The 56,561-nt window shown below is 47.1% G+C and carries 58 protein-coding genes, 2 tRNA genes and 1 riboswitch (1 of these 61 running past the window's edge); of the genes, 41 read left to right on the top strand and 19 right to left on the bottom strand.

Going from position 1 to position 56,561, the window contains the following annotated elements:
* The 13 genes from BpJC4_RS09800 to BpJC4_RS09740 form a co-directional block, all read left to right on the top strand.
* Positions 1 to 583 carry the 3' portion of a lipopolysaccharide biosynthesis protein gene (locus BpJC4_RS09800; protein WP_151681194.1) on the top strand. The gene continues 833 nt to the left of window position 1, outside the view, so only the last 583 of its 1,416 coding nucleotides appear in the window; its start codon lies off the left edge, out of view; its stop codon occupies positions 581 to 583.
* Between the two features lie 221 nt (positions 584 to 804).
* Positions 805 to 1,464, top strand: coding sequence for a sugar transferase (locus BpJC4_RS09795; protein WP_151697830.1), 660 nt, complete (start codon positions 805 to 807; stop codon positions 1,462 to 1,464).
* Between the two features lie 29 nt (positions 1,465 to 1,493).
* Entirely contained in the window at positions 1,494 to 2,843 is a 1,350-nt protein-coding gene (gene tuaD / locus BpJC4_RS09790) for a UDP-glucose 6-dehydrogenase TuaD (RefSeq protein WP_151697829.1), read from the top strand.
* Positions 2,836 to 3,774: an NAD-dependent epimerase/dehydratase family protein gene (locus BpJC4_RS09785; protein WP_151681191.1), complete on the top strand. Its 939-nt coding sequence runs from the start codon at positions 2,836 to 2,838 to the stop codon at positions 3,772 to 3,774. Before tuaD ends, BpJC4_RS09785 begins: the two co-directional genes overlap by 8 nt.
* Positions 3,775 to 3,826: 52 nt before the next feature.
* Positions 3,827 to 5,338, top strand: coding sequence for a teichuronic acid biosynthesis protein TuaE (gene tuaE / locus BpJC4_RS09780; RefSeq protein ID WP_151697828.1), 1,512 nt, complete (start codon positions 3,827 to 3,829; stop codon positions 5,336 to 5,338).
* Complete coding sequence (locus BpJC4_RS09775; RefSeq protein WP_151697827.1) at positions 5,304 to 5,993, top strand: YveK family protein; 690 nt, start codon at positions 5,304 to 5,306, stop codon at positions 5,991 to 5,993. Before tuaE ends, BpJC4_RS09775 begins: the two co-directional genes overlap by 35 nt.
* A complete protein-coding gene (tuaG, locus tag BpJC4_RS09770; protein WP_151681188.1) occupies positions 5,994 to 6,758 on the top strand; it encodes a teichuronic acid biosynthesis protein TuaG in 765 nt (254 codons plus the stop codon).
* A 17-nt stretch (positions 6,759 to 6,775) separates the two neighbouring features.
* Entirely contained in the window at positions 6,776 to 7,933 is a 1,158-nt protein-coding gene (gene tuaH / locus BpJC4_RS09765; protein WP_308689802.1) for a teichuronic acid biosynthesis protein TuaH, read from the top strand.
* A 286-nt stretch (positions 7,934 to 8,219) separates the two neighbouring features.
* A complete protein-coding gene (locus BpJC4_RS09760) occupies positions 8,220 to 9,962 on the top strand; it encodes a phospho-sugar mutase (RefSeq protein WP_151681186.1) in 1,743 nt (580 codons plus the stop codon).
* 258 nt (positions 9,963 to 10,220) lie between these two features.
* Positions 10,221 to 11,549 carry an N-acetylmuramoyl-L-alanine amidase family protein gene (locus BpJC4_RS09755; protein WP_151697825.1) on the top strand — a complete coding sequence of 443 codons (1,329 nt, stop codon included), beginning with the start codon at positions 10,221 to 10,223 and terminating at the stop codon, positions 11,547 to 11,549.
* Between the two features lie 283 nt (positions 11,550 to 11,832).
* Positions 11,833 to 12,318, top strand: coding sequence for a VanZ family protein (locus tag BpJC4_RS09750; protein ID WP_151681201.1), 486 nt, complete (start codon positions 11,833 to 11,835; stop codon positions 12,316 to 12,318).
* A gap of 89 nt (positions 12,319 to 12,407) precedes the next feature.
* Complete coding sequence (gene tagH, locus BpJC4_RS09745; protein ID WP_151681184.1) at positions 12,408 to 13,220, top strand: teichoic acids export ABC transporter ATP-binding subunit TagH; 813 nt, start codon at positions 12,408 to 12,410, stop codon at positions 13,218 to 13,220.
* A gap of 382 nt (positions 13,221 to 13,602) precedes the next feature.
* On the top strand, positions 13,603 to 14,346 hold the full coding sequence (locus BpJC4_RS09740; protein WP_151681183.1) for an SDR family NAD(P)-dependent oxidoreductase: 744 nt from the start codon (positions 13,603 to 13,605) through the stop codon (positions 14,344 to 14,346).
* An 85-nt stretch (positions 14,347 to 14,431) separates the two neighbouring features.
* Here BpJC4_RS09740 and qoxD read toward each other — a convergent pair whose 3' ends face one another.
* Genes qoxD through qoxA form a run of 4 tightly spaced genes read right to left on the bottom strand, consistent with a single transcriptional unit; the run spans position 14,432 to position 18,220 of the window.
* Positions 14,432 to 14,716: a cytochrome aa3 quinol oxidase subunit IV gene (qoxD, locus tag BpJC4_RS09735; protein WP_151681182.1), complete on the bottom strand. Its 285-nt coding sequence runs from the start codon at positions 14,714 to 14,716 to the stop codon at positions 14,432 to 14,434.
* The gene (gene qoxC / locus BpJC4_RS09730) at positions 14,716 to 15,324 is read right to left on the bottom strand and encodes a cytochrome aa3 quinol oxidase subunit III (protein WP_151681181.1); all 609 of its coding nucleotides are present in this window, start codon (positions 15,322 to 15,324) and stop codon (positions 14,716 to 14,718) included. The genes qoxD and qoxC overlap by 1 nt, the downstream gene beginning before the upstream one ends.
* Positions 15,324 to 17,267, bottom strand: a complete 1,944-nt coding sequence (gene qoxB, locus BpJC4_RS09725; protein ID WP_151697824.1) for a cytochrome aa3 quinol oxidase subunit I — start codon at positions 17,265 to 17,267, stop codon at positions 15,324 to 15,326. The genes qoxC and qoxB overlap by 1 nt, the downstream gene beginning before the upstream one ends.
* A gap of 20 nt (positions 17,268 to 17,287) precedes the next feature.
* Positions 17,288 to 18,220, bottom strand: coding sequence for a cytochrome aa3 quinol oxidase subunit II (gene qoxA, locus BpJC4_RS09720; RefSeq protein WP_151697823.1), 933 nt, complete (start codon positions 18,218 to 18,220; stop codon positions 17,288 to 17,290).
* 356 nt (positions 18,221 to 18,576) lie between these two features.
* On the opposite strand from qoxA, the gene BpJC4_RS09715 reads away from it, so the two are divergent.
* Positions 18,577 to 19,236 (top strand): HAD family hydrolase, encoded by a 660-nt coding sequence (locus tag BpJC4_RS09715; RefSeq protein ID WP_151697822.1) that lies wholly within the window; start codon positions 18,577 to 18,579, stop codon positions 19,234 to 19,236.
* Between the two features lie 62 nt (positions 19,237 to 19,298).
* On the opposite strand, the gene BpJC4_RS09710 is transcribed toward BpJC4_RS09715, so the two are convergent.
* Positions 19,299 to 20,213 (bottom strand): LCP family glycopolymer transferase, encoded by a 915-nt coding sequence (locus BpJC4_RS09710; RefSeq protein ID WP_151697821.1) that lies wholly within the window; start codon positions 20,211 to 20,213, stop codon positions 19,299 to 19,301.
* Between the two features lie 361 nt (positions 20,214 to 20,574).
* Between BpJC4_RS09710 and BpJC4_RS09705 the strand changes: the two genes are divergently transcribed.
* The 5 genes from BpJC4_RS09705 to BpJC4_RS09685 all read left to right on the top strand — a co-directional run bounded on the left by BpJC4_RS09705 (position 20,575) and on the right by BpJC4_RS09685 (position 25,511).
* A complete protein-coding gene (locus BpJC4_RS09705; RefSeq protein ID WP_151681176.1) occupies positions 20,575 to 21,519 on the top strand; it encodes an efflux RND transporter periplasmic adaptor subunit in 945 nt (314 codons plus the stop codon).
* Complete coding sequence (locus BpJC4_RS09700) at positions 21,519 to 22,229, top strand: ABC transporter ATP-binding protein (protein WP_151681175.1); 711 nt, start codon at positions 21,519 to 21,521, stop codon at positions 22,227 to 22,229. The genes BpJC4_RS09705 and BpJC4_RS09700 overlap by 1 nt, the downstream gene beginning before the upstream one ends.
* Positions 22,207 to 23,373, top strand: a complete 1,167-nt coding sequence (locus BpJC4_RS09695) for an ABC transporter permease (protein ID WP_151697820.1) — start codon at positions 22,207 to 22,209, stop codon at positions 23,371 to 23,373. The genes BpJC4_RS09700 and BpJC4_RS09695 overlap by 23 nt, the downstream gene beginning before the upstream one ends.
* A 197-nt stretch (positions 23,374 to 23,570) precedes the next feature.
* Complete coding sequence (locus BpJC4_RS09690) at positions 23,571 to 24,248, top strand: response regulator transcription factor (protein WP_151681173.1); 678 nt, start codon at positions 23,571 to 23,573, stop codon at positions 24,246 to 24,248.
* A gap of 3 nt (positions 24,249 to 24,251) precedes the next feature.
* On the top strand, positions 24,252 to 25,511 hold the full coding sequence (locus BpJC4_RS09685) for a sensor histidine kinase (RefSeq protein ID WP_151681172.1): 1,260 nt from the start codon (positions 24,252 to 24,254) through the stop codon (positions 25,509 to 25,511).
* A 63-nt stretch (positions 25,512 to 25,574) separates the two neighbouring features.
* Here BpJC4_RS09685 and BpJC4_RS09680 read toward each other — a convergent pair whose 3' ends face one another.
* From BpJC4_RS09680 to BpJC4_RS09670, 3 genes are all read right to left on the bottom strand, one after another.
* The gene (locus BpJC4_RS09680) at positions 25,575 to 25,973 is read right to left on the bottom strand and encodes a hypothetical protein (protein ID WP_151681171.1); all 399 of its coding nucleotides are present in this window, start codon (positions 25,971 to 25,973) and stop codon (positions 25,575 to 25,577) included.
* Positions 25,974 to 26,064: 91 nt separating this feature from the next.
* Positions 26,065 to 26,490: a helix-turn-helix domain-containing protein gene (locus tag BpJC4_RS09675; protein ID WP_151681170.1), complete on the bottom strand. Its 426-nt coding sequence runs from the start codon at positions 26,488 to 26,490 to the stop codon at positions 26,065 to 26,067.
* A 428-nt stretch (positions 26,491 to 26,918) separates the two neighbouring features.
* Positions 26,919 to 27,539, bottom strand: a complete 621-nt coding sequence (locus BpJC4_RS09670) for a histidine phosphatase family protein (protein ID WP_151681169.1) — start codon at positions 27,537 to 27,539, stop codon at positions 26,919 to 26,921.
* Positions 27,540 to 27,738: 199 nt separating this feature from the next.
* Positions 27,739 to 27,887, top strand: a riboswitch (cyclic di-AMP (ydaO/yuaA leader).
* 283 nt (positions 27,888 to 28,170) lie between these two features.
* On the opposite strand from BpJC4_RS09670, the gene gltP reads away from it, so the two are divergent.
* Both gltP and BpJC4_RS09660 read left to right on the top strand, forming a co-directional pair.
* On the top strand, positions 28,171 to 29,460 hold the full coding sequence (gene gltP, locus BpJC4_RS09665) for a glutamate/aspartate:proton symporter GltP (protein ID WP_151681168.1): 1,290 nt from the start codon (positions 28,171 to 28,173) through the stop codon (positions 29,458 to 29,460).
* 225 nt (positions 29,461 to 29,685) lie between these two features.
* Positions 29,686 to 30,840, top strand: coding sequence for a metallophosphoesterase (locus tag BpJC4_RS09660; RefSeq protein ID WP_151697819.1), 1,155 nt, complete (start codon positions 29,686 to 29,688; stop codon positions 30,838 to 30,840).
* 48 nt (positions 30,841 to 30,888) lie between these two features.
* On the opposite strand, the gene BpJC4_RS09655 is transcribed toward BpJC4_RS09660, so the two are convergent.
* Positions 30,889 to 31,740 (bottom strand): MurR/RpiR family transcriptional regulator, encoded by an 852-nt coding sequence (locus BpJC4_RS09655; protein WP_151697818.1) that lies wholly within the window; start codon positions 31,738 to 31,740, stop codon positions 30,889 to 30,891.
* Positions 31,741 to 32,007: 267 nt separating this feature from the next.
* Between BpJC4_RS09655 and BpJC4_RS09650 the strand changes: the two genes are divergently transcribed.
* Positions 32,008 to 32,922, top strand: coding sequence for a DUF1002 domain-containing protein (locus BpJC4_RS09650; protein WP_151681165.1), 915 nt, complete (start codon positions 32,008 to 32,010; stop codon positions 32,920 to 32,922).
* Here the strand turns inward: BpJC4_RS09650 and BpJC4_RS16350 are convergent.
* From BpJC4_RS16350 to BpJC4_RS09635, 3 genes are all read right to left on the bottom strand, one after another.
* Entirely contained in the window at positions 32,882 to 33,694 is an 813-nt protein-coding gene (locus tag BpJC4_RS16350; RefSeq protein ID WP_216643724.1) for a hypothetical protein, read from the bottom strand. The two genes, BpJC4_RS09650 and BpJC4_RS16350, sit on opposite strands and share 41 nt — an antisense overlap.
* A gap of 135 nt (positions 33,695 to 33,829) precedes the next feature.
* On the bottom strand, positions 33,830 to 34,252 hold the full coding sequence (locus tag BpJC4_RS09640; protein ID WP_151681164.1) for a DUF6114 domain-containing protein: 423 nt from the start codon (positions 34,250 to 34,252) through the stop codon (positions 33,830 to 33,832).
* A gap of 24 nt (positions 34,253 to 34,276) precedes the next feature.
* Positions 34,277 to 34,879: a DUF6230 family protein gene (locus BpJC4_RS09635; RefSeq protein ID WP_151681163.1), complete on the bottom strand. Its 603-nt coding sequence runs from the start codon at positions 34,877 to 34,879 to the stop codon at positions 34,277 to 34,279.
* Positions 34,880 to 35,177: 298 nt separating this feature from the next.
* Here BpJC4_RS09635 and BpJC4_RS09630 point away from each other — a divergent pair, with 298 nt between their 5' ends.
* From BpJC4_RS09630 to BpJC4_RS09610, 5 genes are all read left to right on the top strand, one after another.
* Entirely contained in the window at positions 35,178 to 36,713 is a 1,536-nt protein-coding gene (locus BpJC4_RS09630; RefSeq protein WP_151697817.1) for a response regulator transcription factor, read from the top strand.
* Between the two features lie 380 nt (positions 36,714 to 37,093).
* Positions 37,094 to 37,312: a DUF1659 domain-containing protein gene (locus tag BpJC4_RS09625; protein WP_151681161.1), complete on the top strand. Its 219-nt coding sequence runs from the start codon at positions 37,094 to 37,096 to the stop codon at positions 37,310 to 37,312.
* A gap of 21 nt (positions 37,313 to 37,333) precedes the next feature.
* Complete coding sequence (locus BpJC4_RS09620; protein ID WP_151697816.1) at positions 37,334 to 37,552, top strand: DUF2922 domain-containing protein; 219 nt, start codon at positions 37,334 to 37,336, stop codon at positions 37,550 to 37,552.
* A 74-nt stretch (positions 37,553 to 37,626) separates the two neighbouring features.
* A complete protein-coding gene (locus BpJC4_RS09615) occupies positions 37,627 to 37,767 on the top strand; it encodes a YvrJ family protein (protein ID WP_151681159.1) in 141 nt (46 codons plus the stop codon).
* 111 nt (positions 37,768 to 37,878) lie between these two features.
* Positions 37,879 to 38,664, top strand: a complete 786-nt coding sequence (locus BpJC4_RS09610) for a 5'-nucleotidase, lipoprotein e(P4) family (protein ID WP_151697815.1) — start codon at positions 37,879 to 37,881, stop codon at positions 38,662 to 38,664.
* A gap of 50 nt (positions 38,665 to 38,714) precedes the next feature.
* Here the strand turns inward: BpJC4_RS09610 and BpJC4_RS09605 are convergent.
* Together BpJC4_RS09605 and BpJC4_RS09600 are read right to left on the bottom strand one after the other, a co-directional pair.
* Positions 38,715 to 38,802, bottom strand: a tRNA-Ser gene (locus BpJC4_RS09605).
* Between the two features lie 61 nt (positions 38,803 to 38,863).
* Positions 38,864 to 38,936 (bottom strand) — tRNA-Thr (locus BpJC4_RS09600).
* 167 nt (positions 38,937 to 39,103) lie between these two features.
* On the opposite strand from BpJC4_RS09600, the gene BpJC4_RS09595 reads away from it, so the two are divergent.
* The 7 genes from BpJC4_RS09595 (at position 39,104) to BpJC4_RS09565 (ending at position 46,631) form a co-directional block, all read left to right on the top strand.
* Positions 39,104 to 40,237 (top strand): acyl-CoA dehydrogenase family protein, encoded by a 1,134-nt coding sequence (locus BpJC4_RS09595; RefSeq protein WP_151697814.1) that lies wholly within the window; start codon positions 39,104 to 39,106, stop codon positions 40,235 to 40,237.
* Positions 40,238 to 40,409: 172 nt separating this feature from the next.
* Positions 40,410 to 41,600 carry a galactokinase gene (locus BpJC4_RS09590; protein ID WP_151697813.1) on the top strand — a complete coding sequence of 397 codons (1,191 nt, stop codon included), beginning with the start codon at positions 40,410 to 40,412 and terminating at the stop codon, positions 41,598 to 41,600.
* Positions 41,588 to 42,583: a UDP-glucose 4-epimerase GalE gene (galE, locus tag BpJC4_RS09585; protein WP_151680038.1), complete on the top strand. Its 996-nt coding sequence runs from the start codon at positions 41,588 to 41,590 to the stop codon at positions 42,581 to 42,583. Before BpJC4_RS09590 ends, galE begins: the two co-directional genes overlap by 13 nt.
* A gap of 5 nt (positions 42,584 to 42,588) precedes the next feature.
* Positions 42,589 to 44,073: a UDP-glucose--hexose-1-phosphate uridylyltransferase gene (galT, locus tag BpJC4_RS09580; RefSeq protein ID WP_151680037.1), complete on the top strand. Its 1,485-nt coding sequence runs from the start codon at positions 42,589 to 42,591 to the stop codon at positions 44,071 to 44,073.
* A gap of 192 nt (positions 44,074 to 44,265) precedes the next feature.
* Positions 44,266 to 45,306: an aldose epimerase family protein gene (locus BpJC4_RS09575; RefSeq protein WP_151680036.1), complete on the top strand. Its 1,041-nt coding sequence runs from the start codon at positions 44,266 to 44,268 to the stop codon at positions 45,304 to 45,306.
* A gap of 19 nt (positions 45,307 to 45,325) precedes the next feature.
* Entirely contained in the window at positions 45,326 to 46,312 is a 987-nt protein-coding gene (locus BpJC4_RS09570) for a LacI family DNA-binding transcriptional regulator (RefSeq protein ID WP_151680035.1), read from the top strand.
* 133 nt (positions 46,313 to 46,445) lie between these two features.
* A complete protein-coding gene (locus BpJC4_RS09565) occupies positions 46,446 to 46,631 on the top strand; it encodes a cold-shock protein (protein ID WP_371862153.1) in 186 nt (61 codons plus the stop codon).
* 143 nt (positions 46,632 to 46,774) lie between these two features.
* On the opposite strand, the gene BpJC4_RS09560 is transcribed toward BpJC4_RS09565, so the two are convergent.
* The 3 genes from BpJC4_RS09560 to BpJC4_RS09555 are packed head-to-tail and all read right to left on the bottom strand — an operon-like array spanning position 46,775 to position 47,336.
* A complete protein-coding gene (locus BpJC4_RS09560) occupies positions 46,775 to 47,014 on the bottom strand; it encodes a hypothetical protein (protein ID WP_151697812.1) in 240 nt (79 codons plus the stop codon).
* On the bottom strand, positions 46,996 to 47,127 hold the full coding sequence (locus BpJC4_RS16565; RefSeq protein WP_253693516.1) for a DUF6254 family protein: 132 nt from the start codon (positions 47,125 to 47,127) through the stop codon (positions 46,996 to 46,998). Before BpJC4_RS16565 ends, BpJC4_RS09560 begins: the two co-directional genes overlap by 19 nt.
* 11 nt (positions 47,128 to 47,138) lie before the next feature.
* Positions 47,139 to 47,336, bottom strand: a complete 198-nt coding sequence (locus BpJC4_RS09555) for a hypothetical protein (RefSeq protein ID WP_151680033.1) — start codon at positions 47,334 to 47,336, stop codon at positions 47,139 to 47,141.
* A gap of 107 nt (positions 47,337 to 47,443) precedes the next feature.
* Between BpJC4_RS09555 and BpJC4_RS09550 the strand changes: the two genes are divergently transcribed.
* The 4 genes from BpJC4_RS09550 to metA all read left to right on the top strand — a co-directional run bounded on the left by BpJC4_RS09550 (position 47,444) and on the right by metA (position 50,916).
* Positions 47,444 to 48,304, top strand: coding sequence for a CvfB family protein (locus tag BpJC4_RS09550; RefSeq protein ID WP_151680032.1), 861 nt, complete (start codon positions 47,444 to 47,446; stop codon positions 48,302 to 48,304).
* Positions 48,304 to 48,699 (top strand): SMU1112c/YaeR family gloxylase I-like metalloprotein, encoded by a 396-nt coding sequence (gene gloA2, locus BpJC4_RS09545; RefSeq protein ID WP_151680031.1) that lies wholly within the window; start codon positions 48,304 to 48,306, stop codon positions 48,697 to 48,699. The genes BpJC4_RS09550 and gloA2 overlap by 1 nt, the downstream gene beginning before the upstream one ends.
* Before the next feature lie 216 nt (positions 48,700 to 48,915).
* Positions 48,916 to 49,863, top strand: coding sequence for a mannose-6-phosphate isomerase, class I (gene manA, locus BpJC4_RS09540; protein ID WP_151680030.1), 948 nt, complete (start codon positions 48,916 to 48,918; stop codon positions 49,861 to 49,863).
* A gap of 147 nt (positions 49,864 to 50,010) precedes the next feature.
* Positions 50,011 to 50,916, top strand: coding sequence for a homoserine O-acetyltransferase MetA (metA, locus tag BpJC4_RS09535; RefSeq protein WP_151680029.1), 906 nt, complete (start codon positions 50,011 to 50,013; stop codon positions 50,914 to 50,916).
* A gap of 337 nt (positions 50,917 to 51,253) precedes the next feature.
* Here the strand turns inward: metA and BpJC4_RS09530 are convergent, their stop codons facing one another.
* The gene (locus BpJC4_RS09530; RefSeq protein ID WP_151697811.1) at positions 51,254 to 52,738 is read right to left on the bottom strand and encodes an MDR family MFS transporter; all 1,485 of its coding nucleotides are present in this window, start codon (positions 52,736 to 52,738) and stop codon (positions 51,254 to 51,256) included.
* Positions 52,739 to 52,941: 203 nt separating this feature from the next.
* On the opposite strand from BpJC4_RS09530, the gene nagA reads away from it, so the two are divergent.
* The 3 genes from nagA to BpJC4_RS09515 are packed head-to-tail and all read left to right on the top strand — an operon-like array spanning position 52,942 to position 55,511.
* A complete protein-coding gene (nagA, locus tag BpJC4_RS09525; protein WP_151680027.1) occupies positions 52,942 to 54,075 on the top strand; it encodes an N-acetylglucosamine-6-phosphate deacetylase in 1,134 nt (377 codons plus the stop codon).
* A 3-nt stretch (positions 54,076 to 54,078) separates the two neighbouring features.
* Entirely contained in the window at positions 54,079 to 54,804 is a 726-nt protein-coding gene (nagB, locus tag BpJC4_RS09520) for a glucosamine-6-phosphate deaminase (RefSeq protein ID WP_151680026.1), read from the top strand.
* Positions 54,801 to 55,511 carry a GntR family transcriptional regulator gene (locus BpJC4_RS09515; RefSeq protein ID WP_151680025.1) on the top strand — a complete coding sequence of 237 codons (711 nt, stop codon included), beginning with the start codon at positions 54,801 to 54,803 and terminating at the stop codon, positions 55,509 to 55,511. The genes nagB and BpJC4_RS09515 overlap by 4 nt, the downstream gene beginning before the upstream one ends.
* A 109-nt stretch (positions 55,512 to 55,620) precedes the next feature.
* On the opposite strand, the gene BpJC4_RS09510 is transcribed toward BpJC4_RS09515, so the two are convergent.
* Positions 55,621 to 56,561, bottom strand: a 941-nt coding sequence (locus tag BpJC4_RS09510) for a C40 family peptidase (protein ID WP_216643723.1), incomplete at its 5' end; no start/stop codon positions are given.

Raw genomic sequence — 56,561 nt, 5'->3', positions numbered from 1 at the left:
CAATGAAAAACGGCGGATGGTGTATTTTAAATTGGTGAGCGAAGGCGTTTTGCTTGTCATGTCGTGGCTTTTTTTCACCATTTTGACGTGCAAGCGGCTCGTTGTGCTGCTATTGTCCCCGGGGTATGCGGATGCCGCCTATTTAATCGGTTTTTTGTGTCTCCAGCCCGTTTTATATACGGTCAGCGAGACGACAACTTTGGGGATTGTGTTTTCGAAAAAAAGTTATTTGAACATCTGGGTAAGCTTCATTTCGATTGCCACCTGCTTGTTGTTGAGTGTGCTGCTGATTCCGCATTTCGGAGCGGTCGGGGCAGCTGTTTCAACCGGCGTTTCCTACGTGTTCTTTTTCTGGGGAAGGAGTTTTTTCTCAGAAAAAAATTGGGAAGGGTTCCCGTTAAGAAAACATTTTTGGGTTACCGCCGTCATGTTTCTTGCGGCATTGGCAAATGCATTTCCTTTAAAAGGCATCGAATTGCTGAACATTGCTTTGTTTTTGGCGGTGTCAGGGATCCAAATGCCGGCCATAAAAAATATTTGGAACATGTTCCGCGCAAAACAGTTGAATTTGGAAAAGAGTTAGGCTGCAGGCTTCTATGCTTGCGGCATTTTTATTGTTCTGCGAGCTTTATCAAAAATTAACATTCATTTACAATTTCTTAATTATTTCTCAATTCAAACGATACAGTGGCAGGCTATGATCAATTACAGGGCCAGCCACTATTTATATTTTCAAGCAATTGAAAAGGAGCTGATCAAACACCAGAAACCGAACAAGCAGATCCTACAGCGAGGTGAATTCAAATGGGTGCTGATAAAAGTATCCGGCTTTCTGTCCATGAATCCGCTATGCTCACAAACGGCGTTTATCTTTCAAAACAGACGAAGCAATATTTGCATGTCAAAAGAGGGATAGATATTGTGCTGTCTGCAATCGGCATTCTTTTCGCACTGCCCGTTGTGTTCATCTTTGCCGTCCTCATCGTTTTGGAAGATTTCGGCCCGCCTTTTTATATACAGGAACGCGTCGGGAAAAACGGAAAAGTTTTCCGCATCATCAAACTGCGGTCGATGCGGATGGACGCTGAAAAAGACGGAGCGAAATGGGCGGAAGCAAACGATCCGCGTGTGACAAAAATCGGGGCGTTGATCAGAAAAACGCGGATTGATGAGCTGCCGCAGCTTTTGCTTGTGTTAACGGGAGAGATGAGCATTGTCGGACCCCGTCCCGAAAGGCCAGTGTTCGTCGCCCAATTCGAGCGGGAAATTGAAGGATTCGAAAACCGCCTGCTTGTAAAGCCGGGGTTGACCGGGCTGGCACAGGTAAACGGCGGCTATGATATATCCCCTTATGAAAAGTTGCAGTACGATTTGGCCTACATCCGGCAAATGTCATTCAGCCTTGATATGAAAATCATAGGAAAAACATTCAAAGTGCTGTTGACCGGGGAAGGCGCAAGGTAAAAAACATCCGGAACAAGGAGTGTTGAATCATGAAGATTGCCGTCATTGGAACAGGATATGTCGGGCTCGTTACCGGAACTTGTTTTGCGGAAACCGGAAACCGGGTCATTTGCTGCGATATCGATGAAGAAAAAATTGAAGGGTTAAATCTCGGCCGGATGCCGATTTATGAACCGGGGCTTGAAACGCTTGTTGACAAAAATACTAAGCAAGGCCGCCTGCGTTTTACAACCAATATCAAGGAAGCGGTCCGGGCATCCGATGTCATTTTTATTGCGGTAGGAACGCCGATGTCCCGCACCGGAAATGCCGATCTTTCCTTTGTAAAGGAAGCGGCCGAAACGATCGGGAAACATCTCAACGGATATAAAATCATTGTCAATAAAAGTACGGTGCCTGTCGGGACGGGAAGGCTCGTCGCTTCCATCGTCCGGCACCATGCAAAAGGGAATGTGGCATTTGATGTTGTTTCTAACCCGGAGTTTTTAAGGGAAGGGGAAGCGGTCCGCGATACGATGCAGATGGAGAGGGCGGTGATCGGCACAGACAGCAGCCGGGCTTTTGAAATCATGGAAGAAATCCACCGGCCGTTCCGGACAAAAATCATCCATACGTCCATCGAAACGGCCGAAATGATCAAATACGCAGCCAATGCGTTTTTGGCAACGAAATTATCTTTTATCAATGATATCGCGTTGATCTGCGAACGGGTCGGCGCAGATGTCGATCAAGTATCGGAAGGTATCGGCGCCGACAGCCGCATTGGCAAATCTTTTTTACAGGCGGGCATTGGCTACGGGGGATCGTGTTTCCCGAAAGATACGGCGGCGCTCCATTATTTGGCAAAAATTAACGGGTTTGATTTCAAAATGCTGGAAGCGGCGATTGAAACGAATTTCCGGCAAAGGGAAGATTTCGTAGCCAAAATTGAAAAAACACTAGGTTCGCTCGAAGGGAAAGTAATCAGCGTATTAGGGCTTTCGTTTAAGCCGAATACAAATGATGTCCGCTATGCGCCGTCGCTTGATGTGATCCCGATGCTGCGGGAAAAAGGCGCGATGGTGAAAGCTTTTGATCCGGCTGCCATATCAAGGGCGAAAAGACAGCTTGGTTACCAGTGCTCCTATACGGACGATATTTATGAAGCGATCCAAAATACGGATGCATGCGCCATCTTAACCGATTGGGATGAAGTGAAATCACTTGATTTAAATAAAGTGAAAAACCTTTTAAAAGAGCCGGTCATCATTGACGGCCGCAACGTTTTTGATTTAGATGTGATGGCGCAGCTGGGGTTTACATATGTATCGATCGGGAGGCCGGCGGTTACCGGCAGGGTGGAAATGAAGAGCTCCCGGGGAGGAAACGCAAATGGGTAAAGTGCTTGTCACAGGGGGCGCGGGGTTCATCGGCTCCCATATTGCCGAAGTGCTTTTGGAACATGGGTATGAGGTTGCGGTGATCGATAACTTCTCGACAGGCAGCCGGCATCATATCGCCCATCTGCCAATTGAAGTCTATCCGTGCGATATTACCGATCCCCGGGTCATTGATTTAATCGTGTCGATCCATCCTGATTATATCGTCCATCAGGCTGCCCAAGTCAGTGTACCCGGGTCTATAAGGGATATTTTGTTTGATGAAGAGGTGAATGTGAAAGGGTCATTGCATGTCATCAAGGCGGCAGTAAGGGTATCGGCCAGGAAAGTGTTATTCGCCTCATCTGCAGCGGTATACGGTAATCCCGCCGAACTGCCGATTACCCCTTTTCACCCGGCAAGGCCCGAGTCCCCCTATGGACTTTCAAAATGGACGGTCGAGCAATACTTCAAAATGGCCGGTAAATTTTACGGCCTGCCGTACGGAATCTTACGTTACAGCAATGTGTACGGCCCACGCCAGGATGCAAACGGCGAAGGGGGCGTCGTCGCCATTTTTGCGGACCGGATTACAAGGAAGATTCCTCCGGTCATTTACGGGGACGGGGAACAAACGAGGGATTTTATTTACGTGCGCGATGTTGCCGAAGCAAACGCCAGGGCGCTCGCGGTCCGCGGAAATTTTTGCGTGAATATTTCTTCCGGAAAATCCGTTTCCATCCAGGAATTGCTTGGCATGATGCAAAAAGCGGCCGGAACCGGTTTGGAGGTCTCCTTTGCCGAAGCAAGGGAAGGGGATATCCGCCACAGCCTCCTTTCCAATGATGGTGCAAAAAACTTATTGGGGTGGGAACCGGCTGTCGGATTGCCGGAGGGCATCAGAAAGACGATGGATGATGCAAGGGGGAATCTTCTGTTGCAACCCTCTTAACGTGTTCCGGTCCGGAAGCAAGGCCCCGAAAAAATAAACAGGAGAAAAGGAAATGGAAAATCATCATACGTATCGGCTGGCTGCCGCGGCATTTGCTTTTGCCGCCATTGCAGCAGCGGCCTTGTATCTTTTCATTCCCGCGAAAATGCCGATTCTGTTGTTTGTATGCGGAATGGCCGGGATGGCCTGCTTTTATGGCATGGCAGCCGTTTCCCCGTTGGAACTGGAGAAAATTCTACAGTGGGCGATGTACGCGTTTATTGCGTCCACATTTTTAAACCAGTCTTTTTTCCGGATCCATATCGGGTTTTTTACCATTTTTTTATATCGGCTGCTGTTTATCGTCGTGATGGCGCTGTTCGCAGCATACGTATGGAAAAGCAGGCAATTGCCTCAAAAATGGGGGCCGTTTCCGTTAAAGGGCATCACCATCTTTTTACTTGCCTGGTTTTTGTACGGTCTCATATCGCTGCTTTGGGCGCCTTCGGTATTGGCCGGCGTAAAATACATGCTTCTGCTCGGCATGGGCATGATGTTTGTTCTCCTCGCAACAGTGGTGATGAAGGATATTGCCGGCACGTTACGCTTTTACCAAATTTGGCTCGGCATGGCAGCCGTCCTGGTTGGAATCGGGCTTGCCAACCATTTTGCGCATATCCAGCTGCCAAGCTCCACCCTTTACGGCGGCCCTGCTTATAAATTGTCCTACCCGACGGCGGTGTTTACGAATCAAAATGATTTTGCCGCATTTTTATCGATTTCTTTCTTTTTGTATCTGGCGGCTGCGAAAAGCGGCAAAATCATCTATTCCAAATTTGCCGCGCTGGTAATGTCCGCCCTGTGCATTTACCTCATTGATCTGACGGAATCGAGGGCGAGTTTATTGGGGGTGTTTGCGGGCCTCGCATTCTATGGATTTATTCTTCTTCCGGCGCGGTTCAAAAAATGGTGCGCCATGATTGCCTGCTTCATCGTGGTGTTCGCGGTCCCGTTGCTCACCGGCCGTGCCGCCAGCGTTTTTCAAAATCTGTATGCCGCAGCCGTCCAAGCGGGCGGTCCGGGGCCATTGCCGTCAAATCTTGAAAGGCTCCGCCTGCTGATCAATACGTTTCATAATCTCGCGGACACGTACGGCTTCGGGGTCGGGGCGGGGAATATGCCTTATTATTTAAAATATCATGCGACGCTGGATACGCACGGGGTGTACGAAGTGCATAACTGGTTTGCGGAAATTCTCGGCAATTTCGGGGTGTTTCCTGCTCTTGGCTATGCCGGCATGTATGCGTATTTGCTGTATAGTTTATACCGGCTTTATCCGTCCGCAAGAAGTCGGGAACAAAAAATGATGGTGGAAGGCTGCATGGCGGCGCTGGCTGCATTCCTATTTGCCAGTATCAGCCCGAGTTCTGTGAGCAATTTGTATTTCCATTGGGTGCTGCTTGGCCTGGCTGCAGCTGTTGTATCGGTTTCAAAAGTGGCAGCACGGGAAGCCAGGGCGTGCCAAAACGTTTCTTTACAAGGAGAAAGTGATGGACGACGTGTGGAAAAAGCGGTTTCTAACTAAAAAAGCAATGTTCTTCATCATCCTGCTTCCGGTTATTTTCGGGATCATCGGATGGGCGTCGCCAGCCGGGAACATGCCTGCGCATTACACGGCTGAAGCGGCCATTCTTCTTGGAAACTATCAGGATGACATCATGAATAACCCCGACCAGGTGGTGCTGGAACTTGAAAATAATGCTTTTTATCAAAAGAATTTGCCGGACTTAAGCGGGGAAGAGAGAGCGCAACTATTAAGCAACTTAAAAGTGTCAAAGGTAAACAGCAGCGAAATCCAGCTGTCATTAACCGGGACGTCCGGGGCTGCCGCGTCGCAGCTCGACAGCATTGTAAATGCGTTTTTACGGGAAGACCAGAAACGTTATCAGGAACGAATGGAGGTGGTGGAAGAGGCAATCGGGGATTTACAAAAAATCAAAGCGGACGGCAGGGAAACGGCGGAAGAGGTGAAATGGCTGTACAAACTCAAAATGGAGCAGCTTTCGATGGAGAAAGCGGTGCGGTTCGATCCGGGGACAGATGCTCCGCAATTGGAAGAAAAAATGTTCTCGCGGAAAGAACGCGCTGTTTTAGGTACGCTGTTGGGCATCGCCATTGCATGCATGCTGATTTTGCTATTGGAATTGGTGAAAAAACGGAAACATGGGGAGGACTTTTAAATGGGGGAAAAAGCACCATGCGTGTCCATTATTACACCAGCCTATAATGCCGGTTCAACGATCGAAGACACCATCGAATCAGTGATACGGCAAACATTTCCGGACTGGGAAATGATCGTGGTCGACGATGGTTCAACAGATGATACTGTAAAAAAACTGCTGCGGCTGGAAGCGGAGGATTCCCGCATCCGGGTCGAGGCCCTTCAGGAAAACGGCGGTGCCGCCAGAGCGCGGAATATTGCGCTGAACTATGCAAAAGGGCGGTATGTGGCCTTTTTGGATAGCGATGACCGCTGGAAGCCGGAAAAACTTGAACGGCAGCTCGGATTTATGGAAAAAAACGGGCATGCTTTTACTTTTACAGGGTACGAAATGATCGGGCGGGACGGCAATCCGCTGAACAAGGCCGTCCATGCACCGTCCTGCGTCTGTTATACAGATATGTTGAAAAACAGCATTATCGGCTGTTTAACGGTGATGATTGACCGCGGGCAGCTCGGCCATATTCAAATGCCGAATATCCGCACCAGGCAGGATTATGCGACGTGGCTCTCCATTTTAAAACAAGGGACGGCTGCGTACGGTTTGGATGAAAATCTGGCGGAATACCGGGTCGGCAACAACGCATCCCTCTCGAGCAATAAATGGAAAATGGCAAAGCAGAACTGGTATGTATACCGCGAAATGGAAAATCTGGGGCTGCTTGCGGCTTCTTGGTGTTTTGTCCATTACGCTGCGAATGCCGTCCGGAAAAGGATTTATTAAGAATGGGGGCAAAAACATTGGGTACAGTACATGTAGTGGTTGCAGCCGGCAGGTGGAACCATGACCGCCTCCGCTACCGGCGCCACCGCCTCGCGGAATTTTTACAAAACGAAACACGGGAGGGGAAAGTCATTTGGCTTTGCCCGGTCCCTGACAAAAAAGAGCCGGAACGGAGAAGACTGCCGAACGGGATCATCGAATGGGCCATTCCGGATTTGTTTCCAAATAAAATATTCCGGTTTGGGAGATATATCGATTTTTTCTATGAAAAAAAACTGCGGGCCTTCTTGGATGAACTGGAGCGGGAAAAGGCGGGCAAATATTATTTATGGTACACTTTTCCCGGTTTCCCCGCACTATCGGAGCTCTTTCCATGGGATAAAACGGTGTATGACTGCAGCGATTTATGGTCGTATCCGATGGAAGGCAGGCAAACGGCTGTTTCGTTCCTACGCCGAAAAGTGGTCCAACAAGCGGAAGACCGCGTCATCCACAAAGCGGGTACCATCTTTTGCACATCAGACTATTTGTACAGCCAGGTGCTTAACAGGCTCGGCCCGGATCGTGTGCCGCATGTGCATACGCTGGAAAATGGTGTTGAGTTTGCTGCTTTTGCGGGAGTGGAAAAACGAAACGGCGCCCCCGTTTCCCACAGCGGAACGGTTTTTGGGTATATCGGCGGGATTAAGCCGAAATTGGATTTCAAACTCATTCAAAAAACGGCCGAACGGCATCCGGAATGGCTGTTTTTTCTCGTCGGGCCAGACGGGACGGGGCGCTCCGATGAATTCCGGCGCCTGCTGCAGACGAAAAACGTCGTATGGAAAGGGAGCATTCCTCCCGCGGAAGTGCCGGCATATATGCAGATGATTGACGTAGGGGTCATGCCGTATAAACCGACTTCCTATAACGCAGCCGTTTTCCCGCTGAAGCTGTTTGAATTTTTGGCAGCCGGCAAACCCGTAGTCGGCGCGCATCTGCCTTCTACGAAAAAATATGCTGCTGAAGGCATTTACGCCTATACGGAAAGCGATGATCCGGAAGATTTTATGCGTTTATGCCAGAAAATGGCGGAGGAAAGTGCGGATGAAGTTTACAGGCAGGCACGCATCCGGCTCGCCCGTTCCAAAAACTGGAATGGCATTTTTCGGGAAATGGTGGAAAAGGTAAATTGACTCTTTGGAAGGGATTCGCACTTTTGCGGATTTTTTTATGGGGTTGTTCCAAAAAGCCGATAAACTAGGAAAAAGTGCGATGATTACGAAATTTACTCGCTTTCCGCATGGGTCCGTAAATTTCGCGATCATCGTATGATTTCAGCTTTTAAAGGCTTATGGGACACCCCCTTTCTATGCAACGGGGAAAGCCCGGCCGGCAATTCGAAATTCACATAGAAAGGGTCTGGGAATTCTTTGAAATTATGCTAAGATGGAAATAGAAAAATTTATGTAGGAGGCCAACATGAGTACAGATTGGAAAACTTCTTATGAGAAATGGAACCGCTTTGCGGGGTTGGATGCTTCCTTAAAAGAAGAATTGTCCCAGGTAAGCGGCGATGAGAAAAGTTTGGAAGACCGTTTTTATAAAAATTTGGAATTCGGAACGGGCGGTATGCGCGGGGAACTGGGCGCAGGCACGAACCGCATGAATATCTACACGGTTCGCAAAGCATCTGAAGGGCTGGCGAATTTCATTTTGGACCAGGGGGAAGAAGCCAAAAAGCGCGGCGTTGCAATTGCGTACGATTCAAGGCGGCAGTCTCCGGAGTTTGCGCTTGAAACGGCGAAAACGCTCGGTAAGCACGACATTCAGACTTATTTATTTGACTCCCTCCATCCGACGCCGCTGTTATCGTTTGCGGTCCGTTATTTGCATGCTTATGCCGGCGTTGTGATCACGGCAAGCCACAACCCGAAAGAATACAATGGCTATAAAGTGTACGGTCCGGACGGCGGGCAGTTGCCGCCGAAAGAAGCGGACGAGCTGATCGGCTACGTGAACCGCGTCGAAAATGAGCTGCTTGTTGAAGTGGCAGAAGAAAAAGAACTTGTAGAAAAAGGCCTGCTCGTTTACATTGGCGAAAATGTGGACAAGGCGTACCAGGAACAGCTCATCAAACTCCGCCAAAACAAAGAAGTGATCGACTCGGTGGCGGATTCATTTAAGATCGTTTATACGCCGCTCCACGGGACGGGCAATCTTCCGGTTCGGCGCGGGCTTGAAAACTTCGGCTTTAAAAACGTGACAGTCGTCAAAGAACAGGAACTGCCGGATTCCGAATTCTCAACCGTTGTATCGCCAAACCCGGAAGAACATGCCGCATTTGAACTGGCGATCCGCTATGGGGAGGAAAGCGGCGCAGACCTTTTACTCGGCACTGACCCGGACACAGACCGGTTGGGCGTCGCAGTAAAAAATAAAGAAGGAAAGTACCAGGTTTTGACCGGGAACCAGACAGGTGCGCTCATGCTGCATTATCTACTGACGCAAAAACAAAGGCAGGGCACGCTTCCGGAAAACGGCGTTGTCGTAAAAACAATCGTGACTTCGGAAATCGGACGCGATATTGCAAAGTCTTTCGGCATTCCTACGATCGATACATTGACCGGTTTTAAATTCATCGGCGAAAAAATTAAAGAATTTGAACAAATCGGCGCGCACACTTTCTTATTCGGTTACGAAGAAAGCTACGGCTATTTAATCGGCGATTTTGTCCGCGATAAAGACGCCGTCCAATCGGCAGTATTTGCGGCGGAAGTGGCCGCCTACTATAAATCGCAGGGCAAAACTTTGTATGAAGGCCTGCTCGATATTTTCGAACGCTACGGCTATTATAAAGAATCTTTGACCTCCCTTACACTGAAAGGGAAAGAAGGATCGGAAAAAATCTCCGAAATCCTGGCCAATTTCCGTGCCAACCCGTTAAAAGAAGTGGCGGGCATCCAGGTGGCCGCGCTCGAAGACTACCAATCGCAAGTAAGGACGAACATTCAAACAGGGGAAACTTCAGCGATTGAACTGCCGAAATCGAATGTGCTGAAATTCTTCCTCGAAGACGGTTCGTGGTTCTGCATGCGCCCGTCCGGAACAGAACCAAAAGTGAAATTCTACTTCGGCGTCAAAGCCGATTCCCTCGATGCAAGCGAAAAACTGAATAAACGTTTAAGCGATGAAGTTATGAACCTTGTGAATGAAATGCTTTAAAAAAAACGAGGTGTCCCAAAATCCTTTTACTGGCCGGGACACCTTTTTTGTGCTCCGTTCCCGCAAAATCCACGGAGGTGCCAACAGCAAAATGTTACACGCTTTGGCAGAAAGAATAGGCCACTGTGCCTAATTTTGAAAAAATATGAAAAATGTTCTACAAATAGAATATTTTATGCCAAAAACTATCAAAACATGTGATAAACTGGTAGCGTGATAGAACAATAGAGAACAAAAGAAAGGGTGGTCGAAAAAAAGATGGCCAAAGCACGCAGAATACTGTTGCTCTCTGCCGTTGCATTCCTCATTTCGCTCTGTGCGCTGCCGCAGCCAAACGAGCGCGCTTATGCGGCAACTTCCCTCGGCCAATACCAGGTTACGGCAACAGCACTGTATATGAGGAAAGGCCCCAGCAAGAACTACAGTTCCATAGCTTTGCTCAAGAAGGGGACTAAAGTCACAGTATACTCTATCAAAAACGGCTGGGCTTACATATCATACGGAGGCAAAAAAGGCTATGCAAGCAGCCAGTATTTGAAAAAAGTGGCCGCTGCTTCTCTCGGGACATATACCGTAACCGCCACCAGCCTTTACATGCGCAAAGGCCCGGGAAAAAACTACGGCACCATAGCTTTGCTCAAAAAGGGGACAAAAGTTACAGTATACTCTATTAAAAACAGTTGGGCCTACATCCAATACGGCAGCAAAAAAGGCTACGCAAGTTCGAAATATTTGAAAAAGTATACCAAGACGGGCAGCACGGCGTCTTCTTCCGGCACAACGGGCTCCACAACGCCCAGTACAGGGTCATCGTCGTATCAATATGAAGTCGTAACGGCCAGCGCCTTAAATTTAAGAAAAAGCCCAGGCAGCGGCAGCACGATTTTAAAAGTATTGTATTACGGCGATAAAGTGAAAGTATACAGTGTTTCCAACGGTTGGGCCTATGTGGCATACGGAACCGCCAAGGGTTATGTCAGTGCCAGTTATCTGCTTAACCTGAACGGTAAGACAATTTGCATCGACGCCGGCCATGGGGGAAGCGACCCGGGGGCCAGCGGCAAATTAAACGGCAGTACAATCTATGAAAAAACCATTAATTTGGCTGTTGCGTTAAAAGTCCAATCGCTCCTGCAAAACAGCGGGCTGAAAACCGTCATGACGAGAACCGGTGATACGTATCCTACCCTCTCGCAGCGCGTTTCCATTGCGAAGAATGCAAAAGCAAATCTGTTTATCAGCATCCATTCCAATACTTCCAGCAGTTCCTCCGCTTACGGTGTGGAAACATTCTACCCGAATAACAACAACGGTACTGCTTCGCGCGTTACCAACAGCATCAAACTGGCTTCTTATGTGCAGGCAAGGGTTGCAGCTGCAATGGGCTACGCTTCCGGCTATGGAAATCGAGGATATTTTTACAAGGATCTTCACGTCCTCCGCGAAAACACGATGCCTGCTATTTTGGTAGAGTTGGGTTTCCTGTCCAACAGTACGGATCTCAAAAAACTGGCCTCCGCCACTTACCAGTCAAAAAATGCACAGGCGATTTATGATGGCATTATCGATTACTATAAAAAGAATTGATCAATTTTTAAGAGCCGACCGATAAGGTTTGGCTTTTTTTCATAAAAATGTCTGGGAAAAGTTCTGCAATTCTTTCATTTTTAAAAATCAAAGGACACAGCTTATCCAGGAAAGCAAGCAAAGCGCGGTAATCTAAGTGTACAAAAAGAGTGCCTTGAAATACCCGACATTATAAACCCTGCCGAGAAAAAATTGACACATACAAAAATCCCAAAAGGGGTGCAACATTCCTTTCGCTCATGTACAATGGAAGAAGCGAAGAGGGAGGGTTTTAGCATTGCTCATGAAGAAAAAACAAAACGCCGTGCTGTTTGCGGTTTTGAGCATCCTGTTTATGGCGGTTATGTTCGCTTTTTCAAACCAGCCTTATAAGGAGCAGGACATGCGCCCGGAATTGGAAAAGCTGATCCATTTGAATGCAGGTTCATTGCCGAAAGTGGAGTTTTACTACGGCGGCGCGCTTGTGACGTCTACGCTGCCGTATGATTTTATCGAATTCTGGATCCGGAAAGCATGCCATGTAATGGAATACATGGTTTTAACTTTGCTCGTCCTTTTCACGCTCCGCATGGCGTCCGTTCCCACCCGTTATGCGGTTCCGGCCGGATTTTTGGCAAGCTTCATATACGCCAATCTCGATGAATGGCACCAGACGTTTATCAGCGGCAGAACAGGGCATTTTATTGATGTGGTCACTTTTGACAGTTTCGGAATTTTAGCCGGCATTTGCCTGTTTGTGGGGATTGCCCGTGCAAGGGGAACCAAATGACGTTTCCGATGTTTTGCCCTTAACGAACGGCGGCCTATTCGGTATAATAATTAAATCATGACATAAATGAACACAGGGAGTTCTTATATATGAGTATATCTGTCAGATTCCATCAAGTTTCGAAAAGGTATAAGATGTACCGGAACAATTCGGAAAAAATACTGGATATTATTTTGCCCGGCGGATACGGCGATGACTTTTATGCGCTGCAAAATATTACGTTTGAAGCAAGCGCAGGCGATGTGATCGGCGTTGTCGGGGTAAACGGCGCCGGTAAGTCGACCTTGTCCAATTTGATTACCGGCATTATACCGCCTACGACGGGTACGATCGAATTAAACGGCGAAACATCGCTTATTGCCATCAATTCGGGCCTGAATAATGAATTGACCGGATTGGAAAACATTGAGTTGAAATGTTTAATGCTCGGTTTTACAAAAAAGCAAATTAAAGAGCTTACGCCTCAAATTATTGAATTTGCGGATATTGGGCAATTCATTGAACAGCCTGTAAAAAAATATTCGAGCGGGATGAAGTCAAGGCTCGGTTTTGCAATTTCCGTTAATGTGGATCCTGATATACTGGTGATTGATGAAGCGCTGTCTGTCGGGGACCAGACTTTTGCGGATAAATGTTTTGATAAGATGAATGAATTTAAAGAAGCGGGAAAAACCATTTTTTTCATCAGCCACTCCATGGGCCAGGTGAAAAAATTCTGTAAAAAGGCGATGTGGCTCGAGGCCGGGGAAATCAAGCAATACGGACCGATTGATGAGGTGCTGCCAAATTACGAGAAGTTCCTGAAAGAATTCAAATCCTGGCCGAAAGAAAAGCAGAAAAATTTCAAAAAGATGGTGCTCGAAAAACGAAGCAAAGAAAGAAAAGAAAAAGTTGCGGAATAAAAGACAAAAAGGGTCTGCGCCAAAAGCCGGCAAACTTGCTTTTGGCACAGACCTTTTTCAAAGAGAAAAATCGTTTGAAAGTCGTCTTTATAACTTCTAAGGCCCGTTTCGAAGGACGAATAGTTTCAAAGTGGTTCTTACAAAGCTTCTAAAGACCGTTTCGAGTGGAAAGTCAAAATGGCCATTAAAAATAATTGCGCAAAACGGGGTTTTTGGGACAGATCCGTGTTCGTGTTATTAATATATTCTCCAATCCTTTGCGGCAAAAAAGAGTTGAAAAAATTCTTACAATCTGGTAAATAAAATTGACAACGCTTACAAAACGGGAGTATAGTAAAAACAGTACAATAAATAGGCTTTATGAATCCGGGAGGGGATTTGGATGGCAAATTTAGAAAATAAAATTGCAATTGTTACAGGCGGCGCCTCCGGAATCGGGCTTGCAACTGTGAAAGCGCTTATCGGAAAAGGGGCTAAAGTGGTGATTTCCGACTATAATGAAGAAGGCGGAAAAGCCGTTGAAAAAGAACTGAAAGAAAACGGAGTTGACGTTGTATTCATACGCGCGGACGTCTCGGATGAAAAGTCGGTTCAAAATCTTGTTGCGGAAACCGTTAAAAAATACGGCAGGCTCGATATAATGGTCAATAATGCCGGCGTCGGCACATTGGCGGTAACACATGAACTCAGTTTTGAAGATTACAATAAAGTCATCTCCGTAAACCAAAACGGCGTATTTTTCGGATCGAAATATGCCATCCGCGAAATGCTGAAAACTGGCGAGGGCTGTATTGTCAATACAGCATCCATTTTGGGCCATGTCGGCGAACCCGGGGCTTTTGCCTATAACGCAAGCAAAGGCGCCGTAAAATTGATGACAAAATCGCTGGCGCTGGAATATGCCTCAAAAGGAATTCGTGTAAATGCGGTTTGCCCGGGGTATGTGGAAACCGGCATGGTGAATAAAGAAGCGCTCGGGGACTTTTATGACGGCTTAGTCACAAGGCATCCGATCGGCAGGCTCGGCAGGCCGGAAGAAGTCGCCCATGCGATCGTGTTCCTGTGCGAAAACGATTTTGTCACGGGTATCTCCTTGCTGGTTGATGGCGGCTATACGGCACAGTAAAAATACGCAGATTACAATTGATCAGAGAAGCAGATCCGTAGGCAAAAAAATCCTGCACCCTTTGAGGATGCAGGATTTTTTTGGATTAATAATGCATAACCCAGATTGTTCCATATACAACGACAATGGCAATGATGATGCTGTAGATCATGTTGCTGACATTGATTTTGCCGTTTTCCCCTTCTTTTACGTGCATGAACATGAACAGCTGCACACCGGCCTGGAGGAAGGCAAAAAAGCCGATTGTCCAGATGATCACCGTTTTGGACAGGTTGGTGTACAGGGCAACATATAAAGCCACAAGGGTTAAAACGATCGAAAGCAGAAAGCCGATAATGTGCCCGATTGGATACTTGGAATGGTGCTCCATTATTTCATCAACCCTCCTAAATAAACAAATGTGAAGATGAAGATCCAGACAACATCCAGGAAGTGCCAGTAAATACTGATGACAAAGAATTTACGTGCACCCACTGGGTTTAACCCGCGCCGAATCAACTGCGTGATAATTGAAATTCCCCACAAAATCCCGAAAGAAACGTGGCATCCGTGCGTCCCGAGCAATACATAGAAAGCAGAAAGGAATGCGCTCGTCGGCAACGTTGCACCATCATGGACATAAGTGATGAATTCATTGATTTCAAAACCAACAAATGCCGCGCCCAACAGCAGCGTCACAATAAACCAGCCAAGCATCGCATTTTTATTTTTGTTCCGCATATTAAAAACGGCAATCCCGCAAGTGAAGCTACTCGTTAACAAGATAAAGGTCTCAATCAGGACACCTTTGAGTTCAAAGATGTCCTGTTGTACCGGCCCGTTTGCCGTTTGGTGCTGAAGCGTAAAGTACGTTGCAAACAGAGTCGCAAACAGCGTGATTTCAGCTGCCAGGAAGACCCAGAAACCAAAGATCGTGAGGCGGTCCTGATTTCGCTGGTATTCAAGTGGCAATGACGTATCCAAATGTTCACCGCTCATCATTTTAACCCCCCTGCTGCATTTTCAGTGCGTCTAATTTCATCTACGCCGATATGATAGCCTTTATCCGGGTCAAACGATCTCCAGGCCAGGCAACCGAGGAAGATGAGACCGCCAATGATGGCAAGCCACCACCACGACCAAACCAACCCGAATCCTGCAAGCCCCATACCGACTGCAGAGAAGAACGGCATTGCCGAGTTGCTCGGCATATGGATCGGGCGGATGTCATCATCTTTAAAAATAGGTGTTCCGTTTTCTTTGTATTCAGCATAAGCGTCAATCGTCGAAACGATCGGTTGTTTTGCAAAGTTGTAAACCGGGACAGGCGTATGGGTTGCCCATTCGAGTGTTCGGCCGTCCCATGGGTCGCCGGTCGTATCGCGTTTGCCGTGCTTAATGCTGTAAACAATGTTCCAAGCGAGTACGAGAAAGGCAACGCCCATGATGTAAGCACCGACTGTAGAGGTGAAGTTCCAACCGGTCCATCCGAGCCCTGCTTCATAAGTGTACATCCGGCGTGCCATTCCGTCGAGCCCGACAAAGTACTGCGGAAGGAAGCAAACGTTAAAGCCGACCATCCACAACCAGAACGTAATTTTTCCGAGTTTTTCATTCAGCATGTAGCCGAACATTTTCGGATACCAGTAGTGGAGCCCTGCAAAACAAGCATAGGCGACTGCCGGAATCAACGTGTAATGGAAGTGGGCAATCAGGAAATACGAATTATGGTATTGGTAGTCTGCTGCTGCCATCGAAAGCATAACGCCCGTAACCCCGCCGATCAGGAACGTCGGGATGAAGGCAAGCGACCACAGCATTGGTGTCGTCAACCTGATTTTCCCTTTGTACATCGTAAAGATTTCGTTGAATAATTTGACACCTGTCGGAATCGCGATAATCATCGTTGAAATCGAGAAGAACGAGTTAACGGCCGATGTGTTCCCCATTGTAAAGAAGTGGTGGACCCATGTGAAATAGCTGAAGAACGCAATCCCGGCCATGGCGACAACCATTGAAGTATAACCGAAAAGCCGTTTTCCCGAGAATGTTGCGATGATTTCCGAATAAATGCCAAGAGACGGAAGCAATACAATATACACTTCCGGGTGGCCCCAGATCCAGAACAAGTTTGCCCAAAGCATCGGGCTACCGCCTGACCCCATTGTAAAGAAGTGGGCGCCGAATGTGCGGTCAAACGTGATTTCAGCCAATGCCACTGTCAATACAGGGAAAGCGAAAAGTACGATAATAAATGTAATTAAAGTAGACCAGGCAAACATCGGCATTTTCATCAGTGTCATGCCCGGTGCCCGCATCTTAAGGATCGTGACAATGAAGTTAACGGCTGTTGCCAGCGTCCCGATCCCGGAGAGCTGCAGGCCAAGCGCATAATAGTTATTTCCCACGCCTTTTGTAAATTCGGTACCGGCAAGCGGGAAATAACTCGTCCAGCCGGCAGTAGGCGAACCCCCGATGATAAATGAAATATTAAACAGCGCCGCCCCGGCAACCATTGCCCAGAAGCTGAATGCGTTCAAAAGCGGGAAGGCGACATCGCGCGCCCCGATTTGCAATGGAACGGCAATGTTGATTAACCCAAACAGGAACGGCATCGCCATAAATAAGATCATGACTACGCCGTGTGTTGTAAAAATCCCGTCGTAGTGGTTAGCGTCCAATAAATGCTGGTTCGGCAGCGCTAGCTGTGTTCTCATCATTAAAGCATCGACGCCGCCGCGGAATAACATCAAAATAGCAACGATAATGTACATAATTCCGATTTTTTTATGGTCAACGGTCGTCAGCCATTCTTTCCATAACCATTTCCATTTTTTGAAATAGGTCAATGAAAAGACGACAGCGATTATACCGAGTACGATACCGACTTCGGCAGCGTATATGGCCGGTTCACCGGTGACGAAAAAATCACTTAGTTTCACGCTTTTTTCCTCCTATTCCGTTAGTTGTTACCGCTCATATCCATATTGGACATATCCATATTGCTGTGGTCATGGCTTTCGTTTGACTTCGTTTTCGATTGTTCGCCGTAAGTATGCTGCTCATGGACATTTACCCATTTTAAGTGCGTGCCGGTATACGTTTGTGTTCCGACAAGCCCTTCCGTTTTGACAAGTTTTTCATAATCCGATTTTTTCATTTTTGGGGCGGTGCTTTTGACTTCTTTTACCCATTTATTAAAATCGGACTGTGTTTGGGCAACAACGTTAAAGTCCATTTTAGCGAAACCTTCGCCGTTAAAGTTTGAGTTTCTCCCCGTATAGTCGCCCGGATGATCCGCAGACAGGATCAGCTGCATTGTCATATTCGGCATCGTGTATTTCTGCCCGCCCAGTTCAGGCACCCAGAATGAAGCCATCGTGCCGGCTGATGTCAACTGGAATTTAATCGGGCGATCTGTCGGAATATTTGCGTAGTTAACGGTTTCAATCCCTTGCTCAGGATAACTGAAAATCCATTTCCAGTCCGCAGATGTGACGTAAATGGTTAAAGGTTTTTTGTCTTTTAACGATTTTGGCGTTTCTTCCACCGAATAGTTTGCTTTCACAGTAGGAATTGCAATGGCAATAATGATAAGCACCGGGATCAGCGTCCAAACGGTCTCAAGCACCTTATGCCCGTGGAGTTGCGGCGGTTTGTAGTCAGCCGGCAAACGCGACTCCCTGTATTTAATGACCATGTAAAGGTACAGCCCCAAGACAACGACAAACACAAAAGCCATTAATATTGCCGAGTAAACAATAAGATGATATTGTTCCCGTGCCATTGGGCCCTGTGGATCCAGTACTGCCATTTTTGTGTCACATCCGCCCAATAAAAACAGCGAAGTGAGAGACAACAGCAGTGTCAACTTCCAAGGTAGTTTCCTCAACACATTTTTTCTCTCCTTCCGGTTTGGTAAAATGATGTACAGATAAAAACAATAATGATAGAAGTTGATGAAAACTGCTACTTTAATATTTTTTCACCTTTATTATGGTGCTAATCTATTTTACAATAAAACTGTATATTTTGTGTTGTATTTTACCTTGGAATCCCCCATTATTCATAAAATGTTCATAAAAAATTCATATAATATTCATAGACTTGTCAAATTTTTGTTGTTATACGAGAATAATTTACAAATATGTGAATAATCGCGAAGGAAACATGGTGAAAAAGATTTCATAACCTTAATGGAAGAAAGTATTTTTACAGTATAATATGAATGAAAAAAAGGGGGTTTTGCGGATGATCAAAGCTGTCATTTTTGATTTTGACGGGCTGATTATGGATACGGAAACGGAACATTATGAAGTGCTATGTGAAATTTTCCGCGGCTATCACTGCGAATTGCCGTTGGAGCTGTGGGGAAAAGGAATCGGGACCCGTTCCAATTTTGAGCCTTTCAAATATCTTGAAGAACAAATCCGGCAGCCTGTTGAGATAGAAAAACTGAACAGGCAACTTGAGGAGCAGTTTTTAAAAAGACTGGAAAAGGGGACGGCCCGTGAAGGTGTGGAAGATTACTTGAAATCGGCCAAACAGCTGGGCTTAAAAGTCGGGCTTGCTTCCAGCTCCGATTATGAATGGATTTCCCGCTACTTAAATCATCTCAAGCTTTTTGAGTACTTCGATTGCATCAAATCATCGAATGATGTGGAAAAGGTGAAGCCTGATCCGGCTTTGTACTTGAAAGCTGCCGACTGCCTTGGCGTTAAACCGGAACACTGCCTCGTATTTGAAGATTCGCCAAACGGGGCTTTGGCGGCAAAACGCGCCGGCATGTTGTGTGTCGTGGTGCCGAACCGGGTAACGAAGGATCTGCAGTTTGGCGATTTCGACCACCGCATCCATTCGATGGCCGAGACGCCTCTTGAAGACCTGCTCCGCATGATTGGAAATAAATGACCGTAATTGTTCATGCAAAAAAAGGTCCGCCCCGCATTTTTGTGATGCGGGAGCGGGCCTTTTTAGTTGTTTGATAGATTTTGCCGGAGCATTTGCGCCACTTTTTCTTTTTCGGCGTCTGAAACGGATAAGTAATACACGCCATTGATCGTCGTATTTGTGCCTTTTACTTCATACTGCGTAATTTTATTGGCGGCATTCCGGTAATTTTTTTCAATCGTAAGCATGTCATTGAACGTCATGTTGGTTTTGACGTTATCGCCGAGCGTATTCAAAATGCTTGTGAATTTCGTAACCGAAGTAATGCTTGTTGCCTTTTGGATCAGGGCTTCAATGACTTTCCGCTGCCGTTTATTCCGTCCGAAATCCCCCTCCGGATCCAAATGGCGCATTCTGACGTAACCAAGCGCCTGGGCCCCGTTCAGATGGATTTCCCCTTTTTTGTAATGGTAACCCTTTTTATAATATCCTTCATCATACCAGTCGATCGTATTGTTGACGGTGATCCCGCCGATCGCGTCTACAAGTTCTTTGAGGGCCTTCATATTGACGCGGACATAGTAATCCATTTGCATGCCCGTAAAATTTTCAACTGTCTCAAGCGCCATTTCGGTTCCGCCGTATGCGTAAGCGGCATTGATTTTATCCATCGTGCCGCGCCCGGCAATCAGCGCCCTTGTATCGCGGGGGATGCTGATCATTTGCGTTGTGCCTTTTTTAGGGTTCAGCGTCATGACGATGATCGTGTCCGAACGGCCCGGATCGTTTTTGCGCTGGTCAACGCCGAGCAGCAAAATCGAAATTGGCTGCCCGTTTTGGCTGGAGGCTGTTGTGGTAATTGAAGTACTTTTTACGGTTTCGTGCATTTTATCTGCGGCGGCTTTTGCCGAGTTGTATATATAGTACGCGTACGCCCCGCCGGCGATGATAACGATCCCGATCAAACTTAAGAAAGACATCAGGATTTTTTTCTTCATCGGTTCGTCCTCTCTTTTTTCAGTCATATGATTCGACATTATAACACGGTTCTGCATCATTAGATATATTTTTTTTGAGGATTCACATAAAATGTCGGATTTTGGACATAGGTATAATGGCCTTCTTCCTATATATATGATATGGGAAGTGCCCGGACTGCAATTTTGATGATTACAATGTGCGGAACCCCTGCTGGATAAGCAGGCCGGCTTCGGGGGCCATCCTTTTTTATACCATTAAGAAAAATTTAAGATTGGCCATCCATAATAAAGTCAGCGAGGAAATGAATCATCTGTGGAAGTATTGCCTTGGGGCAGGTTGTTCCTTATATAAACGGGAAGCAGGAAAGGAGAAATAAGGATGAAAAAATGGATTATCACAATCGTCTTGATTGTCGTCATTATAGGGGGAGGGTCGTTTTTTTATGTGAAAAGTAAGCAGAGCAGTGCGGATGCCAGCACGACAACAATACAAACCTCCTCGGTACAGAAGGGGACATTAACGGTCAAGGTAACCGGTTCCGGGACGGTTGAATCGTCAAGCAGCAAAGATGTTGAAGCTGACGGCACAGCAACGGTGGATGAAGTGCTTGTTTCGAAAGGCGATAAAGTAGAAAAAGGCGATACATTGGTCACTTTTACCGATGGCAGCGACCCGATTACGGCACCGATTTCCGGTGAGATTACATCGTTAAGTGTCCAAAGCGGTGACCAGGTAAGGGAAAACCAGGTTGTGGCGCATATTAAAAATTACAACAAGTTGGAAACGACCATTAGTGTCGATGAAACGGATATTAACAAAGTGAAAGAAGGCCAAAGTGCGGAAATCACTTTGAGTGCCCTTGATGACAAAACTTTCAAAGGTAAAGTGACGGATGTTGCCGAAGAAGGAACCAATAATAACGGCGTATCAACTTTTGATGTAACGATATCCATCGAAAATCCGAAAAATATTAAAGTCGGGATGTCCACAGAAGCCACAATCACAACCAAAACGGTGAAAAATGCGGTTTATGTACCGGTTGATGCCGTCCATACCGATGGCAGCTCGAAATATGTTTACGTGAAAACTGATTCCGGCACAACAAAACAAACGATCAAAACCGGCATCAACAATGATGACGATATCCAAGTGACAAGCGGCTTGAGTGTCGGTCAAGAGGTTGTACTTCCTTCAGTCTCCAACAGTTCGTCATCTTCTTCTACTTCAGCCAAGAAAGGCGTGATGATGAACGGCGGATTCTCCGGCGGCGGCATGCCTGGCGGAAACTTCTCCGGTACCGGAATGCATGGGGGCGCTCAATAATGGGGAAGACACTGATTGAAATAAAAGATATGGTCAAAACGTATAAAGTCGGAGGGGAAACGGTGACGGCACTGCATCGGGTTTCCCTTCATGTCGAAGATGGCGAGTTTATCGCCATCATCGGCCCGTCCGGTTCCGGCAAATCGACATTGATGAACATGATCGGCTGCCTCGATAAGCCGGAATCGGGTGAATATATCCTTGAAGGGCATAACGTTGGGAAATTAAATGACAACCAGCTGGCGGCGATCCGCAATCAAAAAATCGGGTTTATTTTCCAAAATTTTAACCTGCTGTCCAAGCTTACGGCCATTGAAAACGTCGAGCTGCCGCTGTTATACCAGGGGATGGGCCCGCATGAACGCAGGAAGATTGCCCGGGAGTGCCTTGATAAAGTCGGTTTGGGGAACCGGGCACAGCATCTCCCGGCCCAGTTATCGGGCGGCCAGCAGCAGCGTGTTGCGATCGCACGTTCATTGGTCTGCAATCCGCCGATTTTACTCGCTGATGAACCGACGGGTGCGCTCGACAGTAAAACAAGCCGGGAAATCATGGAAGTTATGAAAAAATTAAATGAAGAAGGTCATACGATTATTTTGATTACCCATGATCTCGGTGTGGCAAGGCAGGCAAAGCGGATTGTGCAAATTAAAGATGGCCGTCTCTATGAGAATGGAGGGGATCTGGTTGAAACTTCTGCCTTCTTTTAAACTGGCATTAAGAAACATCCAAACAAGCAAATTGCGGTCAATCCTGACGATGCTCGGGATTATCATCGGGGTTGCTTCCGTCATTGCACTCGTTTCCATCGGGCAGTCCAGTTCCCAATCGGTTAGCTCCTCGATTAACAGCCTCGGGACAAACGTGTTAACGGTCAGTGTCCTCGATTCGGACAGCAGCGATTTCACGATTGATGATGTGAATCATTTGAAAAAACTAAGCGGCGTAAAGCGGGTGGCACCGGTGATTTCTGGCCGGGTAACCGCCAAATACGGCACAACGTCCTCAACGATTAACGTAATCGGTACGACTGCATCCTATCAAAAAATTAAAAATACAAAACTGTCAAGCGGCCGTTTCCTGGCTGATATCGATAATGAGTTGCGTTTAAAAACATGCGTGATAGGATCGGAAACAGCGACCGATCTGTTTGGGGCGGAGAATCCGGTCGGCCGGACCATCCAATTAAACGGGACTTCTTATAAAATTGTCGGCGTACTGCAATCTTCAGGCAGCTCAATGGGAACGAGCGGCGATTATACCATCTTTGTGCCGTTCAGCACCGCGGAAAGATTGGTTGGTTCGACCAATATTAGTTCCGTCTACGTACAGGCGGCAAGCGCCGATCAAGTTTCGTTTGTGGAAAGAGAAGTTAAATATTCGCTTCTATCCGTTTTCCATGACAGTGATTACTACAGTGTTTCCAATTCGCAGGATATCATGAATACGATGAGCGAAGTGCAAAATACGATGTCACTGCTTCTCGGCAGCATTGCCAGCATCTCGCTTCTTGTCGGCGGGATCGGGATCATGAATATTATGTTCGTCTCGGTATCGGAGCGGACGAAAGAAATCGGGATCCGGAAAGCGATCGGGGCGAAACGGAAAGATATTCTCGTACAGTTCCTGATTGAAGCGATTGTATTGAGCGCGCTTGGCGGACTGCTCGGCGTCGGCGTCGGATTCGCCGCCATCAAAATTTACGGGCTGTTTGCCAGTGCATCCGTGTCGCTGTCGCTGCCGGTAACTGCACTCGCCTTCGGATTTTCATTAATCGTCGGTGTCGTGTTCGGCGTCTTCCCGGCAAACAAAGCTTCAAAATTGAATCCGATCCAGGCTTTACGATATGAATAACATGAAAAACACTTGGATGATAATGATCCAAGTGTTTTTTCAATAGATTGCAAGCATGAAATCCGCAATACCCCTGATGGAAAAGCGTGCCGGGCGGGAAGCGGATTTCGCGAAACTTGTCACAAAAAAGGAAAGAGAATGGCCATTTTGTGCACAAAATGTTTTTGATATAATGGGGAAAATGGAGGTATTGCTGCATGAAACTTTTAATCGTAGAAGACAATGTATCATTGTTGGAATCCATGAAACGGATGCTCGAAGATGAGTTTGAAGTGGAAACCGCGACAGACGGGGAAGAAGCGCTCTTTTTGGCACAGCAAAATATTTACGACATAATTTTGCTCGATGTTATGCTGCCCGAAATGGACGGCTTTACGATATTAAAAGAATTGCGGAAAGACCAAATTATGACGCCTGTATTGTTTGTCACCGCCAAAGATTCATTGGAAGACCGGGTCAAAGGGCTTGAGATCGGCGGCGATGATTATATCGTCAAACCGTTCCAGACGGCCGAACTGAAAGCAAGGATCCGCGCTTCGTTGCGAAGGACAAGCAATATGACAATTGAACATACATTGCGTTACCGCGGGATCGAATTATTCGGGAAGGACAAAGAAATCAAAGTGGACGGCCATCCGGTCAAGCTGACGATTACCCAGTATGAACTGCTCGAATACCTGATCCAAAACAGCGGCAATATCTTAACAAGGGAACAGATTTTTGACAGGGTCTGGGGATTTGATAGTGACACGACCGTTGCAATTGTCGAAGTGTACATCCACCATTTAAGAAAAAAACTGGAACCATATGGATACCATAAAGACATCCAAAATGTGCGCGGGATCGGTTACATTTTAAAGGAGCCCAAAGAATAATCGATGTTCCGGAAAACAAGAATCAAGCTGACAGTCTTAAATTCATGCGTGTTCATTTTACTGATTGCGGTGCTAGGTTCGGTCATTTATTTGTATGTGCGCACACATATGTACAGTGAAGCCGACCGGAGTATTTATTCCGCATTGAACCGGATCGAAAAAACCGGCGTTGGCAGGGACGGCGATATTCACGGTGATATCCGCCTGCGCGTATTGATCTGGAGCCGGGACAATGAATTGCTGACGCATGCCGATAATGGGCCGGATGCATATATTTACGAAGATAACGAGGAGAAATTTGCGCCGAAACATTATGACATTATGGATACGATTGAGGTGGAAGGACATTATTTCCGTACGTATACGGTAAGAGGCGTCATGCAGGGGGAAAATGTCAAAATCCAATTCGTGGAGCAGATAGACGGGGAAGTCATTATGCTTCACAAACTGCTGATCATTACCATTGCCGGCTGCGCGCTGGCAAGCCTCCTTGCCGTGATTGCCGGACTGATTTTAGCGGAAAGGGCATTAAAGCCGATCAAAGCTTCTTGGGAAAAGCAGACGCAATTTGTTTCCGATGCTTCCCATGAAATCCGCACCCCGCTCGCGGTTATCCAGTCGCGGGTTGAGCTTTTGTTGCGGAAGCCGAATGAAACCGTCCAGGATATTCTCCCGGACATTTCTACGATATTAAAAGAATGCAGGCGCCTGACAAAACTTGTTTCCAGCCTGCTGACGTTGGCGCGTTCCGATTCAAATGAAATTGAAATTGAAATAAAGGATTTTTATTTGGATGAACTCATGAAAGAAATCGTGGACCATTTTTCGGAATTGGCATCAATACAGGGGAAAGAAATCATTTTAAAATCCGCGCCGCCGATTACTTTTTCGGGTGACCAGGACCGGATCCATCAGCTGATTGTCATTTTGTTGGATAATGCGATGAAATATACCGGGGATGATGGAAAAATCCAGCTTGCCTGCTTTGAAAGCAAAAACCAAGTCGGGATAACTGTGGAAGATAACGGAATCGGCCTGAAAGAAGAAGACCGTGAAAAAATCTTTGACCGTTTTTACCAGGTCAGCAAATCGCGCACCAAAACCGACAGCCTCGGCCTCGGCCTTTCCATTGCAAAGTGGATTGTCGAAAAGCATAACGGGAAAATCAAAGTGGACAGCAAACTCGGCGAAGGCACAAAGTTTACGATTACTTTTCCAAAAAAAAGGCGTAAAGAGTTGCAGGAAAAAAAGAGCGGCAAATAAGGGCCGCTCTTTTTTTGGCAATATGAAGGCATGAAAAACCCCCTTCGAAAAAGGGGGAGCGATTTATTCAATTTCCACTTTGTTTCCGCTCCGCACCTTCCATGCTAAGAGGAAACCGAACAAGGAAACGAGCAGAAAGACGAGATTGATCACTAAGCCGGCTGTGCCGGTTTCCATGCGCATGAGCGAGAATGAACTGTTGCTTGTCTGCTTCATACCGCTTGGCATTCCGGATGGCATACTGTTTGTGCTGCTTGAATAACTGCTGCCGGATGAGCTGCTGGAACTGCTGCTTGAAGAACCTCCAAACGTTGCCTGCCCCATACCGCCATGCATGGCTGCTGCTTGCCCGTTTTGCTTCGGGCTGGTGAAATAAGTATAAAGTCCTAATCCTGCCTGCAGGAAGAGTAAGATTGATGTAATGAGGCTAACAAAAAAATGGGCTTTTGTTGTTTTTGCCATAACCATATCTCCTTTACAATGTCATTCTTTCGTGGGTGATTCCCACGTTGTCCATTATGAAGGAGATCATTTAATTTTTGCTTAAAATGGTTTATGTATTTTCGCCATCGCCATGGTCATTCAGTTCTCTAATCAAATTCCACGTCCGGTAAATGCGGTTTGCCATTTTCTCGGGATCTTTCAGCATCAATTGATACAAATCCGGTTCATTGCTTAACGTTTCCAGCAGCTTCTTTTCCGGGTTGCTGACAGCATCATTTGTTTCATCAAGTTCCGGATGGTTGGTCAGCCCCAGCAGATAATCGATTGAAACTTTTAACACTTGTGAGATGCGGTACAGCACTTTAATAGAAGGAAAACTATACCCGGTTTCATAGTTGGAAATATTGCGGTCGCTCACGCCGATGCGTTTTGCAAGCCCGGGCTGACTGTAACCCCGCTCCGTCCGCATTTTCTTCAAGCGCGCTGCAAATATTTCTTTTACGTCTTTCATGTTTTCTTTCCCATGATTGGCCATAGCCATTTCTCCTTAAAAAAATCAAAAATGGTGGTTGACATCCAAAATAATTGTGTATAATATAAATGTATAGAAATTATTTGTCGAAGGACAAGTATCCCTTTTTACGGATATCGTGATAAAGGGCCGGGGACAGCATGAAAATAGACGTGTAGACAAAGATACCCCCTATTTTCTAATGAAATCTGATAAAATCTCTTTCAGTTCCCCAATAGTGATGAAAGATTTTGCGTTCCCGGCTCTTTTTTTTATAGTCCATCTACAGTTTAGCATGAAAAGAAGATTGATTTAAACTTTTTTCTATATGTAATCGTTTTCGTTATGAAAATGTATTCAAAAAGCGGCGGGTTGACCAGAATCCACCGCTTTTTTGAATACGAACAGCTTCTATTATTATATTCAAAAAATAGTATGAAATTTAAATAGATTCATTTTATAGAATATAAATGCGTGTTGATATTAATCGCCAGGAAGCGGGAATCTTCCGGGGTTTGTTTATAAATCGTAATGCCGGTATTGTCCTGCGGGATCATGCGATAATTTTTAAAAGGCACCTGCAAGGTTCCTGCAACAAAAAAACGGACGGCCATGCTGTGGGCAACCACAAGGATTGTCCCATCCGGATGCTTCTGTGCCAATTCATCGACACATTCACGGAAGCGGGTATAGACTTGGACTGCATTCTCTCCTGTATAGCCCGCCTTCGTTGTACCCGGGTCGCGGAGCCATGCCTCCCAATTGTCCGGGAACTTGACGGAGAAATCTTCCAATCTTTCCCCTTCCCACATACCGAAGTCGGTTTCGACGATACGCGGGTCTTTCCCGATAGGCAGGTTCCGCCCCCGGAGCAGAATTTCCGCCGTATCATAAGCGCGGCTTAATGTCGATGAATAAGCGGCATCAAACGGAACATCCTTTAAAGCTTCGGCCGCCAGTTCCGCCTGCCTGATGCCCAATTCTGACAACCCGATATCGCTCCTTCCGCAGTATCTGTTCCTGTCAGCATTCCACTCCGTCTGGCCGTGGCGCACAAAATAAAAAGTAGCCATGTCCTACCTCTTTTCATGAAAAATAAGTTTGTTATCATTTTAACAAATTATATGGAAAGGGTGAAGTTGGGGCCGTTACTATTAATTATGCAATTTTTTATAAGTAAAATATATTTGCTAAGTTATATTAAAATATTATATAATAGGCACGGACGCTAAAAAACTATTTGAAGGATGGTTGGAATTACTTTTTTCGAACTTCATATGATCGCTCAATTACATGCTTCATGTAAGCGGGGGAACCATTCGGTGTTTCGGCACCAGGGGTGAAACCTTTCTTTAGAAAGGTGGGGAGACTCTTTACTCCCTAATCCGTCAGCTAACCTCGTAAGCGTCTGGAGAGAACTGCACGTGTTTTTTGGACACGTCTTCTTAAGCTTTGTGCTGCGAAGGAGTCTCTCTTTCGTGGTTTTTTTTAAACCATGAACCCGGTTTGCCGGCCGCGGAACAGGGGTACGGTTTGGCATACCGCTTTAAAAAAATGGCTGATTCCGCAATATTTTGCAGCCCCTAAAGGGAATCCGGCGCGCTGGAACCCCGGGGGCGGCTCCGGATTTGCAAGCGCGTTTTCACAAAGCGGATGTTGCGATCATCGACAGCCAAAAATATTTTACATCTGGGAGGGAATTTCATGAGAAGAATCAGCTTGGCTTGGCAGATTTTTATCGGACTTATTCTTGGCATTATCATTGGCGGAGTTTTCCATGGCAATGATACCGTTTCGAATATTCTGCAGCCGTTCGGGGATATCTTTTTGCGGCTGATTAAAATGATTGTCATTCCGATTGTCGTTTCCAGCTTAATTGTCGGCGTTGCCGGGGCCGGGGATATTAAGCAGGTCGGAAAGCTCGGCTTTAAAACCTTGATTTATTTTGAAATTGTCACGACGATTGCGATCGTTGTCGGGCTACTCGCCGCGAATATTGTCCATCCGGGCACAGGAATCGATATGAGCTCGCTGACAAAAACGGATATCCACAGTTATGTGCAGACAACGAAAGAAACTTCGGAACACGGCATTATCGATACGATTTTAAATATTGTGCCGACCAACTTGTTTGAATCATTATCGCAAGGGAATATGCTTCCGATCATCTTCTTTTCCGTGGTGTTCGGGATCGGGGTTGCCGCGATTGGCGAAAAGGGGAAACCGGTGCTCCACTTTTTCCAGGGCGTAAGTGAGGCAATGTTTTATGTCACGAATTTGGTCATGAAAGTTGCCCCGATCGGCGTATTCGGCTTGATCGGCGTGACAGTGACACAATTCGGGCTTAAATCGCTGATCCCGTTAAGTAAACTCGTTTTAACCGTGTACGGAACGATTATTTTCTTTATTGTGGTTGTCCTTGGTTTGATTGCTTGGATCTTTCGCGTCAATATTTTCCATATTTTTAAGATATTGAAAGATGAACTGATTTTGGCCTACTCAACCGCCAGCTCGGAAACGGTGCTGCCGAAACTGATGCAGAAAATGGAAAAATTCGGCTGTCCGAAATCGATTACGACGCTCGTGATTCCAACCGGTTATTCGTTTAACCTGGACGGCTCAACGCTGTACCAGTCGCTTGCCGCCTTGTTTATTGCCCAAATGTACGGCATCCATTTATCGATCAGCGCACAGATTTCGCTCGTATTGGTGCTGATGGTGACATCAAAAGGTATCGCCGGCGTGCCGGGCGTATCGTTCGTTGTCCTTTTGGCAACATTGGGCTCTGTCGGCATTCCGCTTGAAGGACTCGCCTTTATTGCCGGGATCGACCGTATCCTTGATATGGCAAGAACGGCCTGCAATGTCATCGGCAATTCACTCGCAACCATTATTGTGTCCAAGTGGGAAGGCAAATATGATAAAGCAAAAGGGGAAGCATATCTCGCCGAAATCAGCGGAGAACGCGATGCCCAATATGCGACTGAATCTTGAATTGACTGAATAAATACGATACAGGAAAGCGGTGAGATACCACAACGGGTACAAGCTCATCGCTTTCTTTTTTTGTGCGCAGGCTGGAAAAGCGATCAAATTCCAGTAAGTTTTAACAAAGTTTTGCCAATGATTGTTACAGGGCGGTCCGAAATAATGGAGGACGGGCGGGCGCAAACTAAGTTCAACATTTTTTGCACCGCCGCCGATGGAAGGGGGATTCAGATGGACGGAAGAAAAATGCTGAGACGGGCGGCTGTATGCATACTTTTGGCAGCGGTTTTTTCCCGGGGGAAGGAAGCAGAGGCGGCTTTTTTGTTCCAGCCGAAACAGGCCCCGGTCGATTTAAGGTTATTGGAAACAACGGACTTGCACGGATATATGCTCAATTACGATTATGCAGCCCGCTCGGAGGTGGAAACTTACGGGCTGGCGCTGACCGCGTCGCTCATTTCCCAGGAAAGAAAGACGGCAAAAAATACGTTGCTTTTTGATGACGGGGACTTGCTTGAGGGAAACGATATGGCGGCCTATGCGGCGCGGCGCCCGCTGAAAAAAGGGGAAGTCCACCCTTTTATCAAGGTGATGAATCATTTGCAATATGATGCCGCGACAATGGGTAACCATGATTTCCATTATGGCCTTGATTTTTTGGTCCAAACGATCCGCGGCGCACAATTTCCGTTTGTGAATGCCAACATTTACTACAACTTCGGGAAAAACGATATGGACGAACAGAACTTTTTTAAACCTTATGTCATTTTGGACAAAAAAGTTGAAGACAGGCTCGGGCGCCATCATCATTTGAAAATCGGGGTCATCGGCTTTGTTACCCCGTCCGTGATTGAATGGGAAAAGCCGGGGCTTCAAGGAAGGGTTAAGGCGAAAGATATTATGCAAACGGCAGCGCATTTTATTCCGAAGATGAAACAAGAGGGGGCCGATCTCATCATTGCTTTGGCCCATTGCGGCGTGGATCCGCCCGCGAAACAGCCTTTTTATACCGGTGATGCCGTTTATTTGCTGAGCCAGGTAAAGGGAATTGACGCCATTTTATTCGGCCACCAGCACAGGGTTTTTCCAAGTGAAGTTTTTGCGGGGGTTCCCGGCGTCGATATACGGAAAGGGACGATCAACGGCGTACCCGCAGTGATGCCGGGCAGATGGGGAAGCCATCTCGGGGTTGTCGACTTGACGCTTGAAAAAAAGGGGGGAAGTTGGGTTGTTTCACGTGCAAAATCGGAAGCAAAGCCTGTTTATGCAATCCTCAGCCAGCAGGCCAAATCGGTTGTCCGGCCTGATCCGGATATTGTAAAAATGGTGGCGGAGCTCCAGAGGAATGTCCTAGGGTCGAGATTTACTTTATTCAGCGGGGAATAAAGATACAAAAATGCGGCAACACCCCGTCGGCATACAGGCGGGGCACTGTCACACGGTGTAAGTTTCTTTGCTTTTTTGCAAAACTTCTTCATTTTCGTCCTTTGTCTTCACCATGACATTCACATAGAGGGCGTCAATGATGCTGAGCTGCACAATCCGCGAAGAAAAGGAAGAGGAGCGGAAATCAGTTTCCTGCGAAACCGTAAACAAAGGAACATCCACTTTCTGGCTGAGCGGAGATTTGGCAAATTGCGTAATCCCGATCGTTTTGGCGCCGTTTTCCTGGATGGTATGCAGCAGTTTCAGCATATCCTTATCCGATCCAAAGTGGGAGATCAGTATCGCCGCATCATCGCTCGTTAACTTCGCCGCACTTAGCAGCTGCAAATGTGGGTCTGTATAAGCCGCCGTTTTAAGATCGGTCTGCAAAAATTTTTCGTGCGCATCGAGTGCGACAATCGCAGAACTGCCGAAGCCGTAAAAGATGACGCTGTTTGCTTTGCGGATAAATTCGACGGCATCATGAAGATGTTTTTGGTTAAAAGTGTGGATCGTATCCCGCAGCGTTTGGATATTTGATTCGAACACTTTTACCGCAACAGCTTTTTCGCTGTCAGTATCTTTGATGGCCTCGTTCACTTCTATTTCAGGGCGTGCGGCTTCCGCAGCCAATGCGATTTTCATGGCCTGGAAACCGCTGAAACCGATCCGTTTGCAAAAACGAAACACGGTGGCGTCGGCAACGAGCAAATCGTCCGCAACCTGGTTGATCGTGCTGTGAACCAAATGCTGCGGATTACTGAGGATGTAGTCTGCGATTTTTCTCTCTTTTTCACTAAATTCTGCGTACATCGTTTGAATCCTGTGAAGACACGGAAATGACTGCATTTGATTGCCCATGAGCAAACACCTTTCCTGTTTGTGTCGTAACTGCTATCTTTATTTTAGTATAAAATTCAATATTTTGAAAGCGTTATCTAGAAATCGTATTTGATTTTCAAAACTTTTTTCAGGCACAAGGGCCCGTTTTTCATCAAATTTTTAGGGAAAACTCATGGTGCAATGGTAATGATTGCATTATAATTTAGGATGTATGTTTACAGGCATCCTTGAAATGGCTTACGGCACGGCCGGCAACATTTCAAAACAGGAAAAGGAGAAAGTAACATGTTGAAAAGATTGGGTTTAATGGGATTAACAGTCACGGTTGCGCTTGGGTTTGGCATGAATGGCATTGCCAAGGCTTCCGGAAATAGTGATACGGGAATCGATGAAAAGTATGGGCAGCCGATTGTCGTAGTCGGCTCGGCGCTTTCCGCCTCCCAAAAAGCGGAAGTGGAAAAAGATCTTGGCGTTGACGACGCAAGCAATGTGGAAGAAATTACTGTGACGGGCGATGACCTCGTCCACTACATCCCAGACGGAAACCGCAATTCGCATATGTATTCTTCGGCGAAAATTACAAGAACCGATTCCGGCGGCGTCCAGGTCCATATTGTAACGCCGGACAATATTACAGAAGTAACGGCGGATATGTATAAAAACGCGCTGCTGACGGCCGGTGTCCAGAATGCGGACATCGAAGTGGCTTCCCCTTTAAAAGTTACCGGGCACTCCGCACTCGTCGGCATTTACAAAGCATACGACGACTCCAGCAGTTCGGGCGACAAGCTTGATTCGGACCGGACAAAAGTTGCCAGCCAGGAATTGAATGTGGCGACCGATTTGGCGCAAAAAGAAGGGTTAAGCAATGACCAGGTTACACAGCTTTTGACCGAAATTAAGCAGGAGATCGCGGCCCAGCATCCGGCGACCAAAGAAGATATCGAAAAAATTGTTGACGATAAATTAAAAGATTTAAATATCAATCTGACCGACTCCGACCGGCAGCTCTTGTATGATTTATTTGACCAAATGCGTAAGCTGAATATCAACTTTGATTCGGTAAAAAGCGAACTGGGCAGTTTGTCCGACAAACTAAGCAATAAAATCAAAGAAGCGGCAGGCGATAAAGGTTTCTGGCAAAGTGTGCAGGATTTCTTCAAAAAAATCTTTGATGCAATCTCCAATTTGTTTCAATAAAGCAAAAGAGGGCAGTTCGCTCCTGATTTTCGGAGCTGCTGCCTTCTTTTTGTTGAACGTTTGCACCTAGATTGCCTCCGTCTTGCCCGGATTGGGCGGAAGAGCGGGAAGCCTCGGATGAAGATTTTTCTTCAGAATGATTTTCCGTTTGTTTTGCTGAATGATCAGATTTGGCTTTTTCCGTATCCGGGGTGCTATCCTTGCTTGTATTAGAAGTGGTGCCTTTGCCTGTGTCCCGGGTGCTATCCTTGCTTTGATCCGGAGTTTTGCCACTCCCTTTATTTCCGGAAGCATCAGACTTTGTTTTGACGTCTTTTTGTTCCGTTCCACCACCCGATTTCAGCAGCTCGGTCAGCTGGTCGGCGATTTTCCGCAAAGTTTCCTCATCTGAACTTGAAGTATCGATATTGGCAGCGCCATTTTCCATCGTTACATCCAAATTTGGGAGATCTGCAATTCCCGCCAGCTGTTGATGGGCAACGAGGCGGACATCTTTCATACCGATCCCGTCCAATTTGTCGGGGGCGTAAATTCCGCTGAATTCCGCTTTTGTGACGTCCACTTTCATATTTTTCAAATGAATAGGGCCGGCCGCATTCATGTGGACGGTTACCGGGCCCTCCGATGTTTGCAGCACTTTCGTAATTTTTAACCCGTAGATGGTTGCATCCGAATATTGCAGGCGCAGCATTACCTGGTTTTGCTTTGTCATTGTATCGTCTATGACAATGGCAGGGGCGAGCATCAATCCTTCAACGTGGTCCGCTTCCATAATGAAACCATCTGTTGTTGGGGATTCAGCCACCGTTAGATTCACAAAAAAGCAAAAATTGAATGCGATGAATGCGGCTATAAACAGGAAAGATTTTGTCTTCTTCACTTGCATCACCATTTCTGTCAATAGTCTTTATTTTTCTTCTACTGTCCCTGCGGCAATTTCCCGGATGGAACCCATTTCAGCCGCCGGTTCTTCCTGCTTGATCACTCTCCATGAAACAGATAAAGACCCGCCGATAATGCCGAGCAGGGTACCGATTAAAAATCCGCCCATTGCGCCCATAATGGAAAGGACGGATAGGAAAATCGTCAAAACGCCGAACACAATATTGAATTTTGGGAAAAAATATCCCATTCCGCCGATCAGGAAAATAACACCGCCGAAAATGAGGCCGATGGAAACCATACTCCCAGGTGCGGCTGCCACTTCGAGAAGCTGGACCGGCACATATAAAATAATCATTCCGGAGAGCAACGTAAACGTTGCCCCCCAGAACGGCCGGCTTCTTCTCCAGCTTTTAAATTTGGTGCGGAACACATGGAACTTGCCCATTATGATCACTCCTTGAAGACAAGCCTATTTTTTCACAAGCTGTACTTTCAGATCCGGCAGATTCGCCACTTTTTGGAAAAGATAATGCGTATCCAAGCTGCCGTTTCTGATCGTTAATGTATCTGACCCCTGCGTAAAGCCTTTTTTCACGGCTTCAGGGTCGTCTGCAGTTACATAGTTTTCGGAAATATTCATATTTGTAAAGACGGCGTCTCCTTGAATCAATGCCGCTTTTTGGATCAAACCTTTGAGATGTACAGGTGTGTCCCCGTCCCCTGCTGTAATTTTTACTTGATAGTCGCCGAGGAGCGGAATCGAAACATTTTTTGCAATGACAAGATCTTGAATGGTCACTTGATCAATTTCATTCACAAAGACAGGTTTGACGTGATCTGCGCCTTTGGAAGGATCCCCGTATAAGTCTCCGTATAATTTAAAGCCCTGCCCCTGCATTTCCTTAAATGAAACGTTAAACTTGCCGATGCCCCCGACTGAAGCCGCAACAGCAACCCCGTTGATGCCGAGCACCGCCAATAATCCTCCTAAAAATAAAAGCCCTGCAAGCAGCGATGAAAAGAACCATTTTTTCGACGTTTTCCCTTGAATCACTAAAGCCCCTTCGTTCATGTACAATCCTCCCCTTGTGAAAAAAAATCAATTTATAAAGCCGTGCGGATCGGAAGCAAAAACGCGGAATATCCCCTCCTTTCTATAATGGTATCGCTTACATTTTTTCTTTATTTTATTCATTTCGGGCTAAAAAATATATTCCTATGATTGTAGGAAATTTTTTATGCCCGGGCCTACAAATATCGTGTGCAAAATACCGGCCGGTCTTAAAAAAACACCGATGCCGTGCTAATATGATAATATAGAAGGAAAAAAGCTTGGCAAAGGGGTTAAAAATGGATGAAGGGGGAGAAAGGTGTCACTGTCGTTAAATGCGCATATGAAAATGGTCATGAAACACGGGGTTGATCTTTTGCGTTCGCACCAGCAGCAAATTACGTCGGAATGCAAGGAAATTTTGCGATATTTAAAGGAGACGCATAAAGGCAGTGCGAATGCTTTTGAATTCGCTTTCAATTGCTTCACCGCCTTTTTCCGTTCCGACCAGCAATCGGTTGAAACGTTGATTTACAATATCCGTTCCCAATGGGTGAAAGAATTTAACCGTCCGCCGGAGCCGCATATGCTGATTTTTATTTTGGCACTGATTGAAAATTCCGTGCATAAGGCGATCAAGGAAAGCACGACCCGTTCTTTCCATCTGCATCCTTCCGTCCAATATTTATTTTCAAAAATTTGCGAAAAAGCGCTGCTCATCTCGAAACAGGCAGCATTCCATATAGAGGCATTCTGCGAACAGCTTGTCCAGTCCGAACAGCTTCGGATTGAGTGGATTGCGAGGATCAGCCATGTGGATGGGGGATACCGCCTGAAAAAAGTGATCGGAATGGATGATGGCATCATTACGAGTGAGCTGTATGAACGGGCGGACCCCTCATGGTTCTGGCTGTCGGAAGCTTTATTGAAGCTGACGCCGCGCAAGAAGCCGGATGAAAAACGGGATGTATTCCCTGTCCCATGGAAAAATGAAGTACTGATTTTTTGCATGAGCGACCATGATGTTTCGGCAACCATCCCTTTCTTGACGTATGCAATGCACCTTTTGCAGATGGAAGAAGAAATAAGTGTGAAAATCTATGCGGGGGACCAGTGGAAAGATGCGGTCATATTGTTTAACGAATGGATTATGCGGTCGCAGGATTTAAACGAAGCCATCCAAAATATCGCTTACGGCTATGCACAATACCTGCCGTTTGAGCGCTGTGCCCTGTTCCGTTATTCGGCAAGTGACGGGGCAGGGTTCGGCCTTTTCGGCTACCATTTTAATAATGCGGATATCCAAAATATAAAAGAAGCGATCCACCATTTCCCGTCCATTTCAAAAACCTTGGCAAATGCGGAACCGCAGCCGAAGATGGTGCAGCATTTCCAGCCGCTTTATATTCCGAAAGCATCGGAAGAATTCCCAATGCAATATGTGAAGCAGTTCCAGCTTGAATCCGTCGTCGTGGCGCCGATCTGTGTGCCGTCGGAAGGGACGCTGATCGGTGGCGCCATTTTGGACCAGGGGCCGGGAAAGTTTTTCCAGGTGGACAGCAGCACATTCACGTCGCTCTTGAAATTTGGCCAGAGCGCAGGGGAGCTTTTGGCCAAATTTTTAAAGGCGAACCAGTGGGACGAAAAACAATTGGAGCTTGTCCAATTGTCCGCCCGCGAGATCCATATCCTCCAGCTTTTGGCAGACGGGGCATCGACAATGGAAGCGGCTGAAATTCTGCATTTGAGCGAATATACGGTGAGGGATTATGTGTCAAGCTTAATGAAACGGCTGCATGCTAAAAATCGTACGGAAGCGGCTGTAAAGGCGATGCGGCTCGGTTTGATCCATTAATTTTTTATACAGCGGGCACTGCCTGTTTTCGCGTATCATGTGCGGGGCAGGTCGTTTTTGCAGCCGGGCAGCCATTTATATTTATGGACGGAACGGTCTTCAGTAACTCCCTTTCACGAAAATATCAGCCTGTATGGTTTGTTAATGACCGTTAGATTAAAAATTCAGGTACGAAATGGTTCTGATAACTCTTCTCAGAACCGTTAGGCATAAAATTCAGGCCATGAAATGTCTTTAAAGCCTTATAAAGAACGCGTAGCTTTCATATATTTCCCAAATGGTTTCAGCCTCTTTTATCAGTTTTCCAAAAATTTTGCGCATGGAGGTGCCCTTTTTCCCCGCTGGTCACTATATAAGGGGTGAAAGGGGGTGAGCGGGAAATGGCGCAAGCATATTTAAGACGTTCCCGCATTTCATTGATTTTTGACGATGGAGTGGATGAAAAGGGGAAACCGGTGACGAAAACGAAGACATTTACAAATGTGGCGCTGACGGCAACGCCGGACAGCATCCAACAATTCGCGCAGGCCTACGCGTCCCTGCAGCAAAAGCCTTTGGTTACGGTCGAGCGCATTGACAACAACGATATTTTAAGCTAATTCTAAAGGGGGAATAGTGAATTGAAAACATTGGAACTTCAATTTGTATCCGAAGACGGCAAAACGGTGCGCGTGGCAGTTGACAGCCCGGCCGAACCGGTTGATACGGCAAAATTAAAAAATGCCATGGCGCAGATCTTGGGGTCGGGCGTCCTTGTCAGTCCTGCCGGCATGCCGTTGACCACCATGAAGGCTGCGCGCCTGATTGAACAAAATATTACCGACTATACACTTCAATAATGGAAGCGGCGGCCCCCTGTTCCCTCGGTACGAAATTGGGGGCCGCATTGTTTTCACGGGAGGAGAGCGGGTTGATGCAGGAGATGATAACGCTCATCAGTGAGGTCGGGTTTCCGATTGCGGTCACCGTTTATCTGCTGTATCGGATTGAGGTCAAGCTGGATGCGGTGGTGGAATCGATCCAAACCCTGCCGGAACGGATGAAGGGGATATAAAAGGGCAGAGGCTTGAAGTTGTTTTCAGGCCTCTGCTTTTTGCTTGTATGTATCATTTCCGCATTTTTCATTATACTAAGTTTAAAAGCGCTTCAGAAAGAAGGGACGAACATGAAAATGTATGTCGGAGTATTCATTGCCTGCGCGTTGGTGTTTGGCAGTGCAGGATGCTCGGCCGCCAGTGAAAACCAAAACAAGGAAGCTGCCGCCTCGAATACGGCCGTTGTTTCCGGCTGCACGGCAAAACAGAAAGACGAGCAGTCGAAATGGGGCCTTGCCTGGTACCGCACTTCGGGTGAAGCGAAGGCACTCTATTACCAGGGGTACAATATAGGGAAAAAGCGCATAGATGAAAGCCTGCGCACACATGTAAAAAAGAAGCGGGCGATTGTGCTTGATTTGGATGAAACGGTGCTCGATAACGGGCCGTATTTAACGTATATGGTGGAAAAAGGAATCTCTTTCGGTGACGGCTGGGGAGATTGGGTGAAAAAAGAGGAAGCAAAACCGCTGCCCGGTGCGCTGTCGTTTTTAAAATACGCCGACCAAAAAGGAATTGATATTTATTACATTTCAAACCGGAGCGAAAAATATCTTGCCGCGACGCTGAAAAATTTGAAGAAAGAAGGCATCCCGCAGGCAGTTCCATCGCATGTGCTGCTCAGAAAAGAAACGGACAGCAAAGAAACGCGCCGCCAAACGGTGGAAAAAAACCATGAACTGATCGCCTTGTTTGGCGATAATTTGGGGGATTTTGCAAAAGCATTTGACGGAAAAGGAAACAAGGCGCGCAACCAGGAAGCGGTCCGTTTCCGCAGCGAATTCGGCAATAAATTCATCGTGTTTCCCAATCCCGTTTACGGCGATTGGGACAATGATCTGGCATGCGGTTCTTGAGCATAAAAAAATTCCGGGGTAACCCCCGGAATTTTTTTATAGAATATGAACGGAGAAGGTGGGATTTGAACCCACGCGACGGTAACCCGCCCTAACGCATTTCGAGTGCGTCCCCTTCAGCCGCTTGGGTACTTCTCCATAATATTTGTCAAAAATAAGGTTCTCCTATACAGGAGAAACCTTATATAAAGGATGGTGATGCTGGTGATAGGACTCGAACCTACGACCCCTTCATTACGAGTGAAGTGCACTACCAACTGTGCTACACCAGCGTGTGATCATCAAGACAATATAAATTATATTATAATAAAATTAGAATTGCAAGGGGTATTTAAAGAAAAATATATGGAATGATTGTCGGATAATTTTCCGTTCCTACTCGAAAGAAAGGAAAAGAAGTCTTACAATAGAAGAAAACGTTTTTTAAGGAGGGGATTACATGGATTTTTTAAAAGTTCAAACATTGGGGGATAGGTTGGAATTAATGACCCTCATCAACAGTTCCTTTTACGAAAGGGCGGCTGCCAACGATATGCAAGGCCGCTTTCCTTATGAAAATATTGAAGAGTTAAAAGGAGCGGGCTATACAAAGCTCACAGTTCCGAAAGAATACGGGGGAGGCGGGATTTCGCTTTATGAACTCGTGCGGCTGCAGGAAGAAATCGCGATTGCGGACGGCTCAACCGCACTTTCCATCGGCTGGCATATGGGGCTCATGATGCACTTATCTGAAACAAGGACATGGGATCCACAGCTGTTTGAACGGATGTGCAAAGCGGTTGTAAACGGCGCGCTTATAAATACATGTGTCACAGAAGAACAAACCGGAAGCCCGACGCGCGGCGGCATGCCGACGACAATCGCAGAAAGAAAAAACGGGGGGTGGGTGCTGAACGGCAGAAAAACCTTTGCCACGATGTCCCCGGTACTCGACTACTTTATTGTTACCGCGACGATTCCGGAAAAGGGAGAAGTCGGAAGTTTTGTTGTGCCGAGCAATGCGGCGGGCCTGTCCGTTGTAGAAACTTGGGACAGCATCTCGTTAAGGGCAACCGGCAGCCATGATGTATTGCTGGAGAATGTTAAAGTCCCGCTTGAAGCCCTGGCAGAACTCCATACGAATAAGAAGGAGCCGGCCGGCTATCTGCTCCATATCCCTGCCTGTTATTTGGGTATTGCGGAGCAGGCGAAGAGGGAAGCGGTGCATTTTGCGACGTGGTATACGCCGAACAGCTTGAATCATCCGATTGCGGAACTGCCGGCCATCCGGCAAAAATTCGGAGAAATGGAGCTGAAAATCATGCAGTCGCGGCATTTCCTGTATTCGGTGGCGAAAATGTGGGATGAAGCAGGCAAAGAAAAAAGAAAACAAATGGGCCCTGAACTTGGTGCTGTTAAATTAACAGTTACCAATAATGCAATTGAGGTTGTGGATTTGGCCATGAGGGTTGTCGGCTCCCGCAGCCTTTCCGCCGAAAGCCCGCTGCAGCGCTATTACCGCGATGTCCGCGCCGGCCTCCACAACCCGCCGATGGATGATGCTGTGATCATGCAGCTGGCGGAAAGGGCTTAATGAAAAGCACACGCAGGTTTCATTCCGGCGTGTGCTTTTTCCAGGATGTAATTTTAGTAAAAATTTTAGTAAAAATGATTGAATTTTTTTACCAGCTCGTATAAGATAATCTTGTAGAAACTGCTTGCATAATTCATTTTTTAACATACACCCAACTACAGGAGGAACGAATATGAGCAATCCGAATTTGACTGCAGCTTTTACCGAATACTTTGGGACGGAGGCGGAGCGCGCGTTCTTTTCGCCCGGCAGGATTAATTTGATCGGTGAGCATACTGATTATAACGGCGGGCATGTATTTCCGTGCGCGATTACGATGGGGACATACGCGCTTGTCCGGAAACGCGATGACCGTACAGTAAGGCTTGTCTCCTTAAATTTTAAAGACAAAGGCATCATTGCATTCTCGCTGGACGATCTGGACTACAACAAAGCGCATGATTGGGCAAATTATCCGAAAGGCGTGCTGAAATATTTGATAGAAGACGGGCAGAAAATTGAACAGGGATTTGACTGCCTCATTTACGGGAATATCCCGAATGGCGCCGGCTTGTCTTCTTCCGCTTCAATTGAACTTTTGACGGGCGTGATGCTCGAAAAATTATTTGATTTGAAAGTGGAGCGCCTTGACCTTGTCAAACTCGGGCAAAAGACAGAAAACCAATTTATCGGTGTCAACAGCGGCATCATGGACCAGTTCGCGGTCGGCATGGGCAAAAAAGACGCCGGCATTCTGTTGGACTGCGCGACGCTTCAATACGAATATGCGCCGATCAAGCTTGACCATCATAAAATTTTAATCATGAATACGAATAAACGGCGCGAATTGGCGGATTCTAAATATAATGAACGGCGCGCGGAATGCGAAACGGCGCTTAAACTGCTGCAAAAAAGGCTGGATATCCGCTCGCTCGGCGATTTGACAGAAGATGCATTTGAAAAAAATAAAGAAATCATAGACAATGAGATTGTGAGAAAACGGGCAAAGCATGCCGTCTATGAAAATGCGCGCACATTAAAAGCGCTCGGAGCTTTAAAACAAGGCGATCTGCCCGCTTTCGGGGAATTGATGAATGCCTCCCACCGTTCTTTGCGGGATGATTATGAAGTGACCGGGAAGGAACTCGATACATTGGTGGAATCAGCCTGGAAACAGGAAGGCGTACTCGGGGCCAGGATGACGGGCGCCGGCTTTGGCGGCTGCGCCATCGCCATTGTGGAAAATGATAAAGTAGACGCGTTCATTCAAAATGTCGGTGCCGTTTATGAAAAAGAAATCGGCTACCGCGCGGACTTCTACACCGCAAGCATCGGTGACGGGGCAAAAGAAATCACACTGGAGGAACTTGTATGGGCATTTTAGTATTGGGCGGCGCCGGTTATATCGGCTCGCACGCAGTATACCAATTGATTGACCAAAAATATGACGTTGTCGTAATCGATAACCTGCAGACCGGCCACCGCGGTGCCATCCATCCGCAGGCGAAGTTTTACGAAGGCGATATCCGCGACCGCGCCTTTATGCGGGACGTTTTTAGGAAAGAAAAAATTGATGCTGTCATCCATTTTGCCGCAAATTCACTTGTTGGCGAATCGATGGAACAGCCGCTCAAATATTTTGACAACAATGTGTACGGCACCCAGATTGTGCTGGAAATGATGAAAGAATTTCATGTGCCGCACATCGTATTCTCTTCAACCGCCGCCACGTACGGCGAACCGGAAACCGTGCCGATCACGGAAGACATGCCGACCAACCCGACCAATACATATGGCGAGACAAAGCTGGCTATGGAAAAAATGATGAAATGGTGCGAAAAAGCGTACGGTATCAAATATGTGGCACTCCGTTACTTCAATGTCGCCGGGGCAAGAACGACCGGTGAAATCGGGGAAGACCACCATCCGGAAACGCACCTCATCCCGGTTGTATTGGAGACGGTGCTCGGCAAACGCGAGGCGATTACGATTTTCGGCGAAGACTATGATACAAAAGACGGGACATGCATCCGCGACTACATCCATGTTGAAGACTTGATTGCCGCCCATATTTTGGCGCTTAAGTATTTGCAAAACGGCGGTGCAAGCGATGTGTTTAACCTGGGCTCAAGCCAGGGATTCTCTGTAAAAGAAATTGTCGATACTGTCCGGAAAGTGACCGACAAAGCGTTTAATGTCAAGATCGGCGAACGCCGCGCCGGTGACCCGAGCGTACTGATTGCTTCTTCCGAAAAAGCAAAACGGGTGCTCGGCTGGAACCCGCAAAAAACGGATATCGAACAAATTATTCAAGATGCATGGAATTGGCATGAGCACCATCCAAACGGCTACGATGACAGAAGGTGAAACAATTGGACATTTATCAGACGATCGGGCAGCTTGTGGATCAGGCGGTGCGCGTCCATTTAATCGGAAATGAAGATCGTATTTATGCAAGAAACCAGGTGTTGTCGCTTCTCCATCTGGATGAATTCCATCAATCGGAAGGAACCAAGACAGATCAGGATATTCCTGATCTGCTTGATATCCTTGTGCAGTATGCCTGTGAAAATGGCATTATCCAAGACGTGTTTGATGAAAAAGAGATTTTTGCAAGCCATATCATGAATGTCTTTACGGCGCGGCCGTCAATCGTAAATAAAGTTTTCTGGAGAAAGTATGCGGCAGATCCGGAGAAGGCAACCGATTATTTTTACGATTTAAGCAAAAACAGCAATTATATTCAAATGAAACAAATCCAAAAAAATATCGTTTATAAGGCGCCGACGGAATACGGCGATTTGGACATCACGATCAATTTATCGAAGCCGGAAAAAGACCCGAAAAGCATTGCGCGGGAGAAATTGGCGAAAAAAGGGCATTATCCGAAATGCCTGCTTTGCATGGAAAATGAAGGCTATGCGGGCAGAACCGGGCACCCGGCGCGTTCCAACCACCGCCTGATCCGGCTTACACTCGGCGAAGAGCCGTGGTATTTTCAGTATTCGCCGTACGTGTACTACAACGAGCATTGCATCGTCCTCTCCGAAACGCACCGTGATATGAAAATTGACATGTCTACGTTTGAAAGATTGCTTGAATTTGTGGAAAAGTTCCCGCACTATTTCCTCGGCTCCAATGCCGATCTACCGATTGTAGGCGGTTCGATTTTATCGCATGACCATTACCAAGGCGGGCGTTATGAATTTGCAATGGCAAAAGCAGCGGATGATTGGCATTTTGAAATGAAGGCGTTTCCGGGACTGGATGCCGCTGTGGTCAAATGGCCGATGCCGGTAATCCGGCTGAGGAGCGCGGAAACCGATAAACTTGCGGCAGCGGCGGATCATATTTTAAAAGTTTGGAAGGGATACAGCGATCCGTCGGTGGAAATTCTCGCCGAAACTAACGGGACGCCGCATAACACGATTACGCCGATTGCAAGAAAACGCGGGGGAATTTTTGAGCTTGACCTTGTGCTCCGCAACAACCGGACAAGCGAAGTCCATCCGCTCGGCATTTTCCATCCGCACGCCGAAGTCCATCATATTAAAAAAGAAAATATTGGGCTTATCGAAGTAATGGGGCTTGCGGTACTGCCGGCCCGGCTGAAACCGGAACTCGCCGAAGTGGAAAAATACCTGCTCGGGCAGCCGAACGATATTGCCGAATACCACCTTGATTGGGCGCAGGAACTGAAGCGAAAATACGGCGGTGCGATTCAGATGGAAAATGTGCAGGGTATCGTCCGAAACGAGGTCGGCAAAGTCTTTTTGCAAGTGCTGCACCATGCGGGCGTGTTTAAACGTGACGAGAAAGGGAAAGAGGCGTTCCGGAAGTTTTTGCAGCAGCTTTAACATTTCGGGACACCCCATCACCTAATTTTTTTGTTGATGATCGCACATTTCCGGGACTCCTGAGTGATCCGCGGGCAAGAAGAATTTCTTCGAACGGGGAGGTCCGCGGATGCGCCATGAGGAACGGTTTTCGCGGTCATCCATATTGATCACGAACATAACATAATTTTTAAAAGAAAAGGGCTGATCAAAATGGAAGTCAAAAAGGAACTGTTCGGGGAACTGGGCGGCCACCCGATTTATGCCTATGAATTGAAGAATGACCGGTCTATTTCGGTTACCGTCCTGGAATACGGCTGCATTATCAATAAAATCATGGTGCCGGACCGGATCGGGAAAGCGGAAAATATCGTGCTCGGGTTTGACAGCCTCGATGGATATGTAAAAGATGCCCCTTATTTTGGCGCTATCATTGGCCGTGTTGCCGGCAGAATTGCAGGATCGTCTTTTGAACTGGACGGAAAAACATACAAGCTTGCCAATAATGAAAACCGAAACCATCTTCACGGCGGGTTAAAAGGTTTCAACGCCGTCATTTGGAACAGCACCCCGATTGAGGAGGACGGCGCGGTTGGGGTGGAATTCACTTACACGAGCCCGGACGGCGAAGAAGGCTATCCCGGAAAACTCGATGTGACGGTCATGTACCTTTTGACGAATGAACAGGAGCTGAAACTGTCTTACAGGGCCGTTACCGACAAAAAGACCATTCTCAACATGACCAACCATGCGTATTTTAATTTGAGCGGCGACTTGAAACGGGACGTGCGCGGGCATGAACTGTCCATGCCAAGCGACTATGTGCTGGAACTTGACCAGGAAACGCTGCCGACAGGGAAAAAACTGGATGTTACAGGTACAGCCTTTGATTTTCGGAACGGCAGGAAAATCGAAGGCGGCACGGTTTCCAACCATCCGCAAAACGTGCTGGTCGGAAACGGCTTTGACCATCCGTTTTTATTATCGAACCACAAGAAGCCGATTGTGTTGAAAGATGACGAAAGCGGGCGGGTGCTGAAAGTGGAAACGGACCAGCCTTGCGTTGTCGTATACACATGTAATACGATGGGAAATGATGAATATGAAATCCGCGGGCGCAAACCTTGTGATTATTTGGGCATTTGCCTTGAGGCGCAGGGCGTTCCGGATGCGGTGCACCATCCTGAATTCCCGTCTATTGTCCTGAAGCCGGGGGAGGAGTACCGCGCAAACACAAAGCTAATTTTCAGCTGATTGATTTTGGGGTGTAAACATGGCAACGATTAAAGATATTGCGGCGAAAGCGGGGGTTTCTATTTCAACGGTCTCGCGCGTTTTAAACAATGATCCGACCATTTCCGTGAGCGATGACACGAAAAAAAGGATTTTTGAAGCGGCCGAGGAGCTTTCCTATACGAAAAGGGCGCCCCGCAAACTGGAAAAAATCAAAATTGCTCTTGTATACTGGTACACGGAAAAAGAGGAACTGAACGACCTATATTATTTGTCGATCAGGATGGGGATTGAAAAACGCTGCAGCCGGAAAAACATACAAGTATTGAGATACGATTTAAACCATCTGGAAGACATGGGAAAAGAAAACATCCAAGGCGTGATTGCAGTCGGGAAATTCAGCATGCCGCAGGTTGAACAGCTTCTCTCGGTTACCCGCAATATTGTGTTTGTGGACTGCTGCCCGGATGAAAACCGATTTGATGCGGTCGTTTCCGATTTTGAAAAAGCGACGGAAAAAGTGCTCAAATATTTCGAAGTAAAAGGGCATACGCAAATCGGTTTTATCGGCGGAAGGGAGACCTATAAAGACCAGTCCGCCCCCATTGAAGACCCGAGGGAAACGGCGTTCAGGCGTTGGATGCAGGAAAAGGGGCTGTGGAATGAAAAATTTGTGTACATCGGGGCGTTTTCTACCGAAGATGGTCACCGGCTGATGAACAAGGCGATCCGGGAACTCGGCGACGCGCTGCCCAGTGCTTTTTTTGCCGCAAATGATGCGATCGCCATCGGCTGCCTGCAGGCTCTTTCGGAAAACAATATTCCCGTGCCCGGCCGCGTCAGCATTGTTGGCGTGAATGACATCAGCCTTTCCAAATATGTTTTTCCACCGCTCAGCACGGTAAAAGTGTATACGGAAACGATGGGCGAAACTGCAGTCGACACATTGCTGGAACGCGTGGAAGGCAGGACGGTTGCGAAAAAAATTTTGATCGCCACAAAACTCGTCTGCCGCAAAAGTGGATAAAGGAACATGGCTCTTTTTGGCATAAAACCGGCCGCCTCGCATATACTAAATACATGCACAAACGCGGCGGGGTCCGGTCCCCTTTTTTGTGTTAAAGTGTGTTATACTAAACATGGGAAGGGAGTCTTTTATGATGGCATATTTTCATAACCAAAAGGAGCCGGTGCCGGAAGCGGAAACAACCGTATGGGCCTGCACGAATGACGACTGCAACGGATTTATGCGTGAAAATTTTACGCTTGAAGACCAACCGCTCTGCCCGCTTTGCCGCTCCAAAATGAAAAAAGAAGTCCGGATACTGCCGGTCATAGGGAATTAATCATTTTTTATTGCCGTTTATTAAAAGAGACTGTCTTTTAACAGGAAAACCCGTTGAGAAAATCATTTTCTCAACGGGTTTCTTAGATAAAGGGCAACGGTTTTTTTGTGTCTATCGCTGATTTTTCGTATCTTGCCGCCGATTTATTTTGTAATACCGCTGATTTTTCCGGAGGTTTCGCCGATTTTGTTTCTTAACTGCTGTTCATGATGACAAAATTCACTTGGCGGAGGGCTCCCGGCCTGGCAAGCTTTTCCTGCAGAAGTCTTGTAAAATTCGCCAAATTGCGTTGGATCTAAAAAAGTGTGCCCCTCAGCCGCAGTGATACTGACTTTTGGAACAACCCCTTTTTCTATACCTATGCTTATCTTTTCGACTCCCATTCGGCAAAAATTTCATCCGCGATTTCTTCCAGAGATTTTACTTTGCCGTGCGGTTTCTGTGATTCTTTCCGAACTTTCCATTCGCGTTCTTCTTCGCGTTTCGATTTGCTCATGGCCACCACTCCTATTTTCCGTCTGTATATTTTTCGAATTTTTTCATGTCCTCATCCGTTTCCAGCGATGTAACGGCAAACGGCTTTTTCGGCTTATGTTCATTGAACAAGCCGACAAGGCCGCTCCCAAGTGTGTCGTTGACCACAGTTTCCGCTTCATGATCCATATGCGGATCGCGCGGGTGGGCGTAACGTTTCTCATCAGGCATAGTATTTACACTCCTTGTTCAAAATAAAATCATGTTTTCCGCCTATCAATGTTATAATTACCTATTATGAAGCAAACGATTTGCGAAATGAAAGAAGGAATGGCTGCATGAATTTTACTCCAGGCACGGTTGCGGAACTCCGCGTTGTGCGGGAAGCGCCGTTTGGCTATTTTTTATCAAATGGGACGGAAGAAGTGCTTCTGCATCACCGGGATATCGCGGAACCATTTGATCCTGAAGAAGTGCAAACGGTTTTTCTTTACCAGGACCATCAGGGAAGACTGGCGGCGACGATGACGATCCCTGAAATCCAACTCGGTACATACGGCTGGGCGGAGGTCGCCGGCTTAAAAGAAAAACTCGGCGTCTTCGCATCGATCGGGATCAGGAAAGATATGTTGATCTCCATTGATGATTTGCCCACACACCGTTCATTATGGCCAGAAAAAGGCGATCGATTATACATTACCCTCCAATTGGACAAACACGGGCGTTTATTCGGAAAATTAGCCGGGGAAAATATTGTAAGGTCCATGGCAAAAAAGGCCACAAAGGAAATGTGGAACAAAAATGTCACGGGGCATGTGTACCGTTTAATGAAAACGGGGTCTTTTATGATCACAGATGGCGGTTATATCGGTTTTATCCACGAATCGCAGCGGAAACAGGAACCGCGCCTCGGCCAGAAAGTGGAAGGCCGCGTCATTGATATAAAAGAAGACGGTACGATTAATGTATCGCTGTTGGGCCGCGCCCATGAAGAAATCGATAGAGATGCGGAGCGGATCCTTGCTTATATGGATTCGCGCGGCGGAAAAATGCCGTATTGGGACAAAAGCATGCCGGAAGAAATCAGCGCCCGGTTTGGCATCAGTAAAGCGGCTTTTAAACGGGCGCTCGGCCGGCTGATGAAAAACGGCACCGTATATCAGGAAGAAGGCTGGACATACCGGAAGGAGGGACAATGATGGTGGGAATCGGGCTGAAACGCGTCCACCATATCGCAATCATCTGCTCGGACTACGAAAAATCAAAACATTTTTATGTGGACTGCCTCGGACTGTCACCGGTGCGGGAAGTGTACAGAAAAGAGCGCAATTCGTATAAATTGGATTTGGCGGTCGGGGACCATTACCAGATCGAGCTGTTTTCTTTTCCCGATCCGCCTGCCCGCCCGTCTTTTCCGGAAGCTGCAGGTCTCAGGCACCTGGCATTTGAAGTTGATGATGTGGAAGCAAGCAAAAAGCGGCTTGAAGAAATGGGCATTCAGGTGGAAGATGTCCGCATTGATCCGTATACGGAAAAGAAATTTACGTTTTTCCAGGATCCGGACGGCCTGCCGGTTGAGCTGTATGAAAGTTGAAAATGCTTCATAAGAAGGGTTGCCCCTTTTTATGATAAAAATGCCCTTTTTCCAGTACCGGGCGATTTGCCGGTTAGTTGTGTGAAAACTGATCAACAGAGGGGCGGCAACCCCTTCCACGGTGTGCTATAATGGAAGGGATTCGATGGCCATTTTTGGAAAAAGTTTTGTTCAGATGTGAGCAAAGGATTTGCCTTTGAAGGAGGAAAGATTTGAATGAGCGAGCCTTTATTTCTTGAACCGGTTTTTAAAGAAAGAATATGGGGTGGGACTGCGCTGAGGGACCAGTTCGGTTATGAGATCCCATCTAATCGTACAGGGGAATGCTGGGCGATTTCCGGACATCCGAACGGCCCGTCAACTGTAAAAAACGGCGAATTTGCCGGAAAAACGCTGATTGAATTGTGGGAGAACCACCGGGACTTGTTCGGCCATTATCCGGGCAAAGTCTTCCCGCTTTTAACGAAAATTTTGGATGCGAACTCGGATTTGTCCGTGCAGGTCCATCCGGATGATGCCTACGCGAATCAATACGAAAACGGCGAACTCGGAAAAACGGAGTGCTGGTATATCATCGATTGTAAAGAAGGCGCGGAACTCGTCTACGGGCACCATGCGAAGTCGAAGGAAGAATTTATCCGCATGGTTGATGAAGGAAAATGGGACAGTTTGCTTCGGAAAGTGCCGATCCATCCGGGCGACTTTTTCTATGTGCCGAGCGGGACAATCCACGCATTATGCGAAGGGACGCTCGTGCTCGAAACACAGCAAAGTTCCGATACGACTTACCGCGTGTATGATTACGACCGGACAGATGCCAATGGAAACAAACGCGAACTGCATTTGCAAAAAGCGATTGACGTGGCCACGATCCCGCATACGGATGCCGCGGTCCGAAAAGAAACGGAAGAAAAACCTGGTGTTACGATCACCACTTTTGCAAAAGAAAAATATTTCTCCGTTTACAAATGGGAGGTGGATGGCGCAGCACGGTTTTCGCAAACAGAACCGTTCCAATTGGCAAGCGTCCTCGATGGTGAAGGGGCGTTGAAAGTGGGTGGGAAAACGTATCCGCTTAAAAAAGGGATGCATTTCCTGCTGCCGTCCGGACTTGGTGATTTTGAACTAGAAGGCCGCCTTTCTATGATTGTGTCACATCCGTAATGGGAACCCGCCCTGGCTCAGGCCAAGGCGGGTTTTTCAATGCGAGAACAGTTGAAAAAATATCAGTATATCAAGAACATTGCAACAACCCGCCATAAACTTTTATAATAGTAATTATCTGATCAACTTTGTATGGGGGAGACTTCGATGCCAATCAATATACCGAAAGATTTGCCTGCAGGGGAGTTGTTAAGAAAAGAGAAAATTTTTGTCATGGACGAGGACAGGGCGAGGACGCAGGATATCCGCCCATTGAATATTTTAATCTTAAATTTGATGCCGGAAAAAGAAAAAACGGAACTGCAGCTTTTGCGGCTCTTAGGCAATACGCCGCTGCAAGTGAATATCACGTTCTTAAGGACGTCGACCTATCAATCGAAAAATGTCAGCAGCTACCATCTCGAACATTTTTATACCATTTTTGACCATGTGAAAAAACGCCGATTCGACGGCATGATCATCACCGGTGCGCCTGTGGAGAAAATGGCGTTTGAGGATGTAGATTATTGGCAGGAATTGACGGACATTATGGATTGGACGAAAACGAATGTCACATCGACCTTACATATTTGCTGGGGCGCCCAGGCCGCGCTATACTACCATTACGGTATTGAAAAATTTGAACTTCCGGAAAAATGCTTCGGCGTGTTCAAGCACCAATGTTTTGCACCGATGGTCAAGCTTGTCCGCGGGTTTGATGAAATTTTTCAGGCACCGCACTCCCGCTATACCGATGTTTCCCGGGAAGCCATCGAAAACCATCCGGAATTGCAGCTGATTTCCGTATCGGAGGAAGGCGCGCCGTTTATCGTTATGTCCGAAAATGGGAAAAATATTATGATTACCGGCCATTTGGAATATGACGCGACGACCCTGGCCGACGAATATAGGCGGGATCAAAAGAAGGGGCTCGGCACCGCGATCCCAAAAAATTATTTTCCAAACGATGACGTCAATGAACGGCCGCTGCATACATGGCGGTCACACAGCTACCTGTTATTTTCCAACTGGCTGAACTATTATGTGTACCAGGAAACACCGTATCAATGGTAGGGCATACGGGGCTGTCCCGAATGGTTGGGGCAGCCCTTTTTAATAGATTCCGATCCATTGTCTGAGTCTTTGTCTTAAGTTGCTTGAAGGTCTTTGCTTTGAACTTGCCTTTTCTAAAGCCCATTTGCCGATATGAAAGGTCTAAACTGTTCCTGAGGAAGCCCCTTGGGACCGTTAGGAAAAAGCATTCCAGGTTTGAAACGGTCCTAAAAGGAAGCTCTCAAGACCGAAATGAAAGTATTCTTGCTTTGAAATGATCTTAAGGAGCGTTTGAATGATCATCTTTCTGTGATAGAAGGGAGTGCCTTAATTTATAAACGACCACTCATTCCTTAATTTAAGAAATAGCTTTTTCCTCCTCCTCCGCCTTCGGAACTGCAAACGACAGCACCAAAGAGACAAGCGAAACGGCGGCGAGTACGATAAAAACATAGTGGATGCTGGAAAAGAGCACATGCCGGAGCCATTCACGCGCCGAATCGGAAAACAAATGGGCACTCTTCGGATTAATCAGTTGATTCAGCGATTCCTTCGTCAAGTGGTCCGGATTGCTTTTTTCCGATAGCAGGCGGGTCACCGTTGCATTAAAATACGTGCCGAACACCGCGGAACCGACCGACTGGCCCAAATTGCGGAAAAACGTATTGGAAGCTGTGGCCGCGCCGCGCAATGACCAGTCCACTGCCGACTGCACACAAACGAGCGCGATCGTCATCACGATCCCGAAGCCGAACCCGGAAAGCGCGGCGAATGCATAAAAACTCCATTCTTTTGTGCCAAGCGTAAACAGACTGAGCCATACCGTGCTTGCCAAAATACATGCCATCCCCGACAAAAATGCAAAGCGATCCCCGTACTTCAACTGCAGCCTGCCGCCCACAAAAGACCCGATCATCCAAAGGACCGGGCTTGGCGCCAGTATGAGCCCCGAAATGGTTGCGCCGTGCCCCTGCAGCCCCTGGATCCACATCGGAATATAGACGTTGATCCCCATCAAAACGGCGCTCGCCAAAAAGTCGACAAGATTGGAAATGGAAATGGCACGTATTCGGAAAAGCGTAAGCGGGATTAAAGGGTCTGGATGCCGGATTTCAATCCATATAAACATAGCAAGTAAGACTGTGCTGGCCGCGAGAAGCGTTAACAGGAAGGGGTTTCCCCAGTCATTTGTATCCCCGCCTTTTTGCAGGGCATATAAAAAGGCGAGCATCCCGGCGGAAAACGTAGTCGCCCCCCAAACATCAATGGCATTCTCCGTTTTTTCCACATGTTCGTGCAAAAATATCATGACCATGAAAACGGAAATCATTCCGAACGGCAAATTGATGAAGAAAATCCAATGCCATGTGAGCCGGTCGACAAAGAATCCGCCGAACAAAGGCCCGATAACGCCGGCAATGCCCCATGCCGCTCCCATAAATCCGAGCATTTTTGCGCGCTTTTCATGCGGATAAATGTCGGCGATAATCGTGTTCGTGACCGGCATGATGGCTCCGGCTCCTATCCCCTGGATGGCGCGAAAAAAAATCATCTGCCCCATTGTGCCAGCAAGCCCGCACAACGTTGAACCAACAAGAAACACGATGGTGCCGATCACAAAAATTTTTTTACGGCCGTATAAATCGGCCAGTTTCCCGAAAATCGGGACGGTTACCGCGGAAGTCAGCAAGTAAATGGCAAACACCCAGTTCATCACTTCGATCCCCTTCAAATCACTGACAATCCGCGGCATGGCGGTGCTGACAATCGTCCCCTCAATGGCTGTTAAAAAAGTTGCAACGAAAAGGGCGAGCGTAACAGCCTTTATATTGGTTTCTTTCATAAAAGTTCCTCCAAGATATGAGTACAGTCTGCACTTTTTCTAGTATATACCATTGCGCAGCGGAAAAATAGATTTACGGTGCGGCGGGAAAGTAGGCACTGAATAATAAGAACATTTTTCCGCATGATAAAGATTGACATCCATTTGAACATGCCTGATAATTGGTATAGACAACTATATAAATTAAAAAGGAGTGTTTTCCCATGGCGGAAAAAGTGTTGATCCACGGCAATCTTTACACGGGGAATGAACATATAGAGGACGGGTTTATCCGTTTTACAGATAAAATCATCGGGACCGGCAGAATGGAAGATTATCAACCTGAGCCGAGAGAGGAAGTGATTGAAGGAAACGGAATGACGGTGATCCCGGGCATGATCGATGTGCACATTCACGGCGGCTACGGCATCGATGCGATGGATGCAGATCCGGAGGCGCTTCAAACCCTGAGCGGAAAATTGCTCCAGGAAGGGGTCACTTCTTTTTTTCCGACGACCATGACGCAGGACTACAGCAAGATCGAAGCCGCATTGCGCGCCATTAAAGAAGCGAAAGAAAAAGGCGGCACCATCATTGAAGGCATCCATCTGGAAGGGCCGTTTATTTCGAAAAAAAGGGCGGGGGCCCAGCCGCTTGAATATATCCAGGCGCCGGATGGGGATTTGTTTTTAAAATGGCTTGAAGCTTCCGGCAATTTGATCAAGCTTGTGACATACGCCCCTGAGAATGAAGGCGCAAGGGCGTTTGAAGATTTATTGATAGGACGCGGCATCGTGCCTTCGATGGGCCACACGGATGCGGTCCGGGCCGAACTTTTAAAAAGTAAAGCTTCGCATGCGACGCATCTTTATAACGGCATGCGCGGGCTGCACCACCGTGAACCTGGGGCTGCCGGACATGCATTGCTTTCGCCTGGCGTGCAGGTGGAACTGATTGTTGACGGCATCCATGTACATCCGGATATGGTCAAACTCACATATGAAATGAAAGGTCCGGAAAAAATTACGGTCATCACCGATGCGATGCGGGCAAAAGGGTTGCCGGACGGGGAGTCGGAACTCGGCGGCCAGAAAGTGTGGGTGAAAAACGGCGAGGCAAGGCTTGAAAACGGGGCGCTCGCCGGCAGCATTTTAAAAATGGACGACGCCTTCCGCAATATCATGAAATTTACCGGCTGCTCGATCGTGGAAGCCGTGCAGATGACATCCGTGAACCAGGCAAGGGAATTCGGCCTCTCCCATAAAGGAAGCTTAACAGCCGGGAAAGATGCAGATTTTGTTGTGCTGGATCAAAATTTACAAGTCAAAGCTACTTACCATCTTGGAAAGCGGGGATGAAACATGAAAGTGCATATTTTTAAAACGCGGGATGAAGCCGCAAAATATGCGTTTCAAATGATTGCAAAAGGTATTCAGGAAGGGGAGATCCGCACGCTCGGGCTTGCGACGGGCGGAACCCCGCTGAAGTTGTATGAATATATGCGGAATAGCAATCTCGATGTGTCGGAAGTTGTGACCGTCAATCTCGACGAATATGTCGGTCTTAAAGATACGGATGAACACAGCTACCACTTTTATATGGAAAAAGAACTGTTTTCACATCTGAATTTTAAAAAATCGTACCTGCCAAACGGCATGGCGGAAGATCCCGATGCGGAGTGCGAGCGCTACGACCGGATTCTTAAAGTACATCCTGTTGATTTGCAAATCCTCGGCATCGGAAAAAACGGGCATATCGGCTTTAATGAACCGGGCACCTCTTTCCATTCCAAAACGCATATCGTCGAGTTAACGGAATCGACACGCGAGGCGAACCGGCGCTTTTTTGAAAAGGAAGAGGACGTGCCGGAAAAGGCCATTTCAATGGGCATTGCATCGATTATGGCCGCGAAAAAAATCGTGCTGCTTGCGTTCGGCAAAAGTAAAGCCGAAGCTGTCTGCCGTATGATCAATGGGCCGGTGGATGAAGCGTGCCCGGCATCGGTTTTGCAAACCCATCCGGATGTGGTAGTCATTGCTGATGCAGAGGCGTCATCTTTACTGGGCGATGCGGGGGGTGCGCCATGATTGATAAAGCGTCTCCCATTCCGATTTATTTCCAAATCCAGGAGCTGATCCGGAAAAAAATTGGGCAGGGCGAATGGAAAACTGGGGAAGCGATCCCTTCTGAACGGGTGCTGAGCGAGACGTTTGAAGTAAGCAGGATGACGGTCCGCCAGGCGGTGCAAGGACTGGTCGATGAAGGGATTTTAACGAGAAAACGGGGGAGCGGTACATTTGTAAGCGAACAGAAAGTGGAACAGCCGCTTGATGGCCGGATGAGTTTTACAAGGCTGATGGAAGAACGCGGGATGAAAGCTTCAAGTAAAATCGTGACGTTTATGGAACGGGAGGCCGCCCCGCATGAGATGGAAGCCCTAAAGCTTCGCACCCCTGCAAATATCCTCCACATTGAGCGGATACGGTACGGCGATGACATTCCGATCGTTTTTGAAACGATTGCCACCCCTGCGGCAATGGCGGAAGGACTCACGGAAGAAGAATTGAACCATTCTTTTTATCAATTTCTTGAGCGGAAAAAAGGATTGCGGCTCGGGAAAGGGAGCCAGACGATTGAAGCAGTGGCGGCAAGCGCGCGGCTGGCAAAGCTGTTAAAAGTCGATCCTGGTTCTCCGGTGCTGTCGATCGAGCGTGTGACCGCTTTGGCGGATGGCACGCCGTTTGAATATGTTAAAGCGCAATATGCCGGCAGCCGTTTTAAATTTTATATGTAGATGATCATCCAGGGCTTGCGGCATTGTCCGCAAAGCTTAGAAAAACCCACGGTGTCCCCGCGGGCTTTTCTATTAAAATATGTTCTATTCATAAAACAGGCAGGCCAAATTATAGCCCATAGAAACGTTTGTAGCCGTCAAAATGGGCTTTCCAGTAGGAGTTGCTGAGCGATGAAACTGTTACAACATCCGATCCTGCCTGGATAAATCGGCCGTTCCCTATGTAAATGCCCACATGCGAAATACCGGCTTTATACGTATTTTCGAAGAATACGAGATCCCCCGGCTTCGGGCTGGATACATAATAAGCGCGGTTATAATAGCCGGCTGCTGATAACCGGGAAATGCTGTAGCCTGCTTTATTGAACACATAGTAAATAAAACCGCTGCAGTCAAAACCGGACGGGCTCGAGCCTCCCCAAACATAAGGAGTGCCGATTAAGCTTTCCGCGATGCTGACCACTTTGGAAGCAGAATAGGAACTGTTTGAAGACGAGGTGCTCGTTGCTGTGACGGTGGATGAACCAGAGCTGCTTCCAGGCACTTTTAATTTTTGCCCGACATAAATAGTATCGGATGACAGGCCGTTTAAAGATTTTAATTTGGCAACGGTTGTTCCGTACTTTTTACTGATGCCTGACAGCGTATCCCCGCTTTTTACCGTGTAAGTTGTGGTGGAACTTGAGCTGCTGCCCGAGCTTGAGCTTGCGGAAGAAGAGGAAGCACTGCTTGTCCCTTTTGAAACGATTAAAACATCACCGGGGTGAATGAGCGATGAAGATAATTTGTTCCAGCTCATTAAGTTGGCGACCGTTATGTTGTATTTTACGGCGATTTCACTTAACGTATCCCCCGCTTTTACCGTATAGGTTTTGGCGGAAGAGGATGAGGATGATACGGAACTCACCGAAGCAGATGACGATGAAACGGTCAACACTTGGTTCGGGTAGATGATGTTGGATGTCAAATGGTTCGCCGATTTCAATGCGCTGACGGAAGTATGGTATTTCTGCGCGATTTTCCAGAGAGAATCGCCTTTTTGGACTTTAT

Origin of the sequence: Weizmannia acidilactici, assembly GCF_008974185.1 — a bacterium.
Taxonomy (GTDB): Bacteria; Bacillota; Bacilli; order Bacillales; family Bacillaceae_C; genus Weizmannia; species Weizmannia acidilactici.
This window is presented reverse-complemented; position numbering and strand designations above follow the sequence as displayed.

Excerpts from the sequence above, each read along its gene's own strand:
- BpJC4_RS09795 (WP_151697830.1), top strand. The coding sequence starts at position 805 with ATGGGTGCTGATAAAAGTATCCGGCTTTCTGTCCATGAATCCGCTATG.
- tuaD (WP_151697829.1), top strand. The coding sequence starts at position 1,494 with ATGAAGATTGCCGTCATTGGAACAGGATATGTCGGGCTCGTTACCGGA.
- BpJC4_RS09785 (WP_151681191.1), top strand. The coding sequence starts at position 2,836 with ATGGGTAAAGTGCTTGTCACAGGGGGCGCGGGGTTCATCGGCTCCCAT.
- tuaE (WP_151697828.1), top strand. The coding sequence starts at position 3,827 with ATGGAAAATCATCATACGTATCGGCTGGCTGCCGCGGCATTTGCTTTT.
- BpJC4_RS09775 (WP_151697827.1), top strand. The coding sequence starts at position 5,304 with ATGGACGACGTGTGGAAAAAGCGGTTTCTAACTAAAAAAGCAATGTTC.
- tuaG (WP_151681188.1), top strand. The coding sequence starts at position 5,994 with ATGGGGGAAAAAGCACCATGCGTGTCCATTATTACACCAGCCTATAAT.
- BpJC4_RS09760 (WP_151681186.1), top strand. The coding sequence starts at position 8,220 with ATGAGTACAGATTGGAAAACTTCTTATGAGAAATGGAACCGCTTTGCG.
- BpJC4_RS09755 (WP_151697825.1), top strand. The coding sequence starts at position 10,221 with ATGGCCAAAGCACGCAGAATACTGTTGCTCTCTGCCGTTGCATTCCTC.
- BpJC4_RS09750 (WP_151681201.1), top strand. The coding sequence starts at position 11,833 with ATGAAGAAAAAACAAAACGCCGTGCTGTTTGCGGTTTTGAGCATCCTG.
- tagH (WP_151681184.1), top strand. The coding sequence starts at position 12,408 with ATGAGTATATCTGTCAGATTCCATCAAGTTTCGAAAAGGTATAAGATG.
- BpJC4_RS09740 (WP_151681183.1), top strand. The coding sequence starts at position 13,603 with ATGGCAAATTTAGAAAATAAAATTGCAATTGTTACAGGCGGCGCCTCC.
- qoxD (WP_151681182.1), bottom strand. The coding sequence starts at position 14,716 with ATGGAGCACCATTCCAAGTATCCAATCGGGCACATTATCGGCTTTCTG.
- qoxC (WP_151681181.1), bottom strand. The coding sequence starts at position 15,324 with ATGAGCGGTGAACATTTGGATACGTCATTGCCACTTGAATACCAGCGA.
- BpJC4_RS09715 (WP_151697822.1), top strand. The coding sequence starts at position 18,577 with ATGATCAAAGCTGTCATTTTTGATTTTGACGGGCTGATTATGGATACG.
- BpJC4_RS09710 (WP_151697821.1), bottom strand. The coding sequence starts at position 20,213 with ATGAAGAAAAAAATCCTGATGTCTTTCTTAAGTTTGATCGGGATCGTT.
- BpJC4_RS09705 (WP_151681176.1), top strand. The coding sequence starts at position 20,575 with ATGAAAAAATGGATTATCACAATCGTCTTGATTGTCGTCATTATAGGG.
- BpJC4_RS09700 (WP_151681175.1), top strand. The coding sequence starts at position 21,519 with ATGGGGAAGACACTGATTGAAATAAAAGATATGGTCAAAACGTATAAA.
- BpJC4_RS09690 (WP_151681173.1), top strand. The coding sequence starts at position 23,571 with ATGAAACTTTTAATCGTAGAAGACAATGTATCATTGTTGGAATCCATG.
- BpJC4_RS09685 (WP_151681172.1), top strand. The coding sequence starts at position 24,252 with ATGTTCCGGAAAACAAGAATCAAGCTGACAGTCTTAAATTCATGCGTG.
- BpJC4_RS09680 (WP_151681171.1), bottom strand. The coding sequence starts at position 25,973 with ATGGCAAAAACAACAAAAGCCCATTTTTTTGTTAGCCTCATTACATCA.
- BpJC4_RS09675 (WP_151681170.1), bottom strand. The coding sequence starts at position 26,490 with ATGGCCAATCATGGGAAAGAAAACATGAAAGACGTAAAAGAAATATTT.
- BpJC4_RS09670 (WP_151681169.1), bottom strand. The coding sequence starts at position 27,539 with ATGGCTACTTTTTATTTTGTGCGCCACGGCCAGACGGAGTGGAATGCT.
- gltP (WP_151681168.1), top strand. The coding sequence starts at position 28,171 with ATGAGAAGAATCAGCTTGGCTTGGCAGATTTTTATCGGACTTATTCTT.
- BpJC4_RS09660 (WP_151697819.1), top strand. The coding sequence starts at position 29,686 with ATGGACGGAAGAAAAATGCTGAGACGGGCGGCTGTATGCATACTTTTG.
- BpJC4_RS09655 (WP_151697818.1), bottom strand. The coding sequence starts at position 31,740 with ATGGGCAATCAAATGCAGTCATTTCCGTGTCTTCACAGGATTCAAACG.
- BpJC4_RS09650 (WP_151681165.1), top strand. The coding sequence starts at position 32,008 with ATGTTGAAAAGATTGGGTTTAATGGGATTAACAGTCACGGTTGCGCTT.
- BpJC4_RS16350 (WP_216643724.1), bottom strand. The coding sequence starts at position 33,694 with ATGGAAGCGGACCACGTTGAAGGATTGATGCTCGCCCCTGCCATTGTC.
- BpJC4_RS09640 (WP_151681164.1), bottom strand. The coding sequence starts at position 34,252 with ATGGGCAAGTTCCATGTGTTCCGCACCAAATTTAAAAGCTGGAGAAGA.
- BpJC4_RS09635 (WP_151681163.1), bottom strand. The coding sequence starts at position 34,879 with ATGAACGAAGGGGCTTTAGTGATTCAAGGGAAAACGTCGAAAAAATGG.
- BpJC4_RS09625 (WP_151681161.1), top strand. The coding sequence starts at position 37,094 with ATGGCGCAAGCATATTTAAGACGTTCCCGCATTTCATTGATTTTTGAC.
- BpJC4_RS09615 (WP_151681159.1), top strand. The coding sequence starts at position 37,627 with ATGCAGGAGATGATAACGCTCATCAGTGAGGTCGGGTTTCCGATTGCG.
- BpJC4_RS09610 (WP_151697815.1), top strand. The coding sequence starts at position 37,879 with ATGAAAATGTATGTCGGAGTATTCATTGCCTGCGCGTTGGTGTTTGGC.
- BpJC4_RS09595 (WP_151697814.1), top strand. The coding sequence starts at position 39,104 with ATGGATTTTTTAAAAGTTCAAACATTGGGGGATAGGTTGGAATTAATG.
- BpJC4_RS09590 (WP_151697813.1), top strand. The coding sequence starts at position 40,410 with ATGAGCAATCCGAATTTGACTGCAGCTTTTACCGAATACTTTGGGACG.
- galE (WP_151680038.1), top strand. The coding sequence starts at position 41,588 with ATGGGCATTTTAGTATTGGGCGGCGCCGGTTATATCGGCTCGCACGCA.
- BpJC4_RS09575 (WP_151680036.1), top strand. The coding sequence starts at position 44,266 with ATGGAAGTCAAAAAGGAACTGTTCGGGGAACTGGGCGGCCACCCGATT.
- BpJC4_RS09570 (WP_151680035.1), top strand. The coding sequence starts at position 45,326 with ATGGCAACGATTAAAGATATTGCGGCGAAAGCGGGGGTTTCTATTTCA.
- BpJC4_RS09565 (WP_371862153.1), top strand. The coding sequence starts at position 46,446 with ATGGCATATTTTCATAACCAAAAGGAGCCGGTGCCGGAAGCGGAAACA.
- BpJC4_RS09560 (WP_151697812.1), bottom strand. The coding sequence starts at position 47,014 with ATGGGAGTCGAAAAGATAAGCATAGGTATAGAAAAAGGGGTTGTTCCA.
- BpJC4_RS16565 (WP_253693516.1), bottom strand. The coding sequence starts at position 47,127 with ATGAGCAAATCGAAACGCGAAGAAGAACGCGAATGGAAAGTTCGGAAA.
- BpJC4_RS09555 (WP_151680033.1), bottom strand. The coding sequence starts at position 47,336 with ATGCCTGATGAGAAACGTTACGCCCACCCGCGCGATCCGCATATGGAT.
- BpJC4_RS09550 (WP_151680032.1), top strand. The coding sequence starts at position 47,444 with ATGAATTTTACTCCAGGCACGGTTGCGGAACTCCGCGTTGTGCGGGAA.
- gloA2 (WP_151680031.1), top strand. The coding sequence starts at position 48,304 with ATGGTGGGAATCGGGCTGAAACGCGTCCACCATATCGCAATCATCTGC.
- manA (WP_151680030.1), top strand. The coding sequence starts at position 48,916 with ATGAGCGAGCCTTTATTTCTTGAACCGGTTTTTAAAGAAAGAATATGG.
- metA (WP_151680029.1), top strand. The coding sequence starts at position 50,011 with ATGCCAATCAATATACCGAAAGATTTGCCTGCAGGGGAGTTGTTAAGA.
- BpJC4_RS09530 (WP_151697811.1), bottom strand. The coding sequence starts at position 52,738 with ATGAAAGAAACCAATATAAAGGCTGTTACGCTCGCCCTTTTCGTTGCA.
- nagA (WP_151680027.1), top strand. The coding sequence starts at position 52,942 with ATGGCGGAAAAAGTGTTGATCCACGGCAATCTTTACACGGGGAATGAA.
- nagB (WP_151680026.1), top strand. The coding sequence starts at position 54,079 with ATGAAAGTGCATATTTTTAAAACGCGGGATGAAGCCGCAAAATATGCG.
- BpJC4_RS09515 (WP_151680025.1), top strand. The coding sequence starts at position 54,801 with ATGATTGATAAAGCGTCTCCCATTCCGATTTATTTCCAAATCCAGGAG.